Here is a 57,435-nt window from a genome sequence, read left to right as displayed (position 1 = left end):
CAATCATAAAGGCGAGCTTGCCGGGCCAGCCCAGGATGGCGCCGCGGTGGATGTCGTAAATGGCCGCGATGACCTTCTCGCCGAACGTCTTGTCGGAATAGCGCTCCGCGGAAGCCAGCTGACCGGTGACCGCGTCGATACGAAACTCGTCGCGCGTGGCCTCGAGCGTCATGTCCTTCCCCCACGACCGGATCCGGATCACCGTGCCGGGGCTCGCCGGCAGCGTCAGCAAAGCCCTGGCGAAGCGGCCGCCCTCCTCGCGCTGGAACATCGTCCATGCCTGATCGAAGCCGATCGGCTGCGCCGGCTCGGGACGGCCGGCAGCGCGCGGCGGGTTTGCGGGCATCATCTTCGCCGCCGGGCCTTGCGGCCGCGACAACAACCAGACGACGCCATCCTTGTACCAGTCGAACGAGTACCAGAGCCCGGTGAGCGTCATCACCAGATAGATCGGCAGGACCCAGGTGCCGATGATGGCATGCAGCGACCGGTGCAGGCCGCGGCCGCTAAGCGAGAGATTCGGCTTCAGCCACATCTTCACGCTGCCGGCACGACGCGGCCAGCGCAGCACGAGGCCCGAGACCAGCATGACGATCAAGCCGAGCGCCACGACGCCGGTGATCTGACGTCCCCAGCCCTTAGCGTCGCCGGGGATGAGCAGCCAGCGATGCAGCCTGCGCACGGTCGCGAAAAACTCCTCGCCGCGCGGCGAGCCCAGCACGCGTGCGTCATAGGGGTCGACATAGAGCGAGGCCGGCCTCCCGCCCTGCTCGTCGCGCCCGAAGCGGACACGCACCGCCGCGGACGGATCGCTCGACAGCATGACGGCCGAGACTTTGCCGACGTCCTGCGTTGCCTTCAGCCGTGCAACCAGCTCGTCCGGCATCAGCGCCGGCGCGGGCCGCGGCACCACCAGCATGATGCCAGCGTTGAGATGGTCGACGATCTCGTCCTCAAAACTCATGATCGCGCCAGTCAGCGCGATCAAGGCAAGCAGCAGCGCGAGCGCGAGCCCCGCGATGGAATGGACCTGAAGCGGGATGGACTTAAAGGCACGCCAGGACTCACGCATCGGCACCGCCCCCTCTGGTCGGGACGACCCGCAAATCGGCTTCAGCGCGCTGCAGCCCCATCGCTAGAACTTCACCGTCGCCGACAGCGAGAAACGACGCGCATCACCGATCGCGACGTTGAGGGCGTTCCCGGTGGTGGACGTATAGTAGACCTTGTCGAACAGGTTCTTGATGTTGAACTGGTAGGTCACCGGCAAATTGTCTATCTTCGTGTCGTAGGTCGCAAAGATGTCTGCCACGGCATACGCCGGCAGGAAGAACGTGTTGGCGGAATCACCCGGCCGGTCGCCGACATAGTGCGCGCCGCCGCCGAGCCGCAGGCGTCCGGGAAGCGCGTCACCGAAATCGTAGACGAGATAGAGCGAAGCCGTGTTCATCGCGACGTTCAGCAGCTTGGCGTTGCCGACGACGGGATCGTTGATCAGGCGAGCATCGGTATAGCCGTAGCTACCGATCACGCTCCATTGATCGCTCAGCTTGCCGGTCACATCCAGTTCGACGCCGCGCGACCGGGCCGCACCGGAAGTGCGCCCTGTCGACTTGCCGTTGCCGAGATCATCCAGCACCAGCACGTTCTTCTTGTCGATGTCGTAGAACGCCAAAGTGCCCGACAGCCGCTTGTTGACATCGAACTTCAGGCCGGTCTCCCACTGCGTTCCCTCTTCAGGCGCAATGGTGGAATCGACGACGAAGCCGGCTGTGAACGCCGCGATGGTCGAGGTCGGCTTCAGCGACTGCGTATAGCTCACGTAATACGAGAGCTGATCGTTCAGCTTGAGGACGACGCCACCGAGCGGCAGCACCTTGTCTCCCGCCAGATTGGTGTTCGTGATGAAGACGGGCCGGCCTTTGCCCGCGAGCTGCTCGTATTCCATCCAGCGCACGCCCCCGACCACGGACAGCCAGTTGGTCAGATGAAACGTGTCCTGGGCGAAGAAGCCGCGAGTGCCGAGCTTGTCGGTCTGCTCGCTGTCGGTTGCCGAGACGGTCGAGCCCGGCACGACCAGTCCATAGACCGGATTGTAGAAATTGAAGCTCGGAGTCGCCTGCCGAATCAGGTCGCGGCGATCAATCGTGCGATAGAGCGCCTCGCCTCCGAACAGGATCTCGTTGCGAAAACCGCCAATCCGGACGTCACCCTGCAGATAGGAGGTGCCGTAACTGGCGTTGCTCAGAGAGTTGTGGGTGCCGTCGTTGCTGCGGGTCTCGACGCCGGTCGTCGCGTTGACGCCGGTGATGCGAAGCTGATTGGCGCTGTAGGTCTCGGTGTTGTAGCTGTAGGCTGCCGTGACCTTCCAATTGTCGTCGAGCTTCTGCTCGACCGAGGCCTGCACCAGGTCGGAGGTGCCCCACATGTTGTTGAAGGGCTCATCGAGCCGGCGCGTCGCCGGGATCGCCAGCGGCGCGCCTTTGACGAAGGCCGTGCCGCGGTCGAACGGAGTGATGAACTCGCGGTGCTCATAGGTGAGCTGGACTGTCGTGGTGTCGCCGTACCAGGCCAGCGACGGGTTCACCAGCATTTCCCGATGCCGACCGAAATTGCGCCTCGCTGACGCCATAGCCGATGAAGCGATAGGCGAGGCCCTGATCGCCGATCGGGCCAGTGACGTCGAGCGTGCCGTCAGCACCGCTGCGGTTGTTCGCGAAGGTCGAGCCGAGCAGCGTGATCGAGCCGTTCTGGTAGAGCTCCGGACGCTTGCTGATGGTGTTGACGATGCCGCCGGGATCCATGATGCCGTAGAGCAGCGAAGCCGGGCCCTTCAGCACTTCGACGCTTTCGACGGCGGCATTGAGGCTGCGCCCCTGCACCAGCGGCATGCCGTTGCGCATGATCGAGCCGTCGCGATTGTCGCCGAAGCCGCGGCGAATGACGGCGTCCTGGGTGCCGGCGAGCGTGTTGGTCTGGGTGATTCCGCTGATGTTGACCAGCGCATCGTCGATATTGCGCGGCAACTGGTCTTTCAGGACCTGCGCGGGGACGACGTTCACCGCCTGCGAGGTATCGAGCGGCGAAGCGCCGCTGCGCAGCGTGGTCGCGCTCGGCATGGCGCGGTAGCCGAGCTTTGCGGCCTGCTGCGTGGCGGCTTCCGCGGCGGCGCGCTCCGAGAGCGTCGGTGCGGCGGGCGCGGGATTGCGATTGCGCTGGCGCGCGGCGGCTTGCGCGCGGCGCGACGCCTGTTCAGATGCGCGCGCCGGCCTCATTCGCTGCGCCGGCGCTTCCACCGTCACCGGCGGCAGTGCGGATTGCGCCTGCGCGGTCGTCGTGTTGGAGGGAGATTCGACGAGCAGCACGGCCGCCCCGATGAGAAGACCTGCACGGCTCTTGCCGGCACGAAGACGATGGCCGCTGACGCGTTGGCCATCCACGAAGGCACGCACTTTCATTCCACTTCAAGTCAGGAGCATTGAAGTGTGCGCGTGTAACAGCCGTCGAGATCGAGGAGAACCGTAGCGGAGCTTGAATCGCTCTAGTGTTGAATCATTCTAAGAGCAGACCGGCGCTGAACAGCAATCATGAATTGCCGGTGCACCCTGCGCGACACGCTGCACGCGAAATCGCGGCAACGTGTCCCGATATTTCACGATCACGCGATCGCAGGCGCCATCAGCGCGTCGATCTTCCGCAGGAACGCGGAGCCGTCGGACGAGGCGCGGAGCGGCGGACGCACGCGCAGCCAGCCGGCATCGCCCGTCTGCGCCGCGAGGATCGCCTTCAGCGTTGCGGTGAACGACGGCGTCTTCAGCACGATGTCGATCGCGGCCTGCATGCGCGCCTCGACATCCTTGCCCTCGACCATGCCCTTGACCAGCTCGGGCACGACATTGGCCATGCCGCAGATGGTGCCGGCGCCGCCGGCAGCGATCGCACGCGTGATATCGGCTTCGTTGCCGACGGTGATGGCGAGCTCGGGGCTAGCTACGCGGAAGGCCTGGAACTGCTTGAAGTCGCCGCTGGAGTCTTTCAGGCCCGCGACCTGCTTGCCATAGCGCTTGCGCAAGCTCGCGGCGACGCTGGTCGGAATCGCAACGCCCGACGTCTGAGGGATGTGATAGAGATAGGCGCGCAGTCGATCGTCGGCGACGCCGTCGATGATAGCGGCGAAGGCATCCTCGATGCCTTCGGGCGTGACGCTGCGATCGAAGTAGGGCGGCAGCAACAGGACGTGGCGCAGGCCGAGGCCGAGCACGGCGCGCGAGAGTGCGATGCTGTCGGTGATAGCAGGAAAGCCGCCTCCGATGCCGATACGCTCCGGCGCGACGCCGGCCTTGAGCATGGCTTCGATGGTCGCAACGCGCTCGGCGACGTTGAAGGAGGTGCCTTCGCCCGTGGTGCCGAACAGCACGACGCCGTCGACGCCCTGGCCGAAGAGCTGCCTGGCATGCGCCGCGAGCTTTGCGGAGTCCACGCTGCCGTCCGTCGCCAGCGGCGTCGCCGACGCCACCCAGAAACCGCGAATTGCCTCCGTCATCTCACTACCCTTTAGCTGCGACCTCGGACCAAGCCTCTGATCTCCTGATAGACCTTGAGAGGGCTTTCCGAGCCTTGTTTTTGCTTTACTTTCGATCTTGTACCTTACATACAAGAACGAGGCAAATCCTTTCCACCGTCCCGGCGCGCATAGGCGCAGTCCGATCTGAGGAGGTCTCGCATGGACATGGTGACCCCGAATGAGCGTCCTGACCAACTGCTTGGCGCATTGCGCGACAGGCTCGGCGCGGCCGCGGTGCTGACCGGCGGCGACGTGCCGGCGCGCAATTGCAACGACTGGAGCGCGAGCTTGCCGCAGACACCGCTCGCGGTGATCCGACCGCTCGATGCGCAGGGCGTTGCCGACGCGATTCTGACCTGCCGCCAGGCGCGACTTCCCTTCGTGCCACAGGGCGGATTGACCGGGCTGTGCCGCGGCGCCTCGCCGGAAGCAGGCTGGGTCGCGATCTCGCTGGAGCGCATGACCGGGATCGAGGAGATCGATCCTGCATCGGCGACGATGACGGTGAAGGCTGGCACGCCGCTGGAGACGATTCAGAAAGCCGCGGATGAAGCCGGCTTCTTCTTTCCGCTCGATCTCGGCTCGCGCGGCTCCTGTGCCATCGGCGGCAATCTCTCGACCAATGCCGGCGGCAACCGCGTGATCCGCTACGGCATGACGCGCGAGCTGGTGCTCGGGCTCGAAGTGGTGCTCCCCGACGGCACCATCATCACTGGCCTCAACAAGCTGATGAAGAACAACGCCGGCTACGATCTGAAGCATCTCTTCATCGGCTCCGAAGGCACGCTCGGCATCATCACCCGCGTGGTGCTGCGGCTGTTTCCAAAACCGCGCTCGACCATGGCCGCGCTCTGCGCGCTGAAGGATTATGCCGCGGTGATCGCACTGCTCGGCGCCGCGCGCAGCGGGCTCGGGCCGCTGCTGTCGGCCTTCGAGGTGATGTGGCCGGACTATTGGGACGTGATCACGACGCGCGCCGGCGTGAAGCCGCCGGTCGCAGCAGGCCACGGCCTCTACGTGCTGGTGGAGGCGCAAGGCACCGACGAGAGCATCGATGCACCGCGCTTCCAAAACTGGCTGGAAGAGCTGATGGAGCGCGGACTGCTGGCGGATGCCGCCGTGGCGCAATCGCTGGCGCAAACGCAAGCCTTCTGGCGCGTGCGCGACATCTGCGCAGAATTCGGCCAGGTGCTGGGGCCGCACATCTCCTACGACATCGGCCTTGCGGTGGCGCGGATGGACGAGTTCGCGACGCGCTGCAAGGCCGCACTCGCGAAGGGCATCAAAGGCTGCGAGAGCGTCTATTACGGCCATATCGGCGACGGCAATCTGCATCTCGTCGCCTGGGTCACGGGTCTCTCCGTCGCGCACCAGCCGAAAGAGGAGATGGACGCGATCATCTACGGTCTGGTACGCGAGATGGGCGGCAGCGTCTCCGCCGAGCACGGCATCGGCACGCTGAAGAAGAAGTGGCTGGATCATGCCAGGAGCGAGCCCGAGATCGCGCTGATGCGAACCCTGAAGGCCGCGCTCGATCCCGAGCATCTGCTCAATCCCGGCAAGGTGATCTGACCGGAGAGCCCATGAAGTCGCTGAAGCTCGATACGCCGAAATCGCTGTCGCAGCGGGTGATGCAGCGGCTGCGCCAGGCCATCATCGACGGCGAGTTCGCGCTCGGCGCCGCCATCTCCGAGGAGATGGTGGCAAATTCCTTCGGCGTCAGCCGCACGCCGGTGCGCGAGGCGATGGGCCTATTGCAGGCGCAGGGGCTCGTGGTGATCCGGCCGCAGGTCGGCAGCTTCGTGTTCACGCCGAGTGCGGAAGACATCAACGCGCTCTGTACCTTCCGCATCGCACTCGAGCCGAAAGCGGCCGAGCTCGCCTTCCGCCACGATCGCGACGGCGCAATCGCGACAATGAACGCAGCGATTGCCGCGATGGAGCCGGCGATCGCGGTAAAAGACAACATCGCCTATGGCCGCGCCGACGCCGCTTTTCACGAGGCGCTGGTCGCCCATTGCGGCAACCGTTACCTCGCCGAATCCTATCAGCTCGTCTCCGGCCGCGTCGCCGCGCTCCGTACCAATTTGACCTCGCCGATCGACGTGCGCACCCGCTCGTCCTTCGACGAGCATCGCAGGCTGCTCGATCTGTTCGCACGGGGTGAATTCGCGGCCTTCGAAGCACTTATGACGACGCACATCACCAATTCGGGCGTGGTCTATGCCAAAGCCTTGAAAGTGGAAGCGCTGAAAGTGGAGGCGCCGCAGATGGACGCGCCGAAGGTGGACTGAGCGCCGTCACGGTCCCTCCCTCGGTCCCGGCCTGTCCAGAAAATCCAGCGCGGTGTTGATCTGTTCGAGCTGGTGCTCGAGCCTGTCGCGGTCTTCGACCGACTGCGTCGTCTCGAGCTGTTCCACGAGCTTCTGCTTCCGCATCAGCAAGTTCTCTATGACCGTGCTCACAATTCCCCCATCGCCAGAGGCGAAGATCAGGGCAATGTCAAACCCGGACGCGAGCGCGCGCGACCCGGGCCGCATCGACCCTCCATCAGAATGTTCGCGGAGGCCGATGGTTCCTGCGGGTGAACCACGACGCGATCGCCGAGGTCCGGCAGTTGCTCGCGGGCGGCTGAAGCTTGGCTGGCACCCCGGGGAACCCCGACCTTCCACGCGCCCGTCGGTTGAATTCGGAGCCCCGGGGTCTTATCCGTAGGCCCCCATGGACACCCAGATCATCACCGCCGAAAAACCCCTGATGGCGCAGGCGCGCCCGCGCAAGCCGGCGCCGTTCCTGCCCATGAGCCGCGCCGAGATGGATGTGCTCGGCTGGGATGCCTGCGACATCGTGCTGGTGACCGGGGACGCCTATGTCGACCATCCCAGCTTCGGCATGGCGATCATCGGCCGCCTGCTGGAGGCGCAAGGTTTTCGCGTCGGCATCATCGCGCAGCCGGACTGGCATTCGGCCGAGCCGTTTAGGGCGTTGGGCAAGCCGCGCGTGTTCTTCGGCGTCACCGGCGGCAACATGGACTCCATGGTGAACCGCTACACCGCGGACCGCCGTCTGCGCCATGATGACGCCTATACGGCCGGCGGCGAAGGCGGCAAGCGGCCGGACCGCTGCACCATCGTGTACGCGCAGCGCTGCCGCGAGGCGTTCAAGGACGTCCCCATCGTGCTCGGCGGCATCGAGGCCTCGCTGCGCCGGATCGCGCATTACGACTACTGGTCCGACAAGGTGCGCCGCTCGGTGCTGGCCGACGCCAAGGCCGACTTGCTGCTCTACGGCAATGCCGAGCGCGCCGTTGTCGAGGTGGCGCAGCGGCTCGCCGCCGGCGAAGCGCCGCGTGATCTCGACGACATCAGGGGCGTCGCGCTGTTCCGCCGCGTGCCCGAGGATTATTCCGAGCTGCACGCCGACGATCTCGACTCCGCCGATGAAGGTGCAACGCGCCAACGCGGCTTAACCGTAATCCGCCTGCCGGCGCTGGAGCAGGTCGAGCAGGACCGCGAGGCCTATGCGCGCGCCTCACGCGTGCTTCACCGGGAGAGCAATCCCGGCAATGCGCGGCCGCTGGTGCAGCGTCATGGCGATCGCGATCTCTGGCTCAACCCGCCGCCGATCCCGCTCACCACCGAGGAGATGGACGCGGTCTACGATCTGCCTTACGCGCGCGCGCCGCACCCCTCCTATGGCGATGCACGAATCCCCGCCTGGGAGATGATCAAATTCTCGGTGACGATCATGCGCGGCTGCTTCGGTGGCTGCACCTTCTGCTCGATCACCGAGCATGAGGGCCGCATCATCCAGAACCGCTCGGAAGGCTCGATCCTGCGCGAGATCGAGAAGATCCGCGACAAGACGCCGGGCTTCACCGGCGTGATCTCCGACATCGGCGGCCCTACCGCCAACATGTACCGGATGGCGTGCAAGGACCCGAAGGTCGAGGCGGCGTGCCGGCGGCCGTCCTGCGTCTTCCCAGAAATCTGCCCGAACCTCAACACCTCGCATGACGACCTCATCCGGCTCTATCGCAAGGTGCGCGAGACCAAAGGCATCAAGAAGGTGATGGTCGCCTCCGGCGTGCGCTACGATCTCGCGGTCGAGAGCCCCGAATACATCAAGGAGCTCGTCACCCATCACGTTGGCGGTTATTTGAAGATCGCACCGGAACATACCGAGCGCGGCCCGCTCGACAAGATGATGAAGCCGGGCATCGGCGCCTATGACCGCTTCAAGCGGATGTTCGATGCCGCCGCCGAGCAGGCCGGCAAGAAATATTACCTGATCCCCTATTTCATCGCGGCGCATCCCGGCACGACCGACGAGGACATGATGAACCTCGCGCTGTGGCTGAAGAAGAACCGCTACCGCGCCGACCAGGTGCAGACCTTCCTGCCCTCGCCGATGGCGACCGCGACCGCGATGTACCACACCGGCGTCAATCCCTTGCGCGGCGTCCGCCACGGCGGCAGCGACAAGGTCGAGGCGATCAAGGGCCTGCGCCAGCGTCGCCTGCACAAGGCGTTCTTGCGTTATCACGACCCCGACAACTGGCCGCTGCTGCGCGAGGCGCTGAAGGAGATGGGCCGCGCTGACCTGATCGGCTCGCAGCCCCACCAGCTCGTCCCCGCGCATCAGCCACCCGGCACCGGCAAGGCCGCCGGCACCAAGCGTCCGCTGCGCCCCGGCGGCAGGACGCAGCGGTTCACGACCAAGGGTCTACGGGTGATGAAGTAGCGGGCGAGTGAGCTTTCGTGCCCCCGCAACAAAAAATATCGAAACAACCCCATGCACAGTAGCCGGCCCTAGCGGGATCAATGGCTTAAACGCTTTGCAGAGACGTTGACGCGTCGGGCAAAAAGTCGTTGCCCCGTCGGGCAACACAGGCGCATGATGGCATCATCGGGCTCGTGGGATTAGAGCGCGCCCGGTCTCTACCCGTATCGATATCCTCGAGCTTCACACCGCGTCCCGCGCGCAGGCTGTTACGCGCCTGTTCGACGCGTTGGAGAAAACGAGGATCATGCTCCAACCGGTATTCGAACCAGTCGTCCTCCGTGTCGAACCCGTCCACGGTTCGGCGTCAGTTTGAAACTTCGAACACGCAAGCGAAAGCCCGGCGCGATGGCCGGGCCTTAACCTGTCGTTAACCGTGAAGGATTCAGCCTTCTCGGATCGGCGTCGAGGTATTCGTGCCCATTACAAGGTAGATGCCGTGCTGAGCATCAGCCTTGTTGTTATAGCCCTCGCCCGAGTCAGCGATTTTCTTGTGGTTCGCGGCGTACAGAGTCCAACGCCATTGCAAAGCCCGATCACGATAGAGGTAGAAGAACATGGTAGTAATCTCCAATGGAAGTGATGTTCGTCGGTACTTGTTCGAATACAAATTCGACAACTCGGAATGGGGGATCGAGATCGTTGCTGCCAACCCAACCGAAGCCAACGAGCGACTAAAGGCGATCAGTTGGGCGCAATACAAAGGGGAAATCTACGCGAAAGTCCCCATGGTCCCCGGCCCGATTACCTGGGCTCTTTCCCGAATCCGCAGTGTCTTGGGTATTTGAATTGGAGCGGCAGAAGCGAGCCACAAGGTTCGACGCATTATACTCCGATAAAATAAACATGTTGGCGTAATGCAATTTTTGCTTGCGCCGAATCGAATCGGTGACGCGGCGAGATCAGGCCTTTCACGATGCGGAGGCGCTGCTCCTGTCCCGCCTTGGCGAGGTGACGCTGGCGATGCGGGGCGACGACTTTCGCAAGCGACTCGGGTCCCGGAAGCACCAAGGCATGAGTGCGCGTCACGCTTGATGTGGACCCATCCGCGGCAATGTTGGGGTTTGCGAGGCAAATCCTGGGCCCGTTGGCGCGCGCGCATGACTTCATCAAGGTTACATCGACGATGCGCCGGACCGTTCGATGGTGCCAGCTGCCTGCTGACCCTGCACTTTGTCGATGTCGCGGAGCGATGCCGCATCGCCTCGGAGGTCCGCCGCCGACTGAAGCCGCGCACCCTTCGTGGTCGCCCATTTGAGCGCGCCTCAATGGCGATGAGGTCGCCCACCATGCTGTTGCGGCACTCCGCGTTCCTGGCCTTCTCCGGCGTCGAGCCGGAGAAGGCGGCAGCCGCGCTGAACGCCGTGTCAACCAATTGGAAATCCTCACGCCCGCGCAGAACGAGGCGATTCTGCGTGAGGTTAGCTTTTCCGAGTCGACCCCGTTCTACACCGGCTTCACCTTCCGCGGCTGGGTGGCTTATGCCTAAGACGTCACGGGCTTCATCAAAAAGCCCCGGCATCAATGCGGCACGATATGGGCTAGACTGCACTCATGAAAAAAATCGGATTCCTCTCCTTCGGGCACTGGACGCCCTCGCCGCAGTCGCAGACCCGCTCGGCGGCGGACACGCTGCTGCAATCGATCGAGCTTGCCGTTGCGGCGGAACAGCTCGGCGCGGACGGCGCCTATTTCCGCGTGCATCATTTTGCGCGGCAGCTGGCCTCGCCCTTTCCGCTGCTCGCCGCCGTCGGCGCCAAGACCAGCAAAATCGAGATCGGCACGGCCGTGATCGACATGCGCTACGAGAACCCTCTCTACATGGTGGAGGACGCAGGGTCCGCCGACCTCATCGCCGGCGGGCGGCTCCAGCTCGGCATCAGTCGCGGCTCGCCCGAGCAGGTGATCGACGGCTGGCGCTATTTCGGCTATCGGCCGGCCGAGGGCCAGAACGACGCCGACATGGGCCGGCGCCATGCCGGGGTCTTCCTCGACCTGCTCCGCGGCGAAGGTTTTGCCGAGCCCAATCCGCAGCCGATGTTTCCCAATCCGCCCGGGCTGTTGCGCCTCGAACCGCATGCGCAGGGCCTGCGCGAGCGCATCTGGTGGGGCGCCGGTTCGAACGCCACCGCGGTGTGGGCGGCGAAGCTCGGCATGAACCTGCAGAGCTCGACGTTAAAGAACGACGAGACCGGCGAAGCTTTTCACGTGCAGCAGGCTGCGCAGATCCGTAGCTTTCGCGCGGCATGGAAGGAAGCCGGCCACACCCGCGAGCCCCGTGTGTCCGTGAGCCGCAGCATTTTTGCGCTGATGGACGATCGCGACCGCGCTTATTTCGGCAGAAGTGGCGAAGGCGAGGACCAGATCGGCTTTATCGACCCGCGCACGCGGGCGATCTTCGGCCGGAGCTATGCGGCGGAGCCGGATGTGCTGATCGAGCAACTGCGCCAGGACGAGGCGATCGCGGAGGCGGACACGCTGCTGCTGACGATCCCGAACCAGCTCGGCGTGGTCTACTGCGCGCATGCGATCGAGGCGATTTTGACGCATGTCGCGCCTGCGCTGGGGTGGCGGTGAGGCGATCTCTGCTCCTTGTTCTGAGATTCCCCTCCCAACATTAAGTCCGCGCGCAACGATGTAGGAGCAGATTCGCGATCCTTTGTATGGGGCGTTCGGGCTTTCGTCGGAGCCGTTCGTCCCCAGACCGGAAGTTGCGTTCAATTCAGTACCCAAGCCATCAATGCACTATGGATGAGATTATCGGCCGACAGATAGAGCGCAGATGTAGACCCGGCCCGGTTTAGCTTTTCCAGTCGGGGCGGTCGACAGCCGTACCTGACTTTCCTTGTAAGTGCACCATTGCGAAGGGTTGCTTCCCCCAGGAACATCAGTCAAATCGACCCCTGGCGGATAGCCTTCTGGTCGAGCATCCCAACACGTAGCGACATAACCTAGCCTTGAGGCGTCGCAGAGCGTTGTCCCCTTAACCGTGTACTTTGGAAGCGAACTAGATGTATAGGCGTAGTCGAGACCAGCCCAGTCAGCATTTGTTTGTGTGTCAACCCAGTTGACTTGTGTGGCGCTGACCGCCGGTGGTGATGCACCCACCCCCTTGGCACTCTTTGTCGCGTCGGCCAGCGGAGGTTCCGCTGAGCTCTTTATGCTAGAGGCATAGGCGGTCACGGATATTCCAACTATCTCTAAGATAAGCGCGGCGAAAAGTGCTCGCAGATAGAAATCATGCCTATTTCCGTCTCCACCTCCCAAGACCAAGCGGCCAACTAAAGCGAGCAGTGTCACCACGGCTGTGCAAACAAAGACCGCAACACACACCCACGTCAGCACACTGATAGCGGCATGATCCATAACAGCCCACCCAACTAAATATAGCTTGGGGTCTAGCTAACAGGAACACCTCTGCCCAGTCGTCAATGTCATTCCCGGGTGAATTTCCCCCAACCCGCCGACGGCGCGAACCGAACGGTCGAAGAAATCAAAAATGCAATGAGCCTATCATCTGCAATACAAAGCCGACGAAAATGAAAATGAGTCCGATGACGCTATAGCGAAGGGACGCACGAGCAGTCATCCGGTTTCCTTCAGCTTGCTTCTTTTGAAGAGCCACAACGCTCGCCAAGTGACCGGCCAGTCCCTCCATACACCCGACCGCCTCCTTAACCGCCTCTATCGCTCTTTCGGCGTTGTATGAGACTTCATCTTGAGCCAGAAAGTCCGAATACGAACTCTCTTTGACCCATCTTGCACTCTTTTTTATCTCTTGTATCCAACTTTCTGTCCCACCGTACTCCTCTGCCATCTGGTCAAAGTCGGCCAGATCGTTTGCCGCTTGCGCTCGTAACATTCTCTGAACGCGAATCAAATCTGCTCCCAGCAGCAGGACTCCGAAGAGATCGAGGATTAAACCGATCGGCGACCACCAAGTTGATAGCATTCGTTCACTCGCTGAAGGCCCGGCATCTGTGCGCGGCTATAGATGAGTTTTGCGATCGCTCCAACTTTTGCACGGTCAGCGCACCCAATCTCGCGCACAGGAATATCATAGCCACCACGACGAAGAGATCCTCTGATCCATAACAGATACGCCCCGTTATCAAGACGGTCGGCCATACCGCAGCAAGCAACTGGGAAGCTGCTATGATCGCAGATATCTGTCGTAATGAGCGAAGATGCGTCGAAAGTCAGTTTGCGTTCAAGCCCATCTCGCGACTCTGCAATTTGCGTTTCCAGCGTGCTTCCAGGCTATCGAGATCGACCTCATTCGTTGAACCAACAGTTTCCAATATAGAGACTTGATAATCACTTGGATCACGGCTCTTCAGGAGGACATTGCCGCCGTGTGAATTGGCCATGTAATCTTGCCAACGCCCCCAGAACCCCTCCTCCCCAGATGCTTTTCCCACATACTGCTCTTTGGTCTTCGGGCAGGTGAGTAGGTATATCCCTTTGGTGCTTCGGAGAACTTCGATCCACCCGGTCGGAATGGAAGGCAATTCGGATAGCGTCGACAAGAAAGCGAGGTGACCCGGATAGCGCAGCTCTTGGAATTGGCGGCAAAGCTCAACGATCGGCTTGTCTGTGTTGCGCTGAATCCAACTACGCCAGCCATCACCCCAATCGATGAATAGTACTCCGATGTATTGTTGCAACTCATCCTGCAGACTCAACTCGTACCGGTCGTAACTCCCTGCCTGATTAATCCTGTCGCGTTGATGGGGTCGAGCTAGATCGACATCGCCAGCACCCAAGTAGCGACTGGCGTATAACCCGCAAAAGAGTGTTCCCTTGCCTGGCGTGCCAACGAACGACGCCCAATACCTAGCTCTTAAACGCGAGCGATTGTCAAAGCTCTGAACCGCCTGATATTCATCGAACGCGGCGCGATCTCGTAGAAACAGTTGATACGGATTTCGACCAGGATCGGCACGAGCATCTTGGTGTCGTAAGACGCAGACATCACTCGGACTCACACCAGCCGATTCAAGAGCATGGCGAAAGGTGAGCATTCTATGTCGTCCTGTAGGCCTTAGAGAAAGGACGGATCATCCTTCGAGTCGGCGCCTTAGGCAAGCGCGGCCTTCGACCTTCGGCGCACGAATGAATCGCAAAAGGCTCCACCGGTGGGAAGCGCGAGCGGCTCGAACGCCACCGCGGTGTGGGCGGCGAAGCTCGGCATGAATCGCAAAGCTCGACGCTGAAGAATGACGAGATCGGGGGGCCTTCTATCTACAACGAGCCGCTCGGATCCGGTCGCAGCGACGTCACCGCCATTGGCCGGAGAGTTGTCGTCGTGCGTGCGTTCGTGAAGAAAACGCAAAAGACTCCGCGGGCGGAAATCGAACTCGCGTTACGGAGAGCAAATGAGATCGCATGATGATCTCGTTCGAACAATTGAGCGATTTTTGCCCCCGCGCGAGTGGGCGCAACTGGAAAGGACATCACATGACAATCCCGTTCGAGAAGCTCAAGGCTCGTCTTCTTGCGAACCCGAAGGTCAGGGCCGAGTACGATGCGCTCGCCCCGGAATTCGAGATCGCCGCTGAATTGCTCAGGGCTCGCTTGCGGGCCGGTTTCTCACAGTCCGAGCTAGCTGCTCGAATGGGCACCAGCCAATCTACGATCGCCCGACTTGAAAGCGGACAAACCCTGCCGAGCACAAAGACACTTTTGCGCTATGCAGAGGCGACCGGCAGCAAGTTCCGCGTACGACTATCGGCAGCCTGATGCAGCGTCTGCGCGCATGCGATCGAGGCGATTCTGACTCACGTCGCGCCTGCGCTCGCGTGGCGGTGAAACGAACGGCGATATATCCCCTGGCTCACCCCGTCTTCGTCCCCGTGATGACGGCGAGCGCCTCGACGAAGCGGTCGAGATCGGCTTCATCGGTAAAGAGCGCCGGCGTCACACGGATGCACTGACCCTTGGCGACGCCGGCCCGGCGCACCGTCAGGATCTTGTAGTCGTCCCTGAGCTTCGCGACGATGGCGTCGTTGTCGGCCTTGCTGGTCCTGTCGGCGAGGCGGAAGGACGTGATCGCGCCGTATGAGCCGACTTCGTCCGGCGTCAGGATCTCGATGTCCCTGAAGCCACGCGCGCGACTCACCCAGTAATCGCGCAGATGCCGCAGGCGGGCTTGCTTCGCCGCTGCGCCGATCTGCTGATGTAGCGCCACGGCCGTGGGCACTGTCAGCACCGTCGCGAAATTGACCGTGCCGGTATGCACCCGCGAGCGGATGTCGGTCTCAGGAAAATCCTCGTCACCCATGTCGCGGTCGATGGCGGCGAGACGGTCCTTCCTGATGTAGAGGAAGCCCACGCCGACCGGCGCGCCGATCCATTTGTGCAGATTGAAGCCGACGAAATCGACATCGAGCTCACCCACCCTGAAGTCGATCTGACCCCAGGAATGGGCGGCGTCGACGATAACGTCAATGCCCTTGGCTTTGGCCATGCGGGCGATCTCGGCGATCGGCATGACGAAGCCGGTGCGATGGCTGACATGGGTGAGGAGGAGAAGTCTTGTATTCGGGTTCGCCTCGATAGCGCGGGCATAGGCGTCGAGCACGGCCTGGCGGGTGGCGGGCTCGGGCACATCGAACTTGATCACGTCGACGCCGCGGCGCGCCTTCAGCGCGTTCATCGCATACTGCATCGAGTCATAGTCGAGGTCGGCATAGAGCACGCCGTCGCCGGGCTTCAGCCTATTGTAGCCGCCGATGAGAAGCTGCAGCGCTTCGGTCGCGCCACGGGTGAGCGCGATCTCCTCGGGCAGCGCGCCGACCGCCTCCGCCACCTTGGCGCGCACGGCCTCGAAATCCGCACCCGCGCGCTGCCGCGCGTAGTAGGTGTTCTGATAATTGACCATGTCGGTTTGGCGAATGAACTCGCGCCTCACCGGCTCGGCCATGATGCCCCAATAGCCGTTCTCCAGATTGACGACTTCAGGCGTCACGGCATAGAGCCCCTTCACGGCCGTCCAATTGGCCTTGTCGGTGGCTATGGCGAGGGCCGAACCGGCTGGCTGTGCCGGAAGGCCTTCAGCCGCCATCGCCGGTGCGGCCAGCGACGTTACCGCTGCGGCCGCGAGGCCCTTCAGGATCGACCGGCGGTCAGACGACATTGTCTCAATCAGATGCATATCAGCCTCCACGATGCGCGGCGAAGGGAGCAGCGATCGATAGAGCGCGAATGACGGAGCGATGACAATTCGATGATGCCCGGCCCGCCGGTTACACGCCGACCATTGTCTCGTCGATCGCGTGCTGCGCCGATGGCGGCAAGCCGCTGCGAGCGATCTTGAACCGAAGGTCAGGCTGCCGCCCGCCGGAATGGGCGATGCCCATGCAGGCAAGAGCCGCGACGGCGACCATTTCCGGTGCAAATGACCGGCGGCCACGCTCAGCTGATGTTCAGAAGGATGCGCCCCGACTTGCCGCTGCGCATCAGATCCAGCGCGTCGTTGATGTCATCGAGCGCGAACTCGTCGGTGACGATGCCGCGGTAACTGACCTTGCCGGCTTCGTCGAGGCGAACGAGACGCGGGATATCGCGCGCCGGCTGGCATTGCCCGCCTTCCGAGCCCTTCAGCACCTTCTCGAAATGGAGCGGCAGCGTGTAGATCTCAACCTTGTCACGGGGAACACCGACCAGGATGCAGCGGCCCTTCTTGGCAGTGATCTCGTAGGCGAGCTCGATCAACCGGCTGACGCCGGTGGTCTCGACCACCTTGTCGGCTCCGTCAGTACCGGTGATGGCCTGGACCTCGGCGGCGAGATCCTTCACCGCGTCGGAGTTGATGGTGTGGGTGGCGCCGAACTGCCGGGCCATCTCGAGCTTGTTGTCGAGGCGGTCGATCGCAACGACCGGATAGGCGCCGACCATCGCGGCAAATTGCACGATGTTCAAGCCGACGCCGCCGACGCCGAACACGACGACGGCTTCGCCGATGGCGACCTGCGCATCGTTGTTGACGACGCCGAGCGCGGTCGTCACCGCGCAGCCGAGCAGCGGCGCGCTCTTGCGATCGATCGAGGCCGGAACGGGCGTGACGCGATTTTCCGACACCACGGCATATTCGTTGAACGTGGTGACCCAGCCCGCGTTGAGGCGCTTGCCGCGCCAGGAATAGACCGGCGTATTGGACTGGATGCCCTTGCCCGGCCGCCAATGCATGACGACGGTGTCGCCCTGCTTGCAGGAGACGACGCCGGGTCCGGTCTCGACGATGGTCGCCAGCGCTTCGTGCCCCAACAGATGCGGCAGGAACTTGTCGACGCCCTTGACGGCGTCGATCTCGTTGATCTGTGCCCCGCAGATGCTCGACGTGTGCACGTGCGCAAGCACCTGGCCGTGCTCGAGCGTATCAGGCAGGGTAAACTCGTCGACGATCAGCGGCTTGCCGGACTCGACGAGAATCGCCGCCTTGGCTGTCTTGATATCCATGAGCAGCGTCCGGTCACTCGAAATAGATGAATTCGTAATCGCCGGTGTAGCCGAGCTTGCCGTAGAGCCAGATCCATTCCGACGTGTGCAGGATGGACTCCGCCGTCAGTGCCCAGCATTCGAGATTGTGCAGCTCGGCGACGTTGCGGTAGCCCTCGACCATGACGTATTTGTTCTTGCCGACCCGCTCGATCTCCTTGAGCGCCGCCTCGAGCTCATAGAGCCGGAGATTGTGCAGGGTGCCGAGCGAGATGACGAGGTCGAAACTGTCGTCGCCATAGGGATAGACGTCCTGGGCGCGATAATTGAACAGATACGGTTTCACCTGCTCGTGCGCTTGTGCGAGGCCGTGTTTGGAGATGTCGAAGCCGACCACCTTCAAGCCCGGCAGGATCTTCTGCATCTCGTAGAGCAGAAAGCCCTTGCCGCAGCCGACGTCGAGCACGCTGGACCCATCCTTGAGACCATAGGTCTCGATCAGCGCCTTGGCGACCGGCGCCCAGCGGCCCTCGATGAAGCGGTAGCCGCCATAGCCGAAACGGCGATCACCATCCCAATAATCGGCCTCGTATTCCCGCGCCTTCAGCGAGCAGGCGATCTTGTCGTCGTTCATGCGGCCCATGTAGTCGCGCTTGGTCGCCGTATGCAGCGGCGTCACGATATTCAGGAGTCGTCCCATTGAGCCCTCGGATTCCAACACGCGCTGAGATTGTCTCGACCGGCCTTTGGAGCCTTGCGCCGCGACCTGCGACTCGGCCTAGCATTTGTGCCGAAGACCATCATTGTTTCAGATCAATGATGTGGACATCCGTAGCCGCAACCGCACGCGTGTCCGAGCCTCGCCTTTGTTTGGGATGCGAGGTCGGGCGAACCTTGATTCCACGCGCCGCCGCGGTATACGTTCCCACCATGATGTTCATGTCCACATTCTTCCCGCTGATCTGAACGACTGACGTCGTTCCGGCGCATCCGCGCCAATCAGATCAAACGGCTGCGCTTGATGCGCAGCCGAACGGAGAATGTGCAATGCCCAAGACCGAGCAGGCTGGCCTGACGCCCCGTCAGGTCCAGAACTTCATCGACGACGGTTTCATCAAGATCGAACATGCCTTCAGCGCCCAGCTTGCAAAGCGGTGCAGGGACGAGCTGTGGGCGGATATTGGCCTGTCGCCGGACGAACCCGAACACTGGACCAAACCCGTTATCCGGGTGGGCGCCAAGGCTTCGCCCCCATTCACTGAAGCCGCGAACGGGCCGTCCCTGCACAAAGCCTACGATCAACTCGCGGGCGAAGGGCGCTGGCTTGCGCCCAGGGCTCTCGGAACCTTTCCGATCCGCTTCCCTTCCGCGGAATCCCCCGGTGATGACGGCTGGCATGTGGACATGAGCTTTGGCACCGCCACTCCGGATTTCATGGAGTGGCGTGCCAATGTGAAAAGCAACGGACGTGCGCTGCTGATGCTCTTCCTGTTCTCGGATGTCGGCCCGGATGATGCGCCCACGAGGATACGGAAAGGCTCGCATGCCACCATCGCGCGGGAGCTGCTGCCCTATGGCGACGCAGGCGCGACGCTCCGGCAGCTCTCTGCCGAGGACTACGCCTCGACCGCAGATTGCGAGGTCGAACTGGCGACCGGTGCGGCCGGCGGCGTCTATCTGTGCCATCCGTTCCTTGTTCATGCCGCGCAACCCCACCGGGGGAAGCGGCCGCGCTTCATGGCACAGCCTCCGCTGCTGCCGAAGGTCGAGTTTGATCCGGCGTTGCCACCTTCGCCGGTTCAGATCGCCATCCGGCAGGCGTGTGGGTTGGCGTTGTAGTCGGACAAGATCCGGGACCGCTGGGGCGGCTGATGTTCCGGTTGCTCCCGGCGTTTCACGGGGCAACGGGTTGACGGGCCGAATGCTGAGCCCCGTGGCACAGGTGTTTGCCGATTGCATTCGCGAAATTGCCAAGCCGCTTGCCCGCAACTGAGGGCACGCATGATGACAGCGGCGAAATCGTACTGAAGCGCGCGAAATCGGAAAATGGCGTGCCGTTCAGGACAAAACAACGAACTCATACATAATTGAAATTGCATGTGATTTTTCCTGTCCAGGCGTTCGACCGCCGTTGGCGCAGACTTCGGGTCCCACCCGCTGTCGTCAAGAAAATTCAACACACCTCACGACAGCGTGCACCTTTCGCTCTTGGAACGTAGTATGTTGCCGGAAGCCGTCGACGCTTCGAGACCGAGACTTTCGCGTGGCACTCGATCGCGGCGCTCGAAGAGATGCACTCCAGAATCAAGCTGATGATCGCGGCAGCGGTCGGACGGCGCGGCAAATGGAGGACACGATGGTGTGGCGTGACGACAAGGCCCGGGCAACCCTGATCCGCGATGCAGCAGGCAGCGTGCCAGCAGGCAAGAGCCCCCGGGCCTTTGCCGAGCCTCTGTTCGGCTACACCAATGCCGAGGATCTCGCCAATTACGATGCAGCCTCGCTTGCTCTCCTGGCGGAGCAAGCCTGGGAGCACGTGCAGCGGCGCACGGCCGGCCGCGCCGATATCCGCGTCTTCAATCCGGTGCTGCCCGACGGGCGCGAGATTTCCGTGCTCGAAATTCTCAACGACAACATGCCTTTCCTGTTCGACTCCACCATGGCGGAGCTCATCGAGCAGGGCATCGAAGTCACCCTTGTCGCTCATCCGATCATCGCCGTGGAGCGCGATGACCAGGGCAAGCTGCTGCGCTTCTACGGCGAATCACTGCCGGAGGGAGCAAAGGGCACGCGCGAAAGCCTGATTCATCTCCACATCACTCGCCTGGACGCCGATGCGGATCGCAAGAAGCTGATCGAGGGCCTCACCAGCACGTTGAACGACGTCCGCGCCTGCGTCACCGACTGGCGCGCCATGCGCGACCGCGTCGAGGAAGCGATCAAAACTTTCTCTTCCAATCCGCCGCCGCTGCCGATCGACGAGGTCGCCGAAGCAAGCCAGTTCCTGCAATGGCTCTGCGCGGACAATTTCACCTTCCTCGGCGTGCGTGAATATCGCTTCTCGTCCGACAGCGATGCGTCCGACGACATTACAACCGGCGAAGGCCTCGGCATCTTGCGCGATCCCGACGTGAAGGTGCTGCGCCGCGGCACGGAAATGGTGGTGATGACGACGGAAATTCGCGAGTTCATGCGCGAGCCGACGCTGCTGATCGTCATCAAGGCCAATGTCTCCAGCCGCGTCCATCGTCGCATCCGGATGGATTATGTGGGTATCAAGCTCTATACGCCCGACGGTCGGCTCGAGGGCGAACTGCGCGTCGTCGGCCTTTTCACCTCCGGCGCCTATACCCGTTCGGTACGACAGATCCCCTATGTGCGCCACAAAGTTTCGGGGGTGCTCCAGCGCGCGGGCTTCGACCCGAGCGGCCATTCCGGCAAAGCGCTCATGCATATTCTCGAAGACTATCCACGTGACGAACTATTCCAGATCGACGTCGACACTCTGAACAATTTCGTCATCGAGGTCCTGATCCTCTACGAGCGCCCCCGCGTCCGGGCGCTGGCGCGCGTCGACAAGTTTGATCGCTTCGTATCCGTCCTCACCTTCATTCCACGCGACAAGTACGACACCAATGTGCGCACGCGTGTCGGCGCCTTCCTGGCGCAGGCCTACAAGGGGACCCTGTCGGCCTCCTACGTAGCATTCCCTGAGGGGGCGCTTGCGCGCGTCCACTACATCATCGGGCGCTATGAAGGCAAAACTCCCCTCGTCGAACGCGCCGCGCTCGAAGCCGGAATCAGCGCCATTGCCGCGACCTGGGCCGACAAGCTGAAGGCCGCGCTCACTGCGTCGACCGATGGCATGCGGGCACGCATGCTCGCCAATCGCTATGCCCAGGCCTTTAGCGGCGGCTATACCGAGGTATTCACGGCAGAACAGGCGATCGCCGATATCGCGACCATCGAGAAGCTCACGCCGGCGCGCCCGGTAACGATTTCCGTTCACCGCTTCGGAGGCGAGGGCAATCCCAGGCGCTTCGGCCTCAAAGTTTTCTCGGACGCCGCACCGCTGTCGCTGTCCTACCGCGTGCCGGTGATCGAAAATCACGGCCTGCGCGTGGTCAACGAACGCACCTATCAGATCGTGCCCGGTAACCGGCCCGCCCCGGTCTGGCTGCACGACATGACGATCGACACCAGCGACGGCCAGCCGATCGAGATCAGCCCGGACTTCAGCCATCGCCTAGAAGCCTCGATCATGGCAGTGGTCACCGACCGCGCCGAATCCGACGGGTACAATGCCTTGATCCTGCGCACGGCCCTGGGCTGGCGGGAAGTCTCGACCATCCGGGCGCTGTCCCGCTATTTGCACCAGATCCGTGCCCCATTCACCCAGGACTATATGTGGGAGACCTTGCGCAAGAACGCCGCGATCACGGCCAACCTCGTCGCACTGTTCCAGGTTAGCCGCGATCCGCATCTTATCCTTACCGATCGCGAACGTTCAGCGCGCGAGGCAACTCTCCTTGCCGAGATCGAGGAGCAGCTCAAATCCGTCGCCTCGCTCGACGAAGACCGCATCCTGCGCCGCTTCACCAATCTGGTGCAGGCAACCGTTCGCACCAATCTGTGGCAGATCGGCGAGGATGGACATCCGCGTCCGGTGATCTCCTTCAAGTTCGAGGCGCGCCGGATCGACGACTTGCCCGCTCCACGACCTCTCTACGAGATCTTCGTCTATTCACCTCGTGTCGAAGGTATCCACCTGCGCTTCGGCAAGGTTGCGCGCGGTGGCTTGCGCTGGTCCGATCGGCCGCAGGATTTCCGCACCGAAATCCTCGGCCTGGTGAAAGCGCAGCAGGTCAAGAACGCCGTGATCGTGCCGGTCGGGGCCAAAGGCGGCTTCGTACCCAAGCGCCTGCCACCGCCCTCCGATCGCGAGGCGTGGCTAGCGGAGGGCACGGAAGCCTATCGCATCTTCGTTCGTTCGCTGCTCGAACTCACCGACAATCTCGGCGGCGACATCGTGGTGCCGCCCGACCTGACCGTGCGGCATGACGGTGACGACCCCTATCTCGTCGTAGCCGCCGACAAGGGCACCGCCACCTTCTCCGACGTCGCCAACGCGATCTCGGCCGAGAAGAACCATTGGCTCGGCGATGCCTTCGCATCCGGCGGCAGCCAGGGTTACGATCACAAGAAGATGGGGATCACGGCGCGCGGCGCCTGGGAGGCGGTCAAGCGCCACTTCCGCGAGCTCGGCACCGACATTCAGACCACGCCGTTCACCGTTGCCGGCGTCGGCGACATGTCCGGCGACGTCTTCGGCAACGGCATGCTGCTCTCGCCGACGACGAGGCTCGTCGCGGCTTTCGATCATCGCGACATCTTCATCGATCCCTCGCCCGATCCGGCGATCAGCTTCCATGAGCGTAAGCGTCTGTTCGACCTGCCGCGGTCGAGTTGGCAGGACTACAACAAGTCGCTGATCTCGCAAGGCGGCGGCGTGTTCTCGCGCTCGCTCAAGGCGATCCCGCTCGCTCCGGAAGTGCGCACACTGCTGGATCTCGCTAAACCGCAGGCGACGCCGTTCGAGGTGATGACGGCAATCCTGAAAGCGCGCGTGGACTTGCTGTGGTTTGGCGGCATCGGCACCTATATTCGCGCGTCGGCGGAGAGCGACGATCAGGTTGGGGACCGCGCCAACGATCCGATCCGCGTCGCGGGTGGCGACGTGCGCGCGCGGGTGATCGGCGAAGGCGCCAACCTCGGCGTCACCCAGCGTGGCCGCATTGAAGCGGCGCAGAAGGGCGTCAAGCTCAACACCGACGCTATCGACAATTCGGCCGGCGTGAACACGTCCGACGTCGAGGTCAATATCAAGATCGCGCTGGCGCGCCCCGAGCGCGAGGGACGCCTCAGCTTCGCTGACCGCAACAGCCTGCTTGCCGCAATGACCGACGAAGTCGGTACGCTGGTGCTGCGCAACAACTATCTGCAGACGCTGGCGCTCTCGCTCGCCGAGCGCAGGGGCGTGGCCGAGGCCGGCTTCCTCGCCCGCCTGATACAGTCGCTCGAGCAGCGCGGCTTGCTCAGCCGCGCGGTGGAGTACTTGCCCGACGACGCAGCGCTCACCGAGCGCACCCGGCGCGGCCAGTCCCTGACGCGGCCCGAGCTTGCGGTGCTGCTCGCCTACGCCAAACTGACCCTCTACGATGACCTGCTCGTCACCAGCGTGCCCGATGATCCCTATCTTGCCCGCGAGTTGTCCCAGTATTTTCCGCGCGAGATTCAGGACAAGTTCCCGACAGCGGCCGAACTGCATCGTCTGCGGCGGGAGATCATCGCGACCAGCCTCGCCAATGCGGTGATCAACCGCGGCGGCCCGGCCTGTGTCGTACGCCTGATCGACGAGACGGACGCCGATATCCCGACCATCGTCATGGCCTACGTGGCGGTCGATGAATGCTACGGTCTGAAGGGGCTCAATGATGCGATCGATGCACTCGACGCCTGCATCGACGGGCAGGTGCAGCTGTCCCTCTACGCTTCCGTGCAGGACCTCCTGCTCTCGCGCATGGTCTGGTACGTGCGCAATGTCGATTTCAAGGGCGGGCTGGAGGCCGTGGTCGCGCGCTTCGGCCCGGCGATCCGCCAGATTGTCGCCGCGCTCGACACTACCCTGCCGCCGGACTTGCAGGCCGCACGCGCCAAGCGTCGGCAGGACCTGACCGACGCTGGCGTCCCGGCCGGCCTTGCCGGCGAGCTCGCCGATCTCGACGCCCTGGTCTCGGCACCCGATATCGTGACGGTCGCCGAGCGCACCACCCGCCCCATTGGCGACGCCGCCGCGACCTTCTTTGCCGCCGAGGCGAATTTCCGTCTCGACCGCATCATCGCCGCCGCGCGCCACGTGCCGGCAAACGACTATTTCGAACGTATAGCCATCGATCGCGCCGTTGAGCAGATCGCTGGCGCCGAAAGAAGACTGGCCGCGGATATGCTGGCGACCGGCCAGTCCGGCCAGCAGGCCGTCGAGACCTGGCTCGCGGCTCACCCCCAAGCGACGCGCATCCGCAGCTCGGTCGAGGAGATTGCTGCCAGCGGCCTGACGCTCGCCAAGCTGACGGTGGCGGCGAACCTGCTGGGGGACTTGGTCAAGGCCTGAGGGCGTAGCGAGGCAGCGATGTGAAAGGGTCAATGCTGGGCAGGTTGTCAGCCGGCGAATGGAGGCATCCAATGATCCACGCTACTTGCCATACAGCCGATAATGTCCGCTGCATCGAGTTCGATGCCACACCCTGGTTCAGCGAGACTGACGCTCCGAGCATTATCGACTTGGCCCAACGAGGATGGGCCAGTACCGCGATTGCAGATTCCCTCGAGGGCCGACGTGGATACGAACGGCTGCACGACCTCGTTGAGTATGCGGCGAAGCGACTGCAATCAGAATCCCTGGAGGACCCGACCTGGGAAACCTTCGAGTGCGTCGTCGACGGACCGGAGGCCGTGGCCTGGCTCGAGAAGAACCGACCCGACGTGGTGACAAGGATCCGGTAAGCCACGCAAAGCGCTGCAACGGCGGCGCTTGATTTTTGCGATTGCAAACGAAAGAGATGGCGCTCCCTGGGGACGGGTCAGAAGCGAGTGATTTCAGTGGACTAAAGAAACGTTTGGGCAGCAACAGCCTTATTGCTTTCCAAAGCGTTTTAGCATGGCTGCCCAAACGTGTCCTAAAGGCGATGAAAGCCGCGCCTCGTCGCCAATACTGCAGACTCACCGGCGACGACGGCAGTTGAGCACCTCACCGCGCCTCCTACCGCCAGGCACGGTCGCTACGACTGCAAATCAATCCAGGCGCAAAGCTTCACTCATCCAATTTCTTGTTCAGTTCAGGATCGAGCTTGGTCCGGTCGACAGACTGATAGAACGTGATAGGTCTGCATTTTCCGTCGAAATCCGCGAGGACGACGGCCGTCCACGGACTCGTGGTCTCGCCCGAACCGTCGCGGGAGTCCGGCATGACCTTGCGAGCAGCGACCACATACCAAGCGCGACCAGCCGTTGCCGCCTTCGCAGCCGCAGCGAACTCATCCAATATTCCGCGCAGATTTTTGCGCATCTCTTCTTCAGTGTCCCCGCGGAGGTATTTTCGAGACGACTTTCCCGCCTCCCCGTACTCATGCTGAATGTTCAACTGCAGTCGGGCATCGTCCACTTCGATCTTGGTCACCCGTGTCACCGCTCCGCCTTCGCGAAGATAATCCCGCACCCGGACGTCGCAGGCCAAAAATCTGTCCGTGGGTGGCTGAGCGACGCTAGCTGCAGGGGAGACTGCGGCAAGTGTCCGGCTGTGCTTTTTCGAGGAGCAGCGTCCGCAGGCATCGTGGCGATGGCGGCGCTGAGGAGCGCCACGGCAAGCACGACTGGAAGAGAGGCATTCATGAGTGCGCTGCCAATTCGGTCTTTCTAAAACGCACGGGCCTCGGCATTGGTTCCGCGGCGAGGCCAAGTCGGAGCAATCATGAAGGACCGAAGAAGCGGGCGGCGGGCTCCTCAGGAACTTTTTCCTCAACACAGTCTTGTTTGTTATTGTTCTACGACCTTGCGGAGGCGGCTTTTTCGACCGTCGGCCGGTCATGGACTCGATACTCATCAAGATCTTCGCCACGGCGCTTGCCTTCAGCCAGGTCACTACCCGGCCGGATGGGATCAAGACGGAGTTCGATGCGGTGCGCGACCGCTTCGAGGTGGCGGAGCTTTTGAGTGCCGGCTGCGCCCACATGCGCAAGGCTTTCGACATCGAGGACATCAACCTGGACGATCTGATTGCCACTGCCATGGATGACAAGGAGGCGTTGAGCAGCGAGATCAAGGCGCTCAAAGGACTGAATCTGGCCGACCTCCAGGTGGCCTATAGGCAGTTCTGCAAGGTCGAAAACGTGGAAGACTCTCCGGTCGATCTCGGTCAGGTCATCACCTTCTACAACAGCGCGGTCAAGGATCTGCCCGACGCGGCGCAGCTTGAGCACCTCAGGCTTTCTGGCACCAGCGAAGTCCTCGACAACAAGGGCGAGCAGCTTGCTGAGATTTACGCGCCTAACAACCGCCGCATCTCGGTCAAGCTTGCGGATATCCCGGAAGCGGTACGCAACGCATTTATCGCCGCCGAGGACAAGCGCTTCTTCCAACACGCCGGCATTGACGAGCGCGGACTGGTCCGCGCCTTCATCGGCAACTTCACGCACCCGGGCCGGCCGCAGGGAGGCTCGACCATTACGCAGCAGGTCGCCAAGAACCTGCTGGTTGGTAACGACATCACTTACGAAAGAAAACTGCGTGAAATGATCGTTGCCTCGCGGATGGAGCGCGCCCTGACCAAGGCGGAAATCCTCGAGCTCTATCTCAACTCGATTTATCTCGGTCGCGGAGCCTGGGGCATCGAGATGGCGGCGCGCAGCTATTTCGGCAAACCGGCCAAGGCGCTCTCCGCCGTCGAGGGCGCCCTCCTCGCCGGGCTCGCCAAGGGACCGAACTACTTCAACCCCGACCACCACCCCGAGCGCGCGCGCGAGCGCCTTGCCTACGTGCTCGGCCGCATGCAGGACGACGCCATGATCGACGACGCCGCGGCGAAAGCAGTATTGCCGCAGCTGGCGGAGTACCGGCCGACGCGACGGGACTTCGGCTTTCACTTCGTCGATCACATCGCCCGCGAGGCGAAGTTAGTCGCAGGCCTTGATACTCTCACCAACGCCTCCTACACGGTGCGCTCGACCATCAACTCGGCCTTGCAGCGCGTAGTCGAAGCGACATTGCAGGAGGGCCTCGCGCGGTACGAGCTGAATACCGGCCGCTACAAATTTGAGGGACCCGAGGCGAACATTTCCGATGCCGTCCGTCGCATTGCGGCAGACCTGAAGGCCACGGAACCGGCTTGGCTCGCGGCGTTGAAGGCGACACGGCTACCTCTCTACGACGTTCACTGGGACTCGGCGGTCGTCCTGGAGAATGCGCGTGGCAAGCGTGGCCACGCGATCAACGTCGGCCTGACCGACGGAAGAATCCTGCCGCTGAACACCTGGAGCGCCGCGATCCAGCGCGGCCTCAAGCCGTACGATGTGGTCTACGTGCAACTGCGCGAAGCCAAGGGCAAGGAAGCGGCGCGTGCCGATCTGCGTATTCGACCGAACGTGCAGGGAGCGGCACTCGTACTCGGGAACGAAACCGGCCGCATTCTCGCGATGGCGGGCGGCTTTTCGTATCCGGCAAGCCAGCTCAACCGCGTCGTCCAGAGCCAGCGCCAACCCGGCTCCACCTTGAAGCCGCTGACCTATCTCGCCGCCCTTCGCAAGGGATTGCAGCCCAACACGCTGGTGATGGACGAACCCATTACGCTGACACCGATCGGCGCGACGGTCCACGCGCGCCGGGGCGATTTCTGGTCGCCGAAGAACTATGACGGCGGCGCTCTGGGTGCCATTACACTGCGGCGTGCGCTGGAAAACTCCCGCAATCTCGCCACCGTGCAACTGCTCGCGTCCGGTCTCGACGACAGTGCCGAGCGAGGCCTCGACCGGGTCTGCGAGCTAGCGATGGAAGCGCAGCTCTACAAGGACTGCATGCGCTACTACCCGTTCGTGCTCGGTGCCCAAACCGTGCGGCTCATCGACCTTGCGGCGTTCTATGCAGCGATCGCCAACGAGGGCGCCCGGCCCCGGCCCCATGCGATCGAAACGATCGAACAGGACGGCCGACCAATCTACCGGCACGATCCGCGTGCGGTGGACTGGATCGGCTCGGCCGACCGCGCATCGTTTTACCAGTTGAAATCAATGCTGCAGGGCGTGCTCGCGCGCGGAACCGCGCGTGTGGTGAAGCATCTTTCGCCCTTTGTCGGCGGCAAGACTGGTACCACTGATAATGCGGTCGACGCCTGGTTCGTCGGCTTCACAAATGACGTTACCATCGCGATCTGGGTCGGCTACGACAACAGCGATGGCGGGCGCCGCTCCCTTGGCAGCGGCCAAACCGGATCAAAAGTGGCGCTGCCGATGTTCGAGCCGATCGTGCAGGCGGCCTGGGAGCTGCACGCTCCCAAGATGGCATTGAACGGCCCTTCGCGCGAAGCACTGCGTCAGCTCGTTCCCCTGTCGATCGATCCCCATACCGGCGATCCTTCACCGCCCGGCTCCGGCCGCGCTTTCACCGAGTATCTCAAGAGAGATCCGTCGGGTAGAATCGATGATACGCAATTTCGGATCGTCTCGCGTGCAGAAAGCTACGCCCATCGTGGCGGTCGTGACGAAGACGACGGGCCATTCCAGCAGTGGTCCTACGACAACCGCCATTACGGCGATAACCGGTTGCCCTTTCCATTCCCGACCTGGCGTCTTGGTCCGCGCGAATATCCGTCCTGGCGCGGACCTCCCGATGACGAGGACCGCCTCCCGCGACCGCCGCTCCGAGTCGATCCCGATTATTTCTGGCGGCGCCTGAATTGAGCATTGACCCATGAGACTTCACCGTGTCGCAGTCCTCATCGCCGCCTGCGTGGCCGCTTGCACAGGTGCGGTCGCGCAGGAATTCCAGCTGGAGGACGTGCCCGCCGTCGCCAGCATTCCGATCGCACAGATCAAACCGCGCACCGTCGTCTTCGCGGACCAACGCAACGACAAACTCGCCGATTCTTCGACCGAGCTCATTCCTTTCGACGATTGGGCCCGCTCACGTCCGGTTCAGCGGCGCTTCCTCTCGCTCTTCCCGAGCTTCGTTGAGCCCACGCTCAATCAGCAAACGAAGCTGAAGCTCTCGGTCTACCAGGCGGAGGCCCGGTTTCGACTTCCAAAACCGGCAGCGGCATTGGATCTGGCGCGGTATGCGAATGTCGCGTTCCTCGAGCAGATCGATCCGGCAGTCAAGCACTGGCCGATCACGGCGGCCGATGATGTTCCCGGCAAAGACGCGGGCGCCGCGCAGAACCGTCCGCCGGATCGCCGCTGGTGCGAGGACGCGAACGCGATCTGCGTGCGGTCCCGCTACGTGTTCGAAGGGAAAATTCCGGCGGGCATTCAGCTTGCCAACAAGCTGCGCGAGGAGAGCAAAAAGCCGATTCCGGATTTCATCGAGTTCCTGAGTGAGATCATGTTGGTCACGCAGCCGCGCCTTGCCGAGCTGCCGACCCTGACAGGCCTCGACTCCACAGTCACCAGCGCGCTCGAGCAGAACATCTTTTGGGTGAACCAGGTCATCCAGTTCGGCAAGCTGCTTGCGGTTCTGCAACAGCATCCGACTGAGCGGGAAGCCGCCATCGCAACGGTCTACATCCTGATTGCGGTCAGGAACGACGTGCTCAACAAGCAAAGGGAATACAGCAATACACCCGTTCTGCGAAACCTCGTGCCCGCGCAACTGCTCATGGGCAAGAGCTCCTTCAACAGCGGCGATTCGCTGAGCGCCGGCCTGCCGAAATACGCCAGAAGCCGCATCAAGGCGATCGCCAACATGATGGAGCGGGAATGAGTAGATCGTGTGCGGCAACGACAAATCGCGTTTGCAGTCGACAGGTATCTGAGAAACTCCGAAGAACTGGCAAACAGTCTCCGAGCCACGGCAAGACTCTGATGCCCTATCCGGCTGAGCTACGGGCGCGTTTTCGCGAACAGCGACGGCGGACGTGGCCCGCGACGCCTCGGTTCGGACCCTGACTTCAGGCGGGGTCGTTTGCGGAGCCCAGGTCGGGACGAATGCCGTAGCGGCGCAGCTTGGCATAGACGGTGCTCTTGGCGAGACCGAGCGCGGACGCGGCGGCTGCCACATGACCGTTGCATGAGCGCAGCGTGCGCGCGATGAGATCGCGCTCGGAAGATTCGGCGAGCGACAGGCCCTGGTCGTCTCCGGCACGCAATTCCGTCTGGGGGATGACGTCGGGCAGATTCGAAACTTCGATCACGTCCCCGTCCCCGGTCAACATCAGGCTTTCGACCAGATTACGCAGCTCGCGCACGTTACCGGGCCAGTCATAACCTTGCAGGCGCGCAAGCGCCTGCGGCGTGAAACTGCGATCGCCGAGGCCATAGCGCGTCCTTGCCTGAGCAACGAAGTGTTCGACCAGCATCGGAATGTCATCCGGCCGCTCCTTCAAGGGAGGCACGACGACCGGGACCACCGCCAGCCTGTAGTAGAGATCCTTGCGGAAGCGCCGTTCATTGACCTCGATTTGCAGCTCGCGGTTCGTTGCAGCGACGAGCCTGAAGTCCACCCTGCGCGTCGTGGTCTCGCCGATGCGGTTGATCTCGCCGCTTTCCAGCGCCCGCAGCAACATGGGCTGGAGGTCGAGCGGCAATTCGCCGATCTCGTCGAGGAAAAGAGTTCCGCCTGAAGCGGCTTCGATCTTTCCAGCGGAGCCGCCGCGACGCGCGCCGGTGAAAGCACCCTCCACATAGCCGAACAGCTCGCTGGCGAGCAGCTCGCGCGAGACGCTGCCGCAATTGACGACGACGAAGGGACGTTCGCGCCGAGGCGATGCCGCATGGATGCCTTGGGCAAATATCTCCTTGCCGACGCCGGTCTCACCAAGGAGCAGGACGGGCGCGGAGGTCGCGGCGACGCGACGGCACGTCTCGACCACCGCATGCATCCTCGCATTGCCGTGGACGACGCTTGCGAATGCATGCGTCCCTTCGCGCGCAAGCGGCAGGCACGTCCTGCTCGCGGCCACCGGCTTTGGCGCGACCATGACCGTGCCGAGATGTTCACCCTGGTAGACCACCGGCCGCAGCCACTCCTCCTTGATCCAGGCCGGGCGTGACGTACCCCAGGGACGGTCATCGCTGGTCCCGATCTGAGGAAAGTCAGGCTGGCCCCGTGGCGCGCCGAGGTCGCGCATGATCTGCGCCATCTCGCCGTTGGCCTTGAACGGGCGCCCGGCACTATCGAACAGCACCGTGTGGTGGCGGTCCGCGGCAGGCACCATCCAGAAGCACTGATCAAGAAGCCGGTAGCGGGCGTCCATCTCCATCTGAAGCAGATGTGCCTCGATGCGCGCGGCCGCCGAGATCGCCAGTGCGAGAGCCTGCCGCCCGTAGGAATCGGACAGCCCGGAAATGTCGATGGCCCCGATGACTGCGCCGTCGATGGGATCGCGGATGACGGAGGCCGAGCAGGTCCAGCGCTGAATCCCGGAGCAGAAATGCTCGGTGGCATGGACCTGGATAGCCTGGCCGGTCTGCAGCGCCGTGCCGATCGCGTTGGTGCCGCAAGTCGCCTCACTCCAATTGCTGCCGGGCAACAGATGCGTCTTCTCCACGGCATTGCGCAGCGCGAGCCTGGTATCGCCTTCCAGGCGCAACACGATGCCATCGGCATCGGTCAGCACCATCACCGTGCCGGTTTCGAGCATGTAGTCGCGCGCCAGCGCCATGGTCGAAGCGCCGGCGTGGACCAGGCGGGTGCGCTTGTCGAGCAGGCGGTGCAGCCGGTCGTCGTTCATCGGTAGAGGCGCCTGGCTGCGCCGATAGTCCACGGCCGATTGTTGGCTCCGCCGCCAGGACTCGTTGATCGCGGGCCGAACGACCTGCCCGCCGGCGCCGCTCCCGGACATGAAGCGCTCCCAGCTGGTCAGGACGGCGCGTTCAATGCCTGGATTGGCAAAGGCTTCCTCTGGCGTCTGCCCCAACACGCTTCCTCCTTTGACGCGCTGAGCGGTCCAAGATCTTCTTGTTGTTGGGGGACCCCAAGCTTTATTGCCTGATTTTGAAACCATTCCATGCCGAGACGCAACTGACAACCGGATCAGGGCGCAACTTAGGCGCGCCTCCGACCACACTGCGAAAGCCGTGAAGCCGAAAGGCGCGCCGAATGCCCTAACCTGACAACGCGCTTACGCGGCCTTGCGCCGGTGCAGGGCGTCGTAGAACGCGGTCTCGAAACGCATATATCCGGTGAACGAATCCGGATCGCCGAACGGCAGGATCTGGGTTGCCCAGTAGCCGCCGAAGCCATTCTGCCGGTCGATCCAGTAGAACAGGTTTGCCAGGCCCGCCCAGCCGAGCGCACCCGCGGGGCGGCCCGTCGGTGCGTCCTCGTCATTGACCATGAACGTGAACGCCCACGATTTCGATTGTCCCGGGAAGAACTCGGCATCGTTGGAGAGCGACTTGATCACGCCCGGCAGCGCCGTCACCTTGAGATCGCCGAGGTGGTTCCTTTCCGCCATCTTCACGGTCTCCGCTTTCAGCACGCGGCCGTGTGGGCCATTGCCGTCGTTCAACCACATCCGGATGAACCGCATGTAGTCTCCGACCGTGCTGTAGAGGCCGTGGCCGCCCATATGGACCTCGGGGCTCGCCGGCAACTCGAAATCCATCGGCGCGAGCGAGCCGTCGGCGTTGCGGGCGTGCACGCCGGCGAGCTTGCTGCGGACGGCATCGTTGATCTCGAACGTCGTGTTCGCCATTCCGAGCGGCTTGAAGATGCGCTCGGCGAAGACCTCGCCCAGCCGTTTGCCGGTAATGCCCTCGACGACCTGCCCCACCCAATCGATGTTCGTTCCGTACTCCCACTTCGAGCCGGGATCGAACAGTAGCGGCGTCATGAGTGAGGCCTTTGACGAGGTGATCACGCTCGGCTGTCCGTGCTCGGTCGCCAGGCGCAAATAGTTTTCGTTGAAGAAATCGTAGCCGAAGCCGCCGATGTGCAGCAGCAGCATGCGCGTGGTCAGCTCGCGCTTCGGCGCCCGCAGCCTGGGCTGGCCCTTGGCGTCGAAGCCGTCGATCACCTGCAGCTTGCCGAGATCGGGCGCATATGTCTTGGCGGGAGCATCGAGATCGAGCCGGCCCTCTTCGATCAGCTGAAGTGCGGCGGTGCCGGTCATTGCCTTGGTGGTCGAGAAGATGGCGAAGCTCGAATCGGTCGTCATCGCCTCCGGCTTGTCGGTCCGACGCTTGCCTGCGGCGCCTTCGTAGATGTTGCCGTTGCGATCCGTCACCATGGCGACGACGCCCGGCACACCGTTCCCGTTCGCGACGGTCTCATTGAGGATTGCGTCGGCGTCGACAGTGAATTCCTTGCGCATATGTTTCTCCGTTCTGTGTTGGCGAGATGCAAAAAGCGAGGCCGCGCTCACGCGACGGATCGCGCGGCCCTGTTTGCGGTGCTTATTGCTTGGCGAAGCCCTGGTAGCCGGCGGCGGCGACTTCATCGCACTTCTTGCGATAGGTCCCGACGCCGCCGATGTAGGACAGCAGTCGGCGCGGCTTGCCCTCGACGTTGGAGCCCATGTACCAGGAGTGAGTCTTGGTCACGAGAGTCGCGCTCGCGATCTCGTCGTGATGGGCGACCCAGGCATCCTGCGCTTCCCGCGTCGGCTCGATGACGCTCAGCTCGTTCTTGCGCAGATAGCCAATGCAGTCGCTGATCCACTCGACCTGCTGTTGAAGACACGTCGTCATGTTGCACAGGGCGGTGGAGGGTGCCAGCGGCGCTCCGGTCGTGAACATGTTGGGATAGCCATGGACCTGCAACCCCATGGTGGTACGGATATCGCGGCTCCATTCGTCCTTCAGCGAACGGCCGTCGCGGCCGCGGATGTCGATGCGGGTAAGCGCGCCCGAGCCGGCGTCGAAGCCGGTCGCGAGGATGATGACGTCGAAATTGTACGTCGTCCCATCAGCAAGCTCGAGGCCTGCGGGCGTGATCCGCCTGATCGGATTGTCCTTGACGCTCACCAGCTCGACATTCGGCTGATGATACGCTTCGAGATAGTTGGTCTCGAGCGGAACGCGATGCGTCCCGAAGCCGTAGTCGGTTGGAATCAGAGTCTCGCACAGTTTCGGATCCTTGAGTCGCGCGCGCATCTTCCTGCGGACGAATTCGGAGATTTCCTCGCTGACGTCCTCCTCGAAGAACATCTCTGCGAACGAGGCGAGCCACAGCCGCAGCGAGCCCTCGTCCCAGATCTTCTCCAGCACTGCATGGCGTTGCTCGCTGGTCAGGTCCTTCCAGTTGCCGTTGGTGAAGTCGTACTCGAAGCCGGTGAAGCTATGGGGAAGCGTCTCGCGGAACTCCTTGAAGCGCGCTTTGTAGGCCTCGACCTCCTTCGGGCCGTATTTCGGATTCTTCATCGGGATGATGTATTGCGGCGTGCGCACGAACACCTTCAGGCTGCCGACCTCGCTTGCGATGGTCTGGATCACCTGGATGCCGGTCGCCCCGTTACCGACGACGCCGACGCGCTTGCCGGCAAGATCGAGCTCCTGCTTCGGCCAGCGGCCGGTGTGAACGAGCTTGCCCTTGAACGTCTCCTGTCCGGGAAACACGGATGTCAGTGGCGCCGACAGCATGCCGGTGCACGTGATCAGGAATTGCGTGTCAATGACCTCGCCGCTGTCGGTCGTGATCGTCCAGCGCTGCGTCGCCTCATTGTAGACGGCGGAGGTGATCGTCGTGCTGAAGCGGATGTCCTTACGCAGGTCGAGCTTGTCGGCAACATAATTGAGCCAGCGTTCGATCTCGGGTTGGCCGGGGAAACGTTCGCTCCAGCTCCAGCCTTTGTAGAGCTCTTCGGAGAACAGATACTGGTAGATGTAGGCCTCGGAGTCGAAGCGCGCGCCAGGATAGCGATTCCAGTACCACGTTCCACCGACACCGGTTGCCGCGTCGAACGCCTTGACCTTGAGACCCAGCTCGTCGCGCAGCTTGTAGAGCTGGTAAAGGCCAGCTACGCCCGTACCGATGACCACCGCGTCGAGACTCTCGTGTCGACGTGCGGAGTTGGTCTTGTTCCCACTCATGCATTCCTCCCAATCTCGCTTGTTGTCCTCCCCCCGCCGCAAGGCGTGAGATGCGAGTGGGAAACGCAGATTGTGTGCCAGCCCCGATGCGCGGCTCTAAGCACTTGCGATGATTGAGTTTATGGTTTGCCGGCTGCGGCGCGGCGCGTTCGAAAATCGAACTGGAGGAGAGGCGCGAGACCGAAATCCGATCGCGCATGCGCCTTCACGGCTCCCGGAGACCCGTGCAACTCATTCGGCGCAAACGAGGCGGCCCACGCAGGATTCCGCGGGCCTGAAGCAAATTCCTGTCAAGAGAGCCGCAGCGCGTTCACGAGTGCAGCCAGCGCAGCTGGCTGATGTTGACGACTGGGGTAATACATGAAGAAGCCGGGAATTGGCGGCGTCCAATCCTCCAGGACGCGGATAAGCCGACGCTTCGCCAAGTGCTCAGCGACCTGCTCTTCATAGGCGAGCCCGATGCCAATTCCAGCGAGCACCGCCTGAATCACCAAGTGCGTATCGTCGATGATGAGCGGGCCGTTCACGCTGATCGTGACCGACTTTCGCCCCTGCTCGAATTCCCATCGATATGGACCGCTCGGAAGACGCAAGGTTATGCAGCGATGATCATTGAGATCCTTTGGTTTTTGCGGAATGCGTCGTGACGCGAAATAACGAGGCGATCCAACCACCGCCAGTCGCAATTCCGGCGTGACCCGCACGGCGATCATATCCTTTTGAATGTACTCGCCGAGCTGAATACCGGCATCGAACTCGCCCGCAACAAGGTCTACGGGGCCGGTGACGGTGACAACGTCGAGGACGATGTCAGGATAGGCCTCGACGAATGCCGTCAGCTTCGGCAGCAATACCATCACCGCCGCCGACCGGGACATTACAATTCGAAGGCGCCCAGCAGGTCGCTGACGAACGCTTCGGGCTCTGTTGAGAGCACGATCAATCTGCTCGAGCGCGGGAGACAGGTCGTTCAAGAGAGCTGCCCCGGCAGCGGTTGGCGCGACACTCTTGGTTGTTCGAGCAAGAAGCTGCAGCTCAAGCCGTTGCTCAAGTCTCCGGATCGTGTGGCTGAGAGCAGACTGTGACACGCCGAGCTTTGCTGCAGCACGCGTAAAGCTTCGTTCATTCGCGACGACTGCAAAAGCCGTCAGCTCGTTCAGTTCGTTTCTCATGATTTATGAATATCACTCATGACTCTATCCCGTGCAACAGGTCTAGCATCATAAGCCGCTTGGCTCTAGGTTCGGCCAACAAGGAGCATGAGGCACCTTCGGCACATTCCGGGTGCTTAAGACTCTCGGCACGGCAGGCGGGCCGCGCAAGTCGGTCCGTTGTAACGATTTTTGCAGGATGACTGATGGACACGGATGTTCACGCCTTGCGCTCCCTGGCGCAGACCTATTTCGACGCGGCCTATGAAATGGATGCTGAGAAATTTGCATCCATATTCCATCCCTCGAGTTCCGTCACAAAGGTCGGTGACGATGGCAACGTGGCTGTGACGCCGATTGCTGCGTGGCTCGCAGCTGTCCGCAACCTTAGAGCACCGAAAGAACAGGGCCTCGAACGCGACGACCAGATCGTGTCAATCGACGTCGAAAGAGAGCTCGCGCTCTTGAAGTTGAAATTTCAGATTCCGCCTCGTTACTTCATGGACATGCTGTCATGCTTAAAGGTCAACGGGGCCTGGAAGATCGTTCAGAAGGTGATGACTTCGAAACCGTAACAATTGGCGGAACCTCCGCCACGGAACGGCATGTACGCGGGTCGCGGGAAGGCGTATGGTTGTTGGGTCCTTCTCGCACGACGATCAACATGACGTGGAGGTGGCCATGAAATATGTGCTGCTTGGTAATCTGAGCCCGGAGTGGGCGAGCAAGCAATCGGAGCGGATCGGCAAGGCCAAGGCAAAGCTCGACAAGCTGGGTATCAAGATCGAGTCGATCCACTACACGCAGGGCTACTACGATTTCGTCGACATCATTGATGCCCCGAATCCCGAAGCGGTGCTCGCGTTCTCGGTCTGGTACTCGACCCAGGGTCTGGGGCGAATCCAAAGTATGCCAGCCTTCGACGCCAAGAGCTTCGAAGCCGCGATCAAGAACGCAGCGGGCTAAGCGCTGCCGGCTCACGGATCGCAGACCGAGCGACGGCAAGATGAAAGCGACGGTGTCGCTCCGGACACCTTGTGCGCGGCGTTGATGAGACCATCGCGCTTCACGCTCCGGTCCACGAGACGATCTATCGCGACTCGACGCTCGAAAACGAGGTGGTCGCCATTGGCGATGGAGTGGCCATCGAGCATTCCTGGAGTCGTCTCACGGTTGGCGCCGGGCATCCCGCCGGACCACATTCGGTGGACACCTTGATCCAAGCGGTACTGACCCGCTGGGACGGCAAATGGCTGATCAAGGCGCTCGAAAACGTGACCTTGACGAACCCACGCACCGGCGAGCCGGTCCTGCGAAAGTGATGTCGGCGGAGAGATTTCCGGACCCGACACGCGTTGGAGGCGACGATGAAGACGATGGAGACGAACGTCAGGAAGCTGTTCGAGCGATATGAGAATATCTCCAAGGCTTCTCTGCGCGGCGACGTCGACATGGATGACGTCGCGGCGCTCTACGCCTCCGAGTTCGTCGCGGCCACGCCGGCCGGCGTGGTGACCGGGAAGAACGACGAGCATCTCAAGCAGGTCATCGCTGAGGGCTATGCCCACTACCGGGCTATCGGAACAAAGGAGATGCACATGCGGGGACTCCGCATCTCGCCGATAGACGAACACCATTGCGTCGCCCATGTCGCCTGGAGAGCGACGTATGTCCGCAAGAACCAATCCGACGTCGTGATTGATTTCGACGTCCACTACCTCGTCCAGCAGTTGGGCGCAGAGCCCAAGGTCTTCGGATGGGTGTCGGGCGACGAGCAGGCGCTCCTGAGGGAGCACGGCGTCATTTGACGCTGGCCAGGTCCCTCACGCACATCTTGATACCGAAGTGGCGCACCACGGCCGATGAAGATGGGCACTATTGCTTCGCCGTGGCGCTATGATGCAGTAGCCTAACACACGCCGGAAGACGAGAACACGCGACTGCCTGCGATTTGGCACTGCGCCAAGGGGACATTTTCTGACGATGTGGTATCTTTCAGGCTGCATTCGTTGTGCTTTCGCTTGCGTGACTTTCCTAATCTTGAAAAAGGGAGGGGTCGCATATGAAATCGATAATACGAACGCGATGGGGCCTCATTAGTCCGATGCTGGGTGTTGCGTTGCTGGCCGCTGTAGACCGACGGGCGTGGGCCGCAGACCCGCAGACCCGGGGGCCAGAGCGGATCGAGCACATTGTGGTCATCTACCTGGAGAATCGTAGCTTCGATAACCTGTACGGCCATTTCCCCGGCGCCAACGGACTGCAGGATGCCAGCAAGACGGCAACGCAGGCCGATTCCCAAGGGCAGGTTTACGCCATCCTTCCGCCGGTATTGAGCGATCGCACCAAGCCGCCTGAGCCCGACAAGCGCTTTCCCGCGAACCTTCCAAACGCGCCGTTTCTTATAGACCGTTACGTGCCGATCCACGAGAAGCATGCGGATGACCTGGTGCGCAGCTACTATAGGCAGCAACAGCAGATCCATGGCGGAAAGATGGATCGCTTTGTCGCCGTTTCCGGCTCGGGCCTAACCATGGGCTACCACGACATCAGCCAGACGGCCCTGTACCGCTATGCCGAGCACTACACGCTGGCCGATAACTTTTTCCACGCAGCGTTCGGAGGCTCATTGCTGAACCACTTTTGGCTGATCTGCGCCTGCACACCGCGCTTCGACAACGCGCCGCCGGCCCTTCGAGCGCTGTTGGATGATAAGGGTAGCTTGGTCAAGGACGGCGCGGTCACGCCGGACGGCCGGGTCGTGTTCACGGTCTTCTCAGTGAATGCGCCCCATCCGTCTACCGTGGATGCTAGTCTGCTGATGCCCCCTGAGACCATGCCGACCATCGGGGACCGCCTCACGGAAAAGGGCATCTCCTGGGCCTGGTACTCCAGTGGCTGGAACGATGCCCTGGCGGGAAATGCGGACCCGTTATTCCAGTTCTCTCACCAACCCTTTGCTTACTTCAAGCAGTACGCGGACGGCACCGAGGCCAAACGCGAACACTTGAAGGACGAGGTGGACCTAATCAAGGCCATCGAGAGCAATAGCCTGCCGGCTGTCGCGTTCTACAAGCCGATTGGGCCCAAGACCCAGCACCCCGGCTACGCCGACATCGAGTCGGGCGACCAGCACGTCGCCAAAATTATTTCCAAGATCGAAGGAAGCCCGTTGTGGTCCAGCACCGTGATCGTCGTGACCTATGACGAGAATGGTGGCTTCTGGGATCATGTGCCGCCTCCCGTCGTGGATCGGTGGGGACCCGGACTGCGCGTGCCGACCCTGATCATTTCTCCGTTCGCCCGGCGCGGCTTCGTGGATCACACGTTCTACGACACCACCTCGATCTTGAAGATGATCGAGACCCGTTACGACTTGGCGCCACTGGGGGAGCGCGACGCCCACGCCAGCGACCTGCTCAACAGCCTCGACCTGTACGGCCCCGCCCACTGATCCGTCGGCGCCCCCTCGGGTATTACGTATTACGGTGACGGTGCACTCAATTCGGACAACTTGACGGGTTCAATCGAAGAACCGGCGTATTTGGGCGTCAATAGCGTATTCCGAAGTGGCGCGCCCGGAACGATTCGAACGTCCGACCCTCAGATTCGTAGTCTGATGCTCTATCCAGCTGAGCTACGGGCGCGTTTTTCGCAAACAGCGATGGCGGGGTGACCCGCGACGCATTTCCCGGAGGGCCGGGAGGGGTGCGAAAGAGCGCTCTGACTAGCCGCTCTTGCCTCGGTTGGCAAGGTCCGGGATAGGGAGATTTTGCAAGGAGATGACGCCTCTCCCCTGTCATTCCGGGACTCGCGGAGCGAGAAGTGCGGAATCTCGCGCCCAAAACCTCTGGATTCCGGGTTCGGCGCTTGGCGCCGCCCCGGAATGGCGGACGCAGCTCGGCCGCTGGCCGAGTTAGGCCCGCGCCCGCTCGTTGCGGATGGAGAGCAGTTCCACGGGGCGGTCGGGGATGACGATGCGGAAGGTGGCACCGATGGTGCCTTCGACGAGGTGGATGTCGCCGCCATGGGCGCGGACGAGCTCGGCCGCGATGGCAAGGCCAAGACCGCTGCCGCCGGGGCGGCCGGAGGTCTGGAACGCCTCGAACAGGTGCTCCCGGGTCTTCTGGGGAACGCCTGGGCCGGTGTCGGAGACTTCCAGGATGGCGACCGCGCCCTCGCGTTTTCCCGTGATCCGGATCTGCTGCACGCCGCCATCGCCGGAGGAGGCATGGGTTTCCAGCGCCTGGGCGGCGTTGCGGACGAGGTTGAGCAGCACGCGGAACAGCTGGTCGGGATCGGCATCGACCGCAAGCCCGCGCTCGATCGCGGCGACCCAGGCGATCGTGGCATCGCTGGCCAGCCCTGCGGTTTCGCGCACCTCCAGCACCACCGGCTCGATCAGGATCATGCGGCGGTCGGGCGCGGCCTCCTGGGCGCGGCCATAGGACAGCGTCGACTGGCAGAAGGCGATGGCGCGCTCGAGCGAGCGCACCAGCTTCGGCGCAAAGCGCTGCACCCGCGGATCCGGCACGCTGGCGAGCTGGTCGGACAAAAGCTGCGCCGAGGCCAGCAGGTTGCGAAGATCATGGTTGATCTTGGAGACGGCGAGGCCGAGGGCGGCGAGCCGGCTCTTCTGATTCAGCATCGACATCAGATCGCGCTGCATGTCCGACAATTCGCGCTCGGCCACCCCGATCTCGTCGCTGCGCTGGCTCGGCACGATGATCCGCGCAGCGCTCTCGGGGTTCTCGTGGAAACCGACCAAGCTGGCGGTGAGCCGCCGCATCGGGCGCACGAACAGGTAATGCAGGGCGAGATAGACGAGGCCCGCGGTCAGCGCCGCGATGATCAGCGCGACCACCACGACGTTGCGCGAGAAGCGGTACATCTGCTGCCGCAGCGGCAACTCGTCGGTCACGATCTCGATGAATTGGGCATTGCCGACGCCGGGCCCGACGATGCGGATGGCCTGGTTGCCGGTCTCCAGCATCATCCGGAACGAGCCGGTGATCGCGTCCCAGGCCGTCATGTCGCGCAGGTCGATGTCGTGCCCGATGGCTGTCGGAAGGTTATCGCTGGCGAGCAGCCGGCGCTGCTGGCCCATCTTGATGGCGACGGCGCGGGCATTGATGCTCTTCAAGATCTGCCGCGACAGCGAATCGGGAACCATGCCAAGCGGCGCGGCATCCAGCACCAGCGCTGCCGTATTGGCCGCCGCCACCCGGTCGTTGAGCCGGTTGACCCAGAAGTTGGCGATGGCGGGCACGTAAAGCAGGCTGGCCGCGATCATCACCAGGGGGATGGTGAGCAGCAGCAGCTTGCCTGACAGCCCGAGCCCGCCCGACCCACGCGGCCGCATCGCCGGCTGGTCCGGCTGATCCAGATCCTGGATCGGCTGGCGATCTGTGGCTGCCACGAAATTCGCCCCTGTTGACCTTGGCTGACGCAGGATGCGACCCGTCCCGGGTCCGGTCAAATTACGGATCGCTAATCTGCCGAGGTGAGATGTAAGCGCTGGTAAAGCGAGTCGCCACCTCAAGGGTTAAAAACCCCGCACAAACAGCGATATTCACCGGAAACGCGCGCTTGTGCGGCGTTGACGAAAACAAGGCGCTCCCTTATAAGCCGCGCGAATTGTCCGCGATGACCCGGTGCGACACCGGGAGCGGCTCTCTTGGGGCCGGAAAGGGCCCGTTTTGGGCCGCATCTTCCGGACTTTACCATCAATTCTACAGGCAAATTGCCCGGTCAGCGGAGAAAAACCCGTGAAGCGGACTTATCAACCCAGCAAACTGGTGCGCAAGCGCCGTCACGGCTTCCGTGCCCGTCTCGCCACTGCCGGCGGCCGCAAGGTTCTCGCCGCCCGCCGCGCCCGCGGCCGCAAGCGTCTGAGCGCCTGAGCCGGACCCCCTTTTTGGGATTTCATCATGGATCGGCTGAGGCAGCGGGCGGATTTCCTCGCCGTTGCCAATGGCGCGCGGGTGAATAATCCCGCGTTCGTCCTGCAAAGCCGCCGCCGGGACGACGGCGGCCCGATCCGGATCGGCTTCACCGTTTCCAAAAAGAACGGCAACGCCCCCGAGCGCAATCGTATCCGGCGCCGGCTTCGCGAATTGGTGAAGCGGCTCGATCCGGTGTCGATGCAACCCCATCATGATTATGTGCTGGTCGGACGAAGGGACGCGCTCTCGCGCGACTTCGCGACCATGCTCGACGATCTGCGCATAGCATTCACGAGGCCGGCGCGGCATACGGCCAAAGGACCGGCCAAGGCGCGCGGCCAGAGGCCGGATCGCGCCACAGCGACCAGCCGCAAACCGGATTGATGACGAGACAATCGAGATGACCGACAATCGCAATACCATCCTCGCCGTCATTCTATCCGGCCTGGTGCTGATCGCCTGGCAATATTTCTACAACGTGCCGCAGATGGAGAAGCAACGCGCCCAGCAGCAGGCGCAGACCGAGCTCCAGAAATCCACGCCGCAGCCGACGGCGTCCGCAACGCCGGGTACCACGCCGCAAGCCGGCGGCGCGACTCAGCCCTCGACACCGGCCGCGAACCAGCAGCAGGCCCAGCCGGTCGTTGCCCGGGACGCCGCGATTGCGGCCAGCCCGCGCGTGAAGATCGACACGCCGCGGATTGCCGGCAGCATCTCGCTGAAGGGCGGCCGCATCGACGACATCGCGCTGGTGCAATTCCGCGAAACGGTCGACCCGAAGTCGCCGCCGATCATCCTCTATTCGCCCTCGGGCACCGCAGAGCCCTATTACGCCGAGTTCGGCTGGGTGGCGGCGACGGGCGTGACGGCGAAGATGCCTGACGCCCAGACCGTCTGGCAGCAGGACGGCAGCGGCAGCCTGACGCCATCGACGCCGGTGGTGCTGAAATGGGACAATGGCGAGGGCCTCACCTTCCGCCGCACCATCGCGGTCGACGACCATTATCTCTTCACCATCAAGGACGAAGTGAGCAATGTCGGCAACGCGCCGGTCACGCTCTATCCGTTCGCGCTGATCTCGCGCCACGGCGCGCCGCAGGTCTCCGGCTACTACATCCTGCATGAAGGCCTGATCGGCTATCTCGGCGACCAGGGCTTGCAGGAATACGCCTACAAGAAGATCGACGAAGCCAAGACGGTCAACTTCAAGGCCACCAATGGCTGGCTCGGCATCACCGACAAGTACTGGGCCTCGGCGCTGCTGCCGGACACCAATGCGCAGCTTCAGGCGCGCTTCTCGTCGAACCCGGTCGGCAACGTCCACACCTACCAGACCGACTATCTGCTCGATCCCGTCACCGTCGCCATCGGCGGCACGGCCACTGCAAACGCGCGGCTGTTCGCCGGCGCCAAGGAAGCCGGCGTGGTCGGCGTGTTCCCGTTCGCCGGCCTCGGCGGCTACAACAAGGCGCTGGGGCTCAACCACTTCGATCTCTTGATCGACTGGGGCTGGTTCTACTTCATCACCAAGCCGATGTTCCTCGGCCTCGACTTCTTCTACCGCTTCTTCGGCAATTTCGGCATCTCGATCCTGCTCGTGACCGTGATCGTGAAGCTGTTGTTCTTCCCGCTGGCGAACAAGTCCTACGCCTCGATGGCGAAGATGAAGTCGATCCAGCCGCAGCTGCAGGCGCTGAAGGAGCGCTATCCCGACGACAAGGTGAAGCAGCAGCAGGAGATGATGGAGATCTACCGCAAGGAGAAGATCAATCCGGTCGCCGGCTGTCTTCCCGTCGTGATCCAGATCCCGGTGTTCTTCTCGCTCTACAAGGTGCTGTTCGTCACCATCGAGATGCGGCACGCGCCGTTCTATGGCTGGATCAAGGACCTCTCTGCGCCCGACCCGACCAATCTGTTCAACCTGTTCGGACTGATCCCGGTCGACCCGACCACGATCCCCGTGTTCGGCCACTATCTGGCGCTCGGTATCTGGCCGATCATCATGGGCATCACGATGTGGTTCCAGATGAAGCTGAATCCGACGCCGCCGGATCCGACGCAGCAGATCATCTTCAACTGGATGCCGCTGATCTTCACCTTCATGCTGGCCGGCTTCCCGGCAGGCCTCGTGATCTACTGGGCCTGGAACAATCTGCTCTCGGTGGTCCAGCAGAGCTTCATCATGCGCCGCAACGGCGTGAAGGTGGAGCTCTTCGACAATCTCAAGGCGACGTTCGCGAGAAAGGCGACGTAGGCGCCCTTGCCGGGCGCAAATGCCTCCACATCGTCATGCCCGGGCTTGTCCCGGGCATCCACGTTTTTGGAGGCTCGTTTCGTGACTAAGACGTGGATGGCCGGGACGAGCCCGGCCATGACGAGAGGATAGACCGCTCGCATGAACGACAAGACCGACGAGCGACTGATCGAGGCCGGGCGAAAACTGTTCGCCCGCGACTGGCAGTTCATCTGGGCCTCGCCCTCGATTGCCACGCTGCCGCCGATGGCCGGGCTGGAGATCGCCTTTGCGGGACGCTCCAACGTCGGCAAGTCCAGTCTCATCAACGCGCTGACCGGCCGCAATGCGCTGGCGCGCACCTCACACACGCCGGGCCGCACCCAGGAGCTGATCTTCTTCGAGGTCCCCGGGAAGAGTGACCTGCGCCTCGTCGACATGCCCGGCTACGGCTATGCCAAGGCGCCGAAGAGCCAGGTCGCGTCCTGGACCGAGCTGATCCACAAATTCCTGCTGGGACGTGCCTCACTCGCGCGCGTCTATGTGCTGATCGACGCGCGGCATGGGATCAAGGACGTCGATCTCGAAGTCCTGAAGACGCTCGATCGCTCCGCGGTCAGCTACCAGATCGTGCTGACCAAGGCCGACCAGGTGAAAGCCTCCGAGCTGCAGGTGCGCATCGCCGAGACCGAGGCTGCGCTGGCCAAGCACCCCGCCGCGTTTCCGAACGTGCTCGCGACCTCGTCGCGGAGCTCAACCGGCATGGAGGGCTTGCGCGCCGCGATGGCGAAGCTCCTGGAAGAGCGGGCCGCGTGATGGCGGCACAACGCCTGCTGATTGGGCTTGCCGGTTTGATGGGCGCCGCCGGCGTCGCGCTGGCGGCCGCCTCCGCGCATGGCGCCGATGCGAGCCGGCTGGCATCGGCCAGCGCCATGCTGCTGTTTCATGCAACTGCCATCCTTGCGACCGTCGCGTTGCTCGCGCGCGGCCTTCTGCACGGCGGAATTGGCCTCGTTGCCGCGTTCGGCTTCGTGATCGGCGCCGCGCTGTTCGCGGGCGACCTGACCTTGCGGCAATATGCGGGGCACGCGCTGTTTCCCTACGCGGCGCCGACCGGCGGAACGGTGATGATCTTGGGCTGGTTGGCGGTGACGTTGGCGGCGGTGGTGGCGAAGAAGTGACGCTCCATCTTACCCTCCCCTGGAGGGGGAGGGTCGGCTCATATTGAGCGAAGCGAAATGTGAGCCGGGGTGGGGTGATCTCTCCACTCGGGCACTGCTCATCGTGGAGAGATCACCCCACCCCGCTCGCGCTGCGCGCGATCGACCCTCCCCCTCCAGGGGAGGGTAAGAGCGAACGCCACACTTTGCGCCGCGCCCGCCAATCGGATAGAACGCAGGCCGCGTTAGTCCCGCCAGCGAGATCCGCCTCATGACCGACATCTCCCCGCTCGACCAGGCCCGCATCCTGTCCGAAGCGCTGCCGCACATGCAGCAGTATGACGAGGAAACCATCGTCATCAAATATGGCGGCCATGCCATGGGCGACGAGGAGACCGCCAGGAACTTTGCACGCGACATCGTGCTGCTGGAGCAGACCGCGATCAATCCGGTGGTGGTGCATGGCGGTGGGCCGCAGATCGCGACCATGCTCAAGCGCCTCGGCATCGCCTCGGAATTCGCCGCGGGCCTGCGCATCACCGATGCCGCGACCATCGAGATCGTCGAGATGGTGCTCGCCGGCTCCGTCAACAAGCAGATCGTCGGCTACATCAACGAAGCCGGCGGCAAGGCCGTGGGCCTGTCGGGCAAGGACGGCAACATGGTGAAGGCGTCGAAGACGACGCGGACCATCATCGATCCGGGCTCGAACATCGAGAAGGCGATCGATCTCGGCTTCGTCGGCGACCCCGAGAAGGTCGATCTCACTTTGCTCAACCAGCTGATCGGCTACGAGCTGATCCCGGTGCTGGCACCGCTCGCAACCTCCAAAGAAGGCCAGACCCTGAACGTCAACGCCGACACGTTTGCGGGTGCCGTTGCCGGCGCGCTGAAGGCCAAGCGCCTCTTGCTGCTCACCGACGTGCCAGGCGTGCTCGACAAGTCGAAGAAGCTGATCCCGCAATTGTCCGTCAAGGACGCGCGAAAGCTGATCGCCGACGGCACCATTTCCGGCGGCATGATCCCGAAGGTCGAGACCTGCATCTACGCGCTCGAACAGGGCGTGCAGGGCGTCGTCATCATCGACGGCAAGATGCAGCATGCGGTACTGCTCGAGCTCTTCACCAACCAGGGCACGGGAACGCTGATCCACAAGTGATGGGCGAACGCGAGCAGCGGAAGATGGTCGTCATGCCCGGGCTTGACGGGTTGAGACAGCGGAGGCCTGGCCGTTCCGCCCTGACCCGCTTCCTCATGACGCTGCCCGCCGCTGCCGTCTCGTTCGTCTTCTCCTCCGCGCCGGCTTTCGCCGACCTCAAGATCTGCAACCGCATGTCCTATGTCGTCGAGGCCGCGATCGGCATCGACGACAAGGCGGCGACCGCGACGCGGGGCTGGTTCAGGATCGATCCCGCCACCTGTCGCGTGGTGGTGCAGGGCACGCTGACGGCCGACCGCATCCTGCTCAACGCCCGCGCGCTCGGCGTCTATGGCGCCTCCCCGATCCCGCAGAACGGCCGCGACATGCTGTGCGTGGCGCAAGACAATTTCGTCATCGCGGCGGCGCGGCAATGCCGCAGCGGCCAGACCCAGGCCGCCTTCACGCAGGTGACGCCGACACAAGGCGCGGACGGCAACCTCATCGCCTACCTCGCCGAGGATTCCGAATATGACGACGAGCAGGCGCGCCTCGCCGGCATCCAGCGGCTGCTGGTGATCGCGGGTTACGATGTCGGCGCGATCGACGGCGTCGACGGGCCGAAGACGCAAGCAGCGCTGGCCGCATTCCTGAAGAGCCGCGGGCTGTCGTCCGACGTCGTCTCGTCGCCGAATGTGTTCAAGACCATGGTCGATGCGGTGCAGACGCCCTCCGCGACCGGCCTCACCTGGTGCAACGATACGCCGCACAAGGTGATGGCGGCAGTCGCGAGCGACGACGGCAAGTCGGTGACGAGCCGCGGCTGGTATCGTATCGATCCCAAGACGTGCCTGCATCCTGATGTGACCGGCCAACCCAAGCAGATCTTCAGCTTCGCGGAAGCGGTCGATGCCGACAACCGCGTCATCAAGCTGAAGGACCGGCCGCTGAACTGGGGCGGCGACAAGCAGCTCTGCACGCGCGAGACCAAGTTCGAGACGAGCGAGCAGACCGATTGCGGCGCGCGCGGCTTCGCCGCGACCGGTTTTGGCGCGGTGGACATGTCGAGCGGCGGCAAGACGCTGCGGTTTGCGATGCCGTGAGGGGTGGGATTGCTGTGACGATTGTTGCGGTGACCGCGCCACAAACTCCACCGTCGTCCTGGCGAAAGCCAGGACCCATTACCCCAGGATGGGGTTTGGCGAAGAACGACAACCAGAGTGCCCCATTGATAGGTCACGGCGTATGGATCCTGGCTTTCGCCAGGACGACGATTGAGGGTGAGGCCACAGCGCCGCCCAACGGATAGAGAGTTTTGATGCCCCTGCCCCGCACCTTTGCCCATGTCGACACCTGGGTGTTCGATCTCGACAACACGCTCTATCCGCATCACGTCAATCTGTGGCAGCAGGTCGATGCGCGGATCGGCGAGTTCGTGTCGAGCTGGTTGAACGTGACGCCGGAGGAGGCGCGCAAGATCCAGAAGGATTATTACCTGCGCTTCGGCACCACCATGCGCGGCATGATGACCCTGCACGGCGTCTCCGCCGACGACTACCTCGCCTACGTCCACAAGATCGACCATTCGCCGCTGGAGCCGAACCCAGCGCTCGGTGCAGCCATCGCCGGGCTGCCGGGGCGCAAGCTGATCCTGACCAACGGCTCGGTCGACCATGTCGATGCGGTGCTGGCGCGGCTCGGCTTTGCCACGCATTTCGACGGCGTGTTCGACATCATCGCCGCCGAGTTCGAGCCCAAGCCGGCGCCGCAGACCTACCGGAAATTCCTGAGCGACCATGCAGTCGATCCGACCCGCGCCGCCATGTTCGAGGATCTCGCCCGCAACCTCGCCGTACCCCACCAGCTCGGCATGACCACGGTGCTGGTGGTGCCCGACGGCACCAAGGAGGTGGTGCGCGAGGACTGGGAGCTGGAGGGCCGGGATGCAGCCCATGTCGACCACGTCACGGATGATCTGACGGGGTTTTTGGCGCGGTTGTCGGGGTGAGAATTGCTGTCGTCCTGGCGAAAGCCAGGACCCATTACCCCAGGGCGAGGTTGCAGGGCGAGACTGACACCGCGAATCTTCGTCCAACTACTCCCTGTGGTAATGGGTCCTGGATCGGCGCTCCGCTCTGGACAACGCTGCGCGTTGCCGGGAGCTACGCTTGTCCAGGACGACGGTGGAGCAAGGAGGGCCACAGCGGAGTATGCCTTGACTCCGTCCCCTCAAATCCCGAAAAAGCGCCCCAATCCATCAAAATTCCCGCTTCCAGAGGAAATCCCGATGTCCCTTGCAGCCCTCGAATCCACCATCAACGGCGCCTTCGACGCGCGCGAGACCGTCTCGACCACGACCAAGGGCGAGGTGCGCGAGGCCGTGGATCAGGCGCTGGAGATTCTGGACAAGGGCGAGGCGCGCGTTGCCGAGCGCGGCAGCGACGGCAAGTGGAAGGTCAATCAATGGCTGAAGAAGGCCGTGCTGCTCTCCTTCCGCCTCAACGACATGGGCGTCATTCCCGGCGGATCGGGCAAGGCGACCTGGTGGGACAAGGTGCCCTCGAAGTTCGAAGGCTGGGGCGAGAACCGTTTTCGCGATGCCGGTTTCCGTGCCGTCCCCGGCTCCATCGTGCGCCGCTCGGCCTTCATTGCCAAGAACGTCGTGCTGATGCCGTCCTTCGTCAATCTCGGCGCCTATGTCGATGAGAGCACCATGGTCGACACATGGGCCACCGTCGGCTCCTGCGCCCAGATCGGCAAGCGCGTGCACATCTCCGGCGGCGCCGGCATCGGCGGCGTGCTCGAGCCGCTCCAGGCCGAGCCCGTCATCATCGAGGACGACTGCTTCATCGGCGCGCGCAGCGAGGTCGCCGAAGGCGTGATCGTGCGTAAGGGCGCGGTGCTGGCGATGGGCGTGTTCCTGGGCGCCTCGACCAAGATCGTCGATCGCGAGACCGGCGAAATCTTCATGGGCGAAGTGCCTGAATATTCGGTGGTGGTGCCCGGCGCGCTGCCCGGCAAGCCGATGAAGAACGGCCAGCCCGGCCCAAGCACCGCCTGCGCCGTCATCGTCAAGCGCGTCGACGAGCGCACGCGGTCGAAGACCAGCATCAACGAGCTGCTGCGGGATTGATCGGACGCGCATGACCGATGCTCTCTCCATTGCCCGCGATCTCATCCGCTGCCCCTCGGTAACCCCGGCCGATGCCGGTGCGCTCGGGGTGCTTGAAAAAGCCCTCAGCGCCGCCGGCTTCACCTGCCACCGCGTGACGTTCAGCGAGCCCGGCACCGCCGACGTCGACAATCTCTATGCGCGGATCGGCAGCGAGGGCCCGCACATCACCTTTGCCGGCCACACCGACGTGGTGCCGCCGGGCGACGAGAGCGCCTGGAGCGTCGGCGCATTCTCGGGCGAGGTGAAGGACGGTTTCCTGCACGGCCGCGGCGCGGTCGACATGAAGGGCGGCATCGCCTGCTCGGTCGCTGCGGTGCTGCAGCATCTCACCGCCAATGGCGGCAAGCCGCGCAGCGACGGCAAGGGTTCGATCTCGTTCCTGATCACCGGCGATGAGGAAGACGTCTCCATCAACGGCACGATCAAGCTACTGAAATGGGCCGCCGAGCGCGGCGAAAAATTCGACCATTGCGTGCTCGGCGAGCCCTCCAATGTCGAGACGCTCGGCGACACCATCAAGGTCGGCCGCCGCGGCTCGCAATCGGGCACGCTCTATGTCGACGGCGTGCAGGGCCATGTCGCCTATCCGCATCGCGCCTCCAACCCGGTGCCTGATATCGCGCGGCTGATCGTGGCGATCTCCGACGAGCCGCTCGATCATGGCAGCGCCCAGTTCCAGGCGTCCAATCTCGAATTCACCTCGGTCGACGTCGGCAACAAGGCCAGCAACGTCATCCCCGGCGAAGCCCGCGCGAAATTCAACATCCGCTACAACGACAACCACACCCAGGCGAGCCTGCGCGAGCTGGTCGAGACGCGCCTCGCCAAAGCCTGCGGCAACCGCATCCGCGCCCGCATCGTCTGGGAGCCCTCGAACTCCAACGTGTTCGTGACCAAGCCCGGCCCGTTCACCGATCTCGCGGTGTCCGCGATCGAGGAGGTGACGGGCCGCAAGCCGGAGCTGTCGACGAGCGGGGGTACGTCGGATGCGCGGTTCATCTCCAGCTACTGCCCGGTGATCGAGTTCGGCCTGGTCGGCCAGACCATGCACCAGATCGACGAGCGCGTGCCGGTGACGGATCTGGAGAAGTTGACGCGGGTGTATCGGGGGATTTTGACGCGATATTTTGGGTGAGGCGCTGGCGCCTTCCGCTTCGCCCTCACCTGCCACTCCGCTGTCATCGCCCGCGAAGGCGGGCGATCCAGTATTCCACCGAAAGCAGTGATTGAACCGATAGGCCGCGGCGTACTGGATGCCCCGACGGAGCCTGTCATCGGGCTCGCCGGAGGCGAGGCCCGGTGGCGGGGCATGACACCGAGAGCGTGGCGCGGGCGCGCGCGCCTCACATCTCAGTAGTCCACCTTCACCAGATACAATCCCTCCGGCGGGGCGACGATGCCGCAGGCGGCGCGGTTGCGGGCAGCTAAGGCTGCGGAGAGATCGTCCGCCGTCCAGCGTCCCTCGCCGACCCAGACCAGCGAGCCCACCATCGAGCGCACCTGGCTGTGCAGGAACGAGCGCGCCGAGGTGAGAATCGTGATCTCGCGGCCGTCGCGCACGACGTCGAGCTGGTCGAGTGTCTTCTCCGGCGACTTCGCCTGGCACTCGGTGTCGCGGAACGTCGTGAAATCGTGCTTGCCGAGCAGGCGTTGTGCCGCCGCATGCATCGCGTCGGCATCGAGCCGTCGCGGCACGCGCCAGGCGTGGCCGACGTCGAGCGCGAGATTGGCGCGGGTGTTGATGATGCGGTAGCGGTAGTGGCGCTTGATGGCCGAGAAGCGCGCCTCGAAGGTCTCCGGGACGATCTCGGCCTCGAGCACCGCGACCGGATGCGGGCGCAGATGCGCATTGAGCCCGTCGCGAAAACGATCCGGCGCAAATTGCTTCGCGATGTCGACATGCGCGACTTGGCCGAGCGCGTGCACGCCGGCATCGGTGCGGCCGGCGCCATGCACCCGCGCGTCCGCGCCGGTCATCGCCTTGACGGCAGCTTCCAGCGCGCCCTGCACCGAGGGCAGCGTCTCCTGCACCTGCCAGCCGCAGAACGGCGCGCCGTCATATTCGATGGTGAGTTTGTAGCGGGGCATCTCAATCCGGGTGGTGTCATCATCCGCGAAGGCGGATGATCCAGTACTCTGAGACAGCTCCGTTCGACCGAGACGCCTCGGCGTACTGGATACCCCGCTTTCGCGGGGTGTGACAGCGTCAGCTGAACTTCGAGCCCGCCTTCAGCGGCACGCCACGCAAAAAGTCAGCGGCCTGCATCCGGGCCTTGCCTTCGCGCTGGAGCTCGATGATGCGGATGGCACCCTCGCCGCAGGCGATGGTGAGGTGGTCGTCGAGCACCACGCCGGGCGCAGCTGAGCCGTTCGCCAATTCACATCGCAGGATTTTGACGCGCGCATTCTCGCTGACGTCCGCGAGCTCAGCCCAGGCGCCGGGGAACGGCGACAGGCCGTGGATGTGGCGTAGCACCGCGCGTGCAGGTTTCGTCCAGTCGATCCGCGCCTCGGCCTTGTCGATCTTGGCGGCATAGGTGACGCCGTCCTCGCTCTGCTTTTTGAGCTGGAGCCCGCCGCGTCCGAGCGCCGCCATGGCGCGCACCATCAGATCGGCACCGAGCCGGGAGAGGCGATCGTGCAGATCGGCTGCGGTCATGCTGTCGGTGATCGCGAGCCGCTCGGCCATGGCGACGTCGCCGGTGTCGAGGCCGACATCCATCTTCATCACCATCACGCCGCTCTCGGCATCGCCTGCCATGATGGCGCGATTGATCGGCGCGGCGCCGCGCCAACGTGGCAACAGCGAAGCGTGCAGGTTGTAGCAGCCAAGCTTTGGCGCATCGAGGATGGCCTGCGGCAGGATCATGCCATAGGCGACGACGACCGCGGCATCGGCATCGAAGGCGCGAAATTCGTCGAGCGCCTCCTGCGTCTTCAACGTCTTCGGCGTCAGCACGGGAACGCCGAGTTTTCGCGCGGCTTCTTCAACCGGCGTGGGCTGCAATTGCAGGCCGCGCCGGCCGCCCGGCTTCGGAGCGCGGGTGTAGACGGCCGCGATCTCGTGGCCATGCGCGACCAGTTCGAGCAGCGTCGGCACGGAGAAATCGGGCGTGCCCATGAAGATCAGGCGGAGAGGCATGGGACGAGACAATCCTCGGAAAGGAACAAAGTACTCGTCATGGCCGGGCTTGTCCCGGCCATCCACGTTCTTTCTCACTCGACGGACGAAGAACGTGGATATCCGGCACCTTAGCTTTAAGACGCGCTTCGCGCTTTTGGGCTTGAAGACGCGCTTCGCGCTTTGGGCCGGGCATGACGGCGGAGGACGTGGTTACTCCCCCGCGCGCTTGGCGGCTTTCTCGAACTTCTTCATCACGCGGTCGCGCTTGAGCTTCGACAAATAGTCGACGAACAAGACGCCGTTGAGATGATCGATCTCGTGCTGGATGCAGGTGGCATAGAGGCCTTCGGCATCCTCCTCGTGGACCTTGCCGTCGAGGTCGGTGAAGCGCACACGCACCTTCGCGGGACGCTCGACCTCCTCGTAATATTCGGGGATCGACAGGCAGCCTTCCTCGTACACCGAAAGTTCCTCCGAGGAGGAGAGAATCTCCGGGTTGATGAAGACACGCGGCTCGTGCTTGGTCTCGCCGTTCTCGTCGCGCTTGGCGAGGTCCATGGTGATCAGCCGCAACGGCTGCGCGACCTGGATCGCCGCGAGGCCGATGCCGGGCGCGTCATACATGGTCTCGAACATGTCGTCGGCAAGCTTGCGGATCTCCGGCGTGACCTTCTCGATCGGCTTGGAGATCAGACGCAGCTGCTTGTCGGGCAGGATGATGATTTCTCTGAGGGCCATGGCGGCGATTTAAGCTGCGCGCCGGATGCGGTCAATCCGGCCAGGAACTTCGTTAACCCTCCGCTAACCATAAAACTTGAGCTTTCGTTAACCATAAAAATTAGTGGGTCGTTAACCACCGGCGTTCCCTCTTCGTTCGCGCATTCCGGCGAATCGGGTAGAAGGGGACGCATGAACGAGATCATTGTCATGCTGGGCGACTGGCCGGTGCGCACGATCGACGCGCTGATCGGCTTCGGCGCCCTCGTCCTCATCCTGCTGGTGGTGATTGCGGTCGTGATCGCGCGCTCCGGGCGGCGCGGCGCGGAACTCGCGATGGCGCATGCGATCCGGGCCGACGAGCTCGAGGAGCGCCTGAGCGAGGTGCTGCGGGGCCAGAGCGAGGCCTCGGGCCGGGTCGATGCCATGACCCAGGCGCTGGCCGGCCGCCAGGCCGAGATGGCGCGGGCGGTCAACGAGCGGCTGGATTCGGTGACGCATCGCGTCGGCCAGTCCATGGAACATTCGACCCGCAACACCATGGAGAGCCTGCGCGCGCTGCATGAGCGGCTCGGCATCATCGACAGCGCGCACAAGAACCTCACCGACCTCACCACGCAGGTCACCACCTTGCGCGACGTGCTCGCCAACAAGCAGTCGCGCGGCGCCTTCGGCCAGGCGCGGATGGAAGCGATCGTCCAGGACGGCCTTCCAAAAGGGTCCTACGAGTTCCAGTTCACGCTCTCAACCGGCAAGCGGCCCGATTGCGTCGTGTTCCTGCCGGACCAGCGCCCGCTCTGCATCGATGCGAAATTTCCGCTGGAGGCGATGACCGCGCTGCACGACGCCCGCACCGACGAGGAGCGGCGCCTCGCCACGCAGCGGCTGCGCGGCGACGTGATGAAGCACGTCAGCGACATCGCCGAAAAATATCTCGTCACCGGCGTGACCCAGGAGATGGCGCTGATGTTCGTGCCGTCGGAATCGGTCTACGCCGAGATCCATGACGGCTTCGACGACGTGATCCAGAAGGCCTATCGCGCCCGCGTCGTGCTGGTGTCGCCCTCGCTGCTGATGCTCGCGATCCAAGTCATGCAGCAGATCATGAAGGACGCGCGCATGCGCGATGCCGCCGACCAGATCCGCACCGAGGTGATCAAGCTGGGCGACGACCTCGGCCGCCTGCGCGACCGCGTGCTGAAGCTGCAAAAGCATTTTGCCGACGTGAACGAGGACGTGCGGCAGGTGCTGATCTCCGCCGACAAGATCGAGAAACGCGCCGGGCGAATCGAGGAGCTCGATTTCAGCACGAGCGATGCGGTGGCGGAGGGACCACGGCTGGTGGCGACAGGCGCGGCGGAGCTGTTCCGGCGGAAGCTTCAGGCGGGGGAGTGAGGACTTCACCTCTCCCCGCTTGCGGGGAGAGGTCGGATTCGATCGCAGATCGAATCCGGGTGAGGGGGTACAGGTCTCTCGGCCATCTCATCTGTGGAGAGAGGCCCCCCACCCCGACCCTCTCCCCGTAAGAACGGGGAGAGGGGGACGAGGCATCACGGACAGAATCTGCTAACACCCTCCCATGACCGCACCCGACGCGACGTCCGGAACTGCCCCGGCGACCACCGACGCTCCCGTCCGCGCCTCTTGGCGCGGCGTCCTGATGGTCTATCTACAGCGGCGCGTGCTGGTCGTGCTGCTGCTCGGGTTTTCGGCGGGCCTACCGTTCTCGCTGGCGGGCCAGACCTTGCAAGCCTGGATGACGGAAAGCGGCGTCGACATCAAGACGATCGGTCTGTTCGCGTTTGTCGGCACGCCGTATTGGACCAAGGTATTCTGGTCGCCGCTGGTTGACGCGCTGGATGTTCCAATGTTGACGCGTCTACTCGGACGACGCCGCGCCTGGCTGGTCCTGACGCAGCTGATGCTGATTGTCGCCATCGTCCTGCTTGCAATTTGCGATCCCTCACGCGCGCCCGGCGTCGTGGCCGCCGCAGCGCTGCTGGTCACGACAGCATCTGCCACGCAGGACATCGTGATTGATGCCTTCCGCGTCGAGAGCCTCGACGAAAGCGAGCAAGCGGCCGGCATGGCCTCCTATGTCGCTGCGTACCGGATTGCGGCGCTGGTATCCGGCGCTGGTGCACTTCTGCTGGTCAGCGGCCTCGTCAGTTGGGGATTTGATCAGCAGAGCGCCTACAGCGTCACCTATGTGGTGATGGCAATTCTTGTCATGGTCGGCATTTTGGCGACGATTTTAGCGATCGAGCCGGAGGGCTCGCACCTTGCCAGCATCGAGCATGCAGGCCCTGGCCATGACGCTCCCGCCCGACGCATCGTTGAAGTTGCCGTCGCAAGCCTGAAGGACTTTCTTTCGCGCGATGCAGCCATCGCCATTCTCTTGTTCGTCGTGCTGTTCAAGCTCGCCGATGCATTGGCGACCGCCATGAATACGACGTTCGCACTGAAGATCGGGTTCTCGCGCGTGGAGCTTGCCGCGATCCTCAAGGGCGTCGGTTTTGCTGCGGCCCTGCTCGGTGGATTCGCCGGCGGCTTCGTAGCCCGCTCCTTTTCACTGGGCACCAGCTTGTGGATTGGCGGCATCCTGCAAACTGTCGCGATCCTCGCCTTTTCGTGGCAGGCTATCGTCGGCCACGACGTCGCGTGGCTGACATTTGCCATCGTTGCGGAGCAATTCACCGCTGGCGTCGGTACGGTGACGTTGGTCGCCTATCTGTCGGCGCTGTGCGGCAACCCACTGCATACGGCGACGCAATACGCACTGCTGACGGCATTGACCGCGCTCGGACGCACCGTGTTTGCTGCCGGTAGCGGCTATCTCCAGGATGCAACTGGCTGGGTTGGGTACTTCCTGATCTGCACCGCTTCGGCCATACCGAGCTTTATCCTGCTGGCATATCTGCAGCGCCGCGGTCATTTCGAGTCACTGGAGCGGACAAAGGCGTAGCTCTAACGCAGCCGCAGGGTGGGCGAAGCGAAGCAATTCAGAAATGAGCCTCCCCTAAATCGGTGGACACCTATAGCTTAGGCAGTGAGAGGTGTCAGATGGCGAAACGGCAGCGACGCTCGTATTCGGACGAGTACAAGCGGCAGGCAGTTGATCTGGTTTTGTCGAGCGGCCGCTCGGCGAAGTCGGTAGCGAAGGAGCTCGGGCTGGACGGCTCCGTGCTCAGCCGATGGGTGAAGGAGCGCAG

Annotated in this window: 48 protein-coding genes, 1 tRNA gene and 3 pseudogenes (1 of these 52 only partly in view); 32 read left to right on the top strand and 20 right to left on the bottom strand. The window is 63.1% G+C overall.

What is annotated here, in order from left to right; translation table 11 throughout:
- The 3 genes and pseudogenes from AAE027_RS34435 to AAE027_RS34425 all read right to left on the bottom strand — a co-directional run.
- Positions 1 to 1,072, bottom strand: the 5' portion of a protein-coding gene (locus tag AAE027_RS34435; RefSeq protein ID WP_370989128.1) for a PepSY-associated TM helix domain-containing protein. It extends 113 nt beyond the left edge of the window; only the first 1,072 of its 1,185 coding nucleotides appear in the window; its start codon is at positions 1,070 to 1,072; its stop codon lies off the left edge, out of view.
- A 63-nt stretch (positions 1,073 to 1,135) separates the two neighbouring features.
- Positions 1,136 to 3,458: pseudogene (locus AAE027_RS34430) on the bottom strand (TonB-dependent siderophore receptor).
- A 200-nt stretch (positions 3,459 to 3,658) separates the two neighbouring features.
- A complete protein-coding gene (locus AAE027_RS34425; RefSeq protein ID WP_370989127.1) occupies positions 3,659 to 4,543 on the bottom strand; it encodes a dihydrodipicolinate synthase family protein in 885 nt (294 codons plus the stop codon).
- Between the two features lie 180 nt (positions 4,544 to 4,723).
- On the opposite strand from AAE027_RS34425, the gene AAE027_RS34420 reads away from it, so the two are divergent.
- The gene (locus AAE027_RS34420; protein WP_370989126.1) at positions 4,724 to 6,136 is read left to right on the top strand and encodes an FAD-binding oxidoreductase; all 1,413 of its coding nucleotides are present in this window, start codon (positions 4,724 to 4,726) and stop codon (positions 6,134 to 6,136) included.
- 11 nt (positions 6,137 to 6,147) lie between these two features.
- The gene (locus tag AAE027_RS34415) at positions 6,148 to 6,858 is read left to right on the top strand and encodes a GntR family transcriptional regulator (RefSeq protein ID WP_370989125.1); all 711 of its coding nucleotides are present in this window, start codon (positions 6,148 to 6,150) and stop codon (positions 6,856 to 6,858) included.
- A gap of 6 nt (positions 6,859 to 6,864) precedes the next feature.
- Here AAE027_RS34415 and AAE027_RS34410 read toward each other — a convergent pair whose 3' ends face one another.
- A complete protein-coding gene (locus AAE027_RS34410; protein ID WP_091887361.1) occupies positions 6,865 to 7,104 on the bottom strand; it encodes a hypothetical protein in 240 nt (79 codons plus the stop codon).
- Positions 7,105 to 7,285: 181 nt separating this feature from the next.
- Here AAE027_RS34410 and AAE027_RS34405 point away from each other — a divergent pair, with 181 nt between their 5' ends.
- On the top strand, positions 7,286 to 9,307 hold the full coding sequence (locus tag AAE027_RS34405) for a YgiQ family radical SAM protein (protein ID WP_370989124.1): 2,022 nt from the start codon (positions 7,286 to 7,288) through the stop codon (positions 9,305 to 9,307).
- 424 nt (positions 9,308 to 9,731) lie between these two features.
- Here the strand turns inward: AAE027_RS34405 and AAE027_RS34400 are convergent, their stop codons facing one another.
- Positions 9,732 to 9,905, bottom strand: coding sequence for a YegP family protein (locus AAE027_RS34400; protein WP_370989123.1), 174 nt, complete (start codon positions 9,903 to 9,905; stop codon positions 9,732 to 9,734).
- Here AAE027_RS34400 and AAE027_RS34395 point away from each other — a divergent pair.
- The 3 genes and pseudogenes from AAE027_RS34395 (at position 9,904) to AAE027_RS34385 (ending at position 11,923) form a co-directional block, all read left to right on the top strand.
- On the top strand, positions 9,904 to 10,134 hold the full coding sequence (locus AAE027_RS34395) for a hypothetical protein (RefSeq protein ID WP_370989122.1): 231 nt from the start codon (positions 9,904 to 9,906) through the stop codon (positions 10,132 to 10,134). The two genes, AAE027_RS34400 and AAE027_RS34395, sit on opposite strands and share 2 nt — an antisense overlap.
- Before the next feature lie 112 nt (positions 10,135 to 10,246).
- Positions 10,247 to 10,381, top strand: a pseudogene (locus AAE027_RS34390) (transcriptional regulator); the annotation flags it as partial.
- A gap of 519 nt (positions 10,382 to 10,900) precedes the next feature.
- On the top strand, positions 10,901 to 11,923 hold the full coding sequence (locus AAE027_RS34385) for an LLM class flavin-dependent oxidoreductase (RefSeq protein ID WP_370989121.1): 1,023 nt from the start codon (positions 10,901 to 10,903) through the stop codon (positions 11,921 to 11,923).
- A 916-nt stretch (positions 11,924 to 12,839) separates the two neighbouring features.
- Here the strand turns inward: AAE027_RS34385 and AAE027_RS34380 are convergent.
- Positions 12,840 to 13,298, bottom strand: coding sequence for a hypothetical protein (locus tag AAE027_RS34380; RefSeq protein WP_370989120.1), 459 nt, complete (start codon positions 13,296 to 13,298; stop codon positions 12,840 to 12,842).
- 247 nt (positions 13,299 to 13,545) lie between these two features.
- Entirely contained in the window at positions 13,546 to 14,370 is an 825-nt protein-coding gene (locus AAE027_RS34375; protein WP_370989119.1) for a GIY-YIG nuclease family protein, read from the bottom strand.
- 126 nt (positions 14,371 to 14,496) lie between these two features.
- On the opposite strand from AAE027_RS34375, the pseudogene AAE027_RS34370 reads away from it, so the two are divergent.
- From AAE027_RS34370 to AAE027_RS34360, 3 genes and pseudogenes are all read left to right on the top strand, one after another.
- Positions 14,497 to 14,647, top strand: a pseudogene (locus tag AAE027_RS34370) (LLM class flavin-dependent oxidoreductase); the annotation flags it as partial.
- Positions 14,648 to 14,654: 7 nt separating this feature from the next.
- A complete protein-coding gene (locus tag AAE027_RS34365; protein ID WP_370989234.1) occupies positions 14,655 to 14,738 on the top strand; it encodes a type II toxin-antitoxin system RelE/ParE family toxin in 84 nt (27 codons plus the stop codon).
- Positions 14,735 to 15,088 (top strand): helix-turn-helix domain-containing protein, encoded by a 354-nt coding sequence (locus tag AAE027_RS34360; RefSeq protein WP_349524968.1) that lies wholly within the window; start codon positions 14,735 to 14,737, stop codon positions 15,086 to 15,088. The genes AAE027_RS34365 and AAE027_RS34360 overlap by 4 nt, the downstream gene beginning before the upstream one ends.
- A gap of 94 nt (positions 15,089 to 15,182) precedes the next feature.
- Here the strand turns inward: AAE027_RS34360 and AAE027_RS34355 are convergent, their stop codons facing one another.
- The 3 genes from AAE027_RS34355 to AAE027_RS34345 form a co-directional block, all read right to left on the bottom strand.
- On the bottom strand, positions 15,183 to 16,502 hold the full coding sequence (locus tag AAE027_RS34355) for an aminotransferase class V-fold PLP-dependent enzyme (protein WP_370989118.1): 1,320 nt from the start codon (positions 16,500 to 16,502) through the stop codon (positions 15,183 to 15,185).
- Positions 16,503 to 16,762: 260 nt separating this feature from the next.
- Entirely contained in the window at positions 16,763 to 17,806 is a 1,044-nt protein-coding gene (locus tag AAE027_RS34350) for a zinc-binding dehydrogenase (protein WP_370989117.1), read from the bottom strand.
- Between the two features lie 13 nt (positions 17,807 to 17,819).
- Positions 17,820 to 18,485 carry a class I SAM-dependent methyltransferase gene (locus tag AAE027_RS34345; protein ID WP_370989116.1) on the bottom strand — a complete coding sequence of 222 codons (666 nt, stop codon included), beginning with the start codon at positions 18,483 to 18,485 and terminating at the stop codon, positions 17,820 to 17,822.
- 347 nt (positions 18,486 to 18,832) lie between these two features.
- On the opposite strand from AAE027_RS34345, the gene AAE027_RS34340 reads away from it, so the two are divergent.
- The 3 genes from AAE027_RS34340 to AAE027_RS34330 all read left to right on the top strand — a co-directional run bounded on the left by AAE027_RS34340 (position 18,833) and on the right by AAE027_RS34330 (position 25,348).
- On the top strand, positions 18,833 to 19,624 hold the full coding sequence (locus AAE027_RS34340; protein WP_370989115.1) for a phytanoyl-CoA dioxygenase family protein: 792 nt from the start codon (positions 18,833 to 18,835) through the stop codon (positions 19,622 to 19,624).
- A 505-nt stretch (positions 19,625 to 20,129) separates the two neighbouring features.
- The gene (locus AAE027_RS34335; RefSeq protein WP_370989233.1) at positions 20,130 to 24,956 is read left to right on the top strand and encodes an NAD-glutamate dehydrogenase; all 4,827 of its coding nucleotides are present in this window, start codon (positions 20,130 to 20,132) and stop codon (positions 24,954 to 24,956) included.
- Positions 24,957 to 25,027: 71 nt separating this feature from the next.
- Positions 25,028 to 25,348 carry a hypothetical protein gene (locus AAE027_RS34330; protein ID WP_370989114.1) on the top strand — a complete coding sequence of 107 codons (321 nt, stop codon included), beginning with the start codon at positions 25,028 to 25,030 and terminating at the stop codon, positions 25,346 to 25,348.
- A 307-nt stretch (positions 25,349 to 25,655) separates the two neighbouring features.
- Here AAE027_RS34330 and AAE027_RS34325 read toward each other — a convergent pair whose 3' ends face one another.
- Positions 25,656 to 26,021: a hypothetical protein gene (locus AAE027_RS34325; RefSeq protein WP_370989113.1), complete on the bottom strand. Its 366-nt coding sequence runs from the start codon at positions 26,019 to 26,021 to the stop codon at positions 25,656 to 25,658.
- A gap of 406 nt (positions 26,022 to 26,427) precedes the next feature.
- On the opposite strand from AAE027_RS34325, the gene AAE027_RS34320 reads away from it, so the two are divergent.
- Positions 26,428 to 29,292, top strand: a complete 2,865-nt coding sequence (locus tag AAE027_RS34320) for a penicillin-binding protein 1A (RefSeq protein WP_479714259.1) — start codon at positions 26,428 to 26,430, stop codon at positions 29,290 to 29,292.
- Between the two features lie 97 nt (positions 29,293 to 29,389).
- Positions 29,390 to 30,310 (top strand): hypothetical protein, encoded by a 921-nt coding sequence (locus AAE027_RS34315; RefSeq protein WP_370989111.1) that lies wholly within the window; start codon positions 29,390 to 29,392, stop codon positions 30,308 to 30,310.
- Between the two features lie 187 nt (positions 30,311 to 30,497).
- On the opposite strand, the gene AAE027_RS34310 is transcribed toward AAE027_RS34315, so the two are convergent.
- The 4 genes from AAE027_RS34310 to AAE027_RS34295 form a co-directional block, all read right to left on the bottom strand.
- Positions 30,498 to 32,468, bottom strand: a complete 1,971-nt coding sequence (locus tag AAE027_RS34310) for a sigma-54-dependent Fis family transcriptional regulator (RefSeq protein ID WP_370989110.1) — start codon at positions 32,466 to 32,468, stop codon at positions 30,498 to 30,500.
- 201 nt (positions 32,469 to 32,669) lie between these two features.
- Positions 32,670 to 33,863: a methyl acetate hydrolase AcmB gene (acmB, locus tag AAE027_RS34305; RefSeq protein ID WP_370989109.1), complete on the bottom strand. Its 1,194-nt coding sequence runs from the start codon at positions 33,861 to 33,863 to the stop codon at positions 32,670 to 32,672.
- A gap of 82 nt (positions 33,864 to 33,945) precedes the next feature.
- Complete coding sequence (locus AAE027_RS34300; protein ID WP_370989108.1) at positions 33,946 to 35,580, bottom strand: flavin-containing monooxygenase; 1,635 nt, start codon at positions 35,578 to 35,580, stop codon at positions 33,946 to 33,948.
- A gap of 290 nt (positions 35,581 to 35,870) precedes the next feature.
- Positions 35,871 to 36,752, bottom strand: coding sequence for a LysR family transcriptional regulator (locus AAE027_RS34295; RefSeq protein ID WP_370989107.1), 882 nt, complete (start codon positions 36,750 to 36,752; stop codon positions 35,871 to 35,873).
- A 185-nt stretch (positions 36,753 to 36,937) separates the two neighbouring features.
- Here AAE027_RS34295 and AAE027_RS34290 point away from each other — a divergent pair, with 185 nt between their 5' ends.
- From AAE027_RS34290 to AAE027_RS34270, 5 genes are all read left to right on the top strand, one after another.
- Positions 36,938 to 37,306 (top strand): nuclear transport factor 2 family protein, encoded by a 369-nt coding sequence (locus tag AAE027_RS34290; protein ID WP_370989106.1) that lies wholly within the window; start codon positions 36,938 to 36,940, stop codon positions 37,304 to 37,306.
- 106 nt (positions 37,307 to 37,412) lie between these two features.
- Entirely contained in the window at positions 37,413 to 37,697 is a 285-nt protein-coding gene (locus AAE027_RS34285) for a GYD domain-containing protein (RefSeq protein WP_370989105.1), read from the top strand.
- Between the two features lie 71 nt (positions 37,698 to 37,768).
- Positions 37,769 to 38,053 carry a nuclear transport factor 2 family protein gene (locus tag AAE027_RS34280; RefSeq protein ID WP_370989104.1) on the top strand — a complete coding sequence of 95 codons (285 nt, stop codon included), beginning with the start codon at positions 37,769 to 37,771 and terminating at the stop codon, positions 38,051 to 38,053.
- 54 nt (positions 38,054 to 38,107) lie between these two features.
- Positions 38,108 to 38,539 (top strand): nuclear transport factor 2 family protein, encoded by a 432-nt coding sequence (locus tag AAE027_RS34275; RefSeq protein WP_370989232.1) that lies wholly within the window; start codon positions 38,108 to 38,110, stop codon positions 38,537 to 38,539.
- A gap of 386 nt (positions 38,540 to 38,925) precedes the next feature.
- Positions 38,926 to 40,185 carry an alkaline phosphatase family protein gene (locus AAE027_RS34270; RefSeq protein ID WP_370989103.1) on the top strand — a complete coding sequence of 420 codons (1,260 nt, stop codon included), beginning with the start codon at positions 38,926 to 38,928 and terminating at the stop codon, positions 40,183 to 40,185.
- Between the two features lie 116 nt (positions 40,186 to 40,301).
- On the opposite strand, the gene AAE027_RS34265 is transcribed toward AAE027_RS34270, so the two are convergent.
- Both AAE027_RS34265 and AAE027_RS34260 read right to left on the bottom strand, forming a co-directional pair.
- Positions 40,302 to 40,378, bottom strand: a tRNA-Arg gene (locus AAE027_RS34265).
- Between the two features lie 269 nt (positions 40,379 to 40,647).
- Complete coding sequence (locus tag AAE027_RS34260; RefSeq protein ID WP_370989102.1) at positions 40,648 to 42,150, bottom strand: ATP-binding protein; 1,503 nt, start codon at positions 42,148 to 42,150, stop codon at positions 40,648 to 40,650.
- 349 nt (positions 42,151 to 42,499) lie between these two features.
- On the opposite strand from AAE027_RS34260, the gene rpmH reads away from it, so the two are divergent.
- The 10 genes from rpmH to dapE all read left to right on the top strand — a co-directional run bounded on the left by rpmH (position 42,500) and on the right by dapE (position 51,517).
- A complete protein-coding gene (rpmH, locus tag AAE027_RS34255; protein ID WP_008542748.1) occupies positions 42,500 to 42,634 on the top strand; it encodes a 50S ribosomal protein L34 in 135 nt (44 codons plus the stop codon).
- A gap of 27 nt (positions 42,635 to 42,661) precedes the next feature.
- Complete coding sequence (gene rnpA, locus AAE027_RS34250) at positions 42,662 to 43,060, top strand: ribonuclease P protein component (protein WP_128940840.1); 399 nt, start codon at positions 42,662 to 42,664, stop codon at positions 43,058 to 43,060.
- 16 nt (positions 43,061 to 43,076) lie between these two features.
- Positions 43,077 to 44,930: a membrane protein insertase YidC gene (gene yidC / locus AAE027_RS34245; RefSeq protein ID WP_091887309.1), complete on the top strand. Its 1,854-nt coding sequence runs from the start codon at positions 43,077 to 43,079 to the stop codon at positions 44,928 to 44,930.
- 141 nt (positions 44,931 to 45,071) lie between these two features.
- Positions 45,072 to 45,725 carry a ribosome biogenesis GTP-binding protein YihA/YsxC gene (gene yihA, locus AAE027_RS34240; RefSeq protein ID WP_370989101.1) on the top strand — a complete coding sequence of 218 codons (654 nt, stop codon included), beginning with the start codon at positions 45,072 to 45,074 and terminating at the stop codon, positions 45,723 to 45,725.
- The gene (locus AAE027_RS34235) at positions 45,725 to 46,090 is read left to right on the top strand and encodes a DUF423 domain-containing protein (RefSeq protein ID WP_370989100.1); all 366 of its coding nucleotides are present in this window, start codon (positions 45,725 to 45,727) and stop codon (positions 46,088 to 46,090) included. The genes yihA and AAE027_RS34235 overlap by 1 nt, the downstream gene beginning before the upstream one ends.
- 250 nt (positions 46,091 to 46,340) lie before the next feature.
- On the top strand, positions 46,341 to 47,228 hold the full coding sequence (argB, locus tag AAE027_RS34230) for an acetylglutamate kinase (RefSeq protein ID WP_128930895.1): 888 nt from the start codon (positions 46,341 to 46,343) through the stop codon (positions 47,226 to 47,228).
- A 95-nt stretch (positions 47,229 to 47,323) separates the two neighbouring features.
- Complete coding sequence (locus tag AAE027_RS34225; protein ID WP_370990722.1) at positions 47,324 to 48,310, top strand: DUF1036 domain-containing protein; 987 nt, start codon at positions 47,324 to 47,326, stop codon at positions 48,308 to 48,310.
- A gap of 215 nt (positions 48,311 to 48,525) precedes the next feature.
- Positions 48,526 to 49,215 (top strand): pyrimidine 5'-nucleotidase, encoded by a 690-nt coding sequence (locus AAE027_RS34220; RefSeq protein ID WP_370990698.1) that lies wholly within the window; start codon positions 48,526 to 48,528, stop codon positions 49,213 to 49,215.
- Positions 49,216 to 49,494: 279 nt separating this feature from the next.
- A complete protein-coding gene (gene dapD, locus AAE027_RS34215) occupies positions 49,495 to 50,340 on the top strand; it encodes a 2,3,4,5-tetrahydropyridine-2,6-dicarboxylate N-succinyltransferase (protein ID WP_370990697.1) in 846 nt (281 codons plus the stop codon).
- Between the two features lie 10 nt (positions 50,341 to 50,350).
- On the top strand, positions 50,351 to 51,517 hold the full coding sequence (gene dapE, locus AAE027_RS34210; RefSeq protein ID WP_091887297.1) for a succinyl-diaminopimelate desuccinylase: 1,167 nt from the start codon (positions 50,351 to 50,353) through the stop codon (positions 51,515 to 51,517).
- A gap of 215 nt (positions 51,518 to 51,732) precedes the next feature.
- Here the strand turns inward: dapE and truA are convergent, their stop codons facing one another.
- From truA to def, 3 genes are all read right to left on the bottom strand, one after another.
- Entirely contained in the window at positions 51,733 to 52,470 is a 738-nt protein-coding gene (truA, locus tag AAE027_RS34205; RefSeq protein WP_370990696.1) for a tRNA pseudouridine(38-40) synthase TruA, read from the bottom strand.
- Between the two features lie 118 nt (positions 52,471 to 52,588).
- Entirely contained in the window at positions 52,589 to 53,524 is a 936-nt protein-coding gene (gene fmt, locus AAE027_RS34200) for a methionyl-tRNA formyltransferase (protein WP_370990695.1), read from the bottom strand.
- Positions 53,525 to 53,716: 192 nt separating this feature from the next.
- Positions 53,717 to 54,244 carry a peptide deformylase gene (gene def, locus AAE027_RS34195; protein WP_091887295.1) on the bottom strand — a complete coding sequence of 176 codons (528 nt, stop codon included), beginning with the start codon at positions 54,242 to 54,244 and terminating at the stop codon, positions 53,717 to 53,719.
- 171 nt (positions 54,245 to 54,415) lie between these two features.
- Here def and AAE027_RS34190 point away from each other — a divergent pair, with 171 nt between their 5' ends.
- The 3 genes from AAE027_RS34190 to AAE027_RS34180 all read left to right on the top strand — a co-directional run.
- On the top strand, positions 54,416 to 55,618 hold the full coding sequence (locus AAE027_RS34190; RefSeq protein WP_370990694.1) for a DNA recombination protein RmuC: 1,203 nt from the start codon (positions 54,416 to 54,418) through the stop codon (positions 55,616 to 55,618).
- 184 nt (positions 55,619 to 55,802) lie between these two features.
- Entirely contained in the window at positions 55,803 to 57,188 is a 1,386-nt protein-coding gene (locus AAE027_RS34185) for an AmpG family muropeptide MFS transporter (protein WP_370990693.1), read from the top strand.
- Positions 57,189 to 57,286: 98 nt separating this feature from the next.
- A partial coding sequence (locus tag AAE027_RS34180) for a transposase (protein ID WP_370990721.1) occupies positions 57,287 to 57,435 on the top strand: 149 nt, incomplete at its 3' end.

This window comes from Bradyrhizobium sp. DN3 (assembly GCF_041357655.1).
Lineage (GTDB): Bacteria > Pseudomonadota > Alphaproteobacteria > Rhizobiales > Xanthobacteraceae > Bradyrhizobium.
This window is presented reverse-complemented; position numbering and strand designations above follow the sequence as displayed.

What these genes read in the sequence shown, in the direction of transcription:
- AAE027_RS34425 (WP_370989127.1), bottom strand. Translation starts at nt 4,543, where the DNA reads ATGACGGAGGCAATTCGCGGTTTCTGGGTGGCGTCGGCGACGCCGCTG.
- AAE027_RS34420 (WP_370989126.1), top strand. Translation starts at nt 4,724, where the DNA reads ATGGACATGGTGACCCCGAATGAGCGTCCTGACCAACTGCTTGGCGCA.
- AAE027_RS34415 (WP_370989125.1), top strand. Translation starts at nt 6,148, where the DNA reads ATGAAGTCGCTGAAGCTCGATACGCCGAAATCGCTGTCGCAGCGGGTG.
- AAE027_RS34410 (WP_091887361.1), bottom strand. Translation starts at nt 7,104, where the DNA reads ATGCGGCCCGGGTCGCGCGCGCTCGCGTCCGGGTTTGACATTGCCCTG.
- AAE027_RS34405 (WP_370989124.1), top strand. Translation starts at nt 7,286, where the DNA reads ATGGACACCCAGATCATCACCGCCGAAAAACCCCTGATGGCGCAGGCG.
- AAE027_RS34395 (WP_370989122.1), top strand. Translation starts at nt 9,904, where the DNA reads ATGGTAGTAATCTCCAATGGAAGTGATGTTCGTCGGTACTTGTTCGAA.
- AAE027_RS34400 (WP_370989123.1), bottom strand. Translation starts at nt 9,905, where the DNA reads ATGTTCTTCTACCTCTATCGTGATCGGGCTTTGCAATGGCGTTGGACT.
- AAE027_RS34385 (WP_370989121.1), top strand. Translation starts at nt 10,901, where the DNA reads ATGAAAAAAATCGGATTCCTCTCCTTCGGGCACTGGACGCCCTCGCCG.
- AAE027_RS34380 (WP_370989120.1), bottom strand. Translation starts at nt 13,298, where the DNA reads ATGCTATCAACTTGGTGGTCGCCGATCGGTTTAATCCTCGATCTCTTC.
- AAE027_RS34375 (WP_370989119.1), bottom strand. Translation starts at nt 14,370, where the DNA reads ATGCTCACCTTTCGCCATGCTCTTGAATCGGCTGGTGTGAGTCCGAGT.
- AAE027_RS34360 (WP_349524968.1), top strand. Translation starts at nt 14,735, where the DNA reads ATGATGATCTCGTTCGAACAATTGAGCGATTTTTGCCCCCGCGCGAGT.
- AAE027_RS34355 (WP_370989118.1), bottom strand. Translation starts at nt 16,502, where the DNA reads ATGCATCTGATTGAGACAATGTCGTCTGACCGCCGGTCGATCCTGAAG.
- AAE027_RS34350 (WP_370989117.1), bottom strand. Translation starts at nt 17,806, where the DNA reads ATGGATATCAAGACAGCCAAGGCGGCGATTCTCGTCGAGTCCGGCAAG.
- AAE027_RS34345 (WP_370989116.1), bottom strand. Translation starts at nt 18,485, where the DNA reads ATGGGACGACTCCTGAATATCGTGACGCCGCTGCATACGGCGACCAAG.
- AAE027_RS34340 (WP_370989115.1), top strand. Translation starts at nt 18,833, where the DNA reads ATGCCCAAGACCGAGCAGGCTGGCCTGACGCCCCGTCAGGTCCAGAAC.
- AAE027_RS34335 (WP_370989233.1), top strand. Translation starts at nt 20,130, where the DNA reads ATGGAGGACACGATGGTGTGGCGTGACGACAAGGCCCGGGCAACCCTG.
- AAE027_RS34330 (WP_370989114.1), top strand. Translation starts at nt 25,028, where the DNA reads ATGATCCACGCTACTTGCCATACAGCCGATAATGTCCGCTGCATCGAG.
- AAE027_RS34320 (WP_479714259.1), top strand. Translation starts at nt 26,428, where the DNA reads ATGGACTCGATACTCATCAAGATCTTCGCCACGGCGCTTGCCTTCAGC.
- acmB (WP_370989109.1), bottom strand. Translation starts at nt 33,863, where the DNA reads ATGCGCAAGGAATTCACTGTCGACGCCGACGCAATCCTCAATGAGACC.
- AAE027_RS34300 (WP_370989108.1), bottom strand. Translation starts at nt 35,580, where the DNA reads ATGAGTGGGAACAAGACCAACTCCGCACGTCGACACGAGAGTCTCGAC.
- AAE027_RS34295 (WP_370989107.1), bottom strand. Translation starts at nt 36,752, where the DNA reads ATGAGAAACGAACTGAACGAGCTGACGGCTTTTGCAGTCGTCGCGAAT.
- AAE027_RS34290 (WP_370989106.1), top strand. Translation starts at nt 36,938, where the DNA reads ATGGACACGGATGTTCACGCCTTGCGCTCCCTGGCGCAGACCTATTTC.
- AAE027_RS34285 (WP_370989105.1), top strand. Translation starts at nt 37,413, where the DNA reads ATGAAATATGTGCTGCTTGGTAATCTGAGCCCGGAGTGGGCGAGCAAG.
- AAE027_RS34275 (WP_370989232.1), top strand. Translation starts at nt 38,108, where the DNA reads ATGGAGACGAACGTCAGGAAGCTGTTCGAGCGATATGAGAATATCTCC.
- rnpA (WP_128940840.1), top strand. Translation starts at nt 42,662, where the DNA reads ATGGATCGGCTGAGGCAGCGGGCGGATTTCCTCGCCGTTGCCAATGGC.
- yidC (WP_091887309.1), top strand. Translation starts at nt 43,077, where the DNA reads ATGACCGACAATCGCAATACCATCCTCGCCGTCATTCTATCCGGCCTG.
- yihA (WP_370989101.1), top strand. Translation starts at nt 45,072, where the DNA reads ATGAACGACAAGACCGACGAGCGACTGATCGAGGCCGGGCGAAAACTG.
- AAE027_RS34235 (WP_370989100.1), top strand. Translation starts at nt 45,725, where the DNA reads ATGGCGGCACAACGCCTGCTGATTGGGCTTGCCGGTTTGATGGGCGCC.
- argB (WP_128930895.1), top strand. Translation starts at nt 46,341, where the DNA reads ATGACCGACATCTCCCCGCTCGACCAGGCCCGCATCCTGTCCGAAGCG.
- AAE027_RS34225 (WP_370990722.1), top strand. Translation starts at nt 47,324, where the DNA reads ATGACGCTGCCCGCCGCTGCCGTCTCGTTCGTCTTCTCCTCCGCGCCG.
- AAE027_RS34220 (WP_370990698.1), top strand. Translation starts at nt 48,526, where the DNA reads ATGCCCCTGCCCCGCACCTTTGCCCATGTCGACACCTGGGTGTTCGAT.
- dapD (WP_370990697.1), top strand. Translation starts at nt 49,495, where the DNA reads ATGTCCCTTGCAGCCCTCGAATCCACCATCAACGGCGCCTTCGACGCG.
- dapE (WP_091887297.1), top strand. Translation starts at nt 50,351, where the DNA reads ATGACCGATGCTCTCTCCATTGCCCGCGATCTCATCCGCTGCCCCTCG.
- truA (WP_370990696.1), bottom strand. Translation starts at nt 52,470, where the DNA reads ATGCCCCGCTACAAACTCACCATCGAATATGACGGCGCGCCGTTCTGC.
- fmt (WP_370990695.1), bottom strand. Translation starts at nt 53,524, where the DNA reads ATGCCTCTCCGCCTGATCTTCATGGGCACGCCCGATTTCTCCGTGCCG.
- def (WP_091887295.1), bottom strand. Translation starts at nt 54,244, where the DNA reads ATGGCCCTCAGAGAAATCATCATCCTGCCCGACAAGCAGCTGCGTCTG.
- AAE027_RS34190 (WP_370990694.1), top strand. Translation starts at nt 54,416, where the DNA reads ATGAACGAGATCATTGTCATGCTGGGCGACTGGCCGGTGCGCACGATC.
- AAE027_RS34185 (WP_370990693.1), top strand. Translation starts at nt 55,803, where the DNA reads ATGACCGCACCCGACGCGACGTCCGGAACTGCCCCGGCGACCACCGAC.